Origin of the sequence: Streptomyces sp. NPDC005799 (assembly GCF_040630525.1) — a bacterium.
In the GTDB taxonomy this organism is placed as follows: domain Bacteria; phylum Actinomycetota; class Actinomycetes; order Streptomycetales; family Streptomycetaceae; genus Streptomyces; species Streptomyces griseorubiginosus_B.
Genome location: NZ_JBEXXQ010000015.1, coordinates 114135 through 169607, shown reverse-complemented (window position 1 = coordinate 169607; position 55473 = coordinate 114135). Strand labels below are relative to the sequence as shown.

The window sequence follows — 55473 nt, the reverse complement described above, 5'->3', positions numbered from 1 at the left end:
CTATCTGTACGTGCACTACGAGGACCGTGCCGTCCACCATCTGTTCTCCGTGGCCTGCGGGCTGGACTCGATGGTCGTCGGTGAGGGGCAGATCCTCGGGCAGATAAAGGACTCGCTGGCCAAGGCGCAGGATCTGCACACCGCCGGGCGACTGCTCAACGATCTGTTCCAGCAGGCGTTGCGGGTCGGGAAGCGGGCGCACTCCGAGACGGGGATCGACCGGGCCGGGCAGTCGCTCGTGACCTTCGGTCTTGAGCAGCTGGCCGCCGGTGCGGATGTGCAGGCGTGGGCCCGGGGGAAGAAGGCGCTGGTCATCGGGGCCGGGTCGATGTCGTCGCTGGCCGCGGCGACGCTGGCGCGGGCCGGGGTCGGTGAGGTGGTGATCGCGAACCGTACGGCTGATCGGGCCGAGCGGCTTGCGGAGATCCTCTCCGACGGGGGTGACACCGGGGTTGCGGCTCGGGCGATGGCGATGGAATCGGTGCCGGGTGAGCTGACACGTGCCGATGTCGTGGTGTCTTGTACGGGCGCTACGGGGCTGGTGCTGTCGGCTGAGGCGGTTGCTGCGGCGATCTCCGGGCGCGGTGTTCTGGACGTGCCGGGTGCTGTAGCCGGCCGGGAGGACGTCGCGCAGCCCGGCGTCGGCGAGGTGCCGCCCCGCTTTGGGTCGGGAGCCGCCCTGGGCGGCACGAATGCCCGCGGCTTGGGCGAGGGTGACGACGTGACTGCCCGCGGCTTGGGCGACGGCGACGAGAGCTGTCCGCTTGATCTGGCCCCCATACAGGCCGCCGCCGACTTCTCCGTGCTCGGGGAAGGGGCCGTGGCCGGGATGGCCGCCGCTGAGCTTGAGCAGCATGCTGCCTGGGTGGACAACGCGCCTCGGCCGCAGACGGGCGGGGCCGGTGCCTCGTTCGATCCCGCGCAGGACGCCGACGCCATCGTCGCGCTGGCCGCGCTCGCCGCCACCGTCGGACGGATCCCGGAGCGGCGTAAGCCCGAACCCGTCGTCGGGCCGCCGCGGCCCGCGCCCGTGCTGTTCCTGCTGGACCTGGCCATGCCCCGGGACATCGACGCGGCCGTGCACCGGCTGGGCGGGGTGCGGCTGGTGGACATCGAGTCGCTGGCCGAGGCGTCCGCGGACGCGCCGATGGCGGCCGACGTCGACCAGGTGCGGCGGATCGTCGCCGACGAGGTCGCCGCCTTCGGGGCGGCGCTCCGGGCGGCCCACATCACGCCGACCGTGGTGGCGCTGCGGACCATGGCCGCCGATGTCGTGGCGAACGAGATCGCGCGGCTCGAGGGACGGCTGCCGGAGCTGGACGACAAGCACCGCGCCGAGATCACGCAGACCGTGAAACGTGTCGTCGACAAGCTGCTGCACGCGCCGACCGTACGGGTCAAGCAGCTCGCGGCTGAGCCGGGCGGAGCCGGGTACGCGGACGCGTTGCGCACCCTCTTCGACCTGGACCAGGAGACGGTCGCGGCCGTCTCCCGCGCCGAGGGCGCCGAGGACGAACCCGAGAACAGCAAGGACCGAGGGCCGGCATGAGTGACAGGACACTGAGACTGGGGACCAGGCGGAGCAGACTCGCCATGGCCCAGTCCGGGCAGGTGGCGGAGGCCGTGAGCCGGGTGACCGGCCGGCCCGTGGAGCTGGTCGAGATCACCACGTACGGCGACACCTCCCGCGAGCACCTCGCGCAGATCGGCGGCACCGGCGTGTTCGTCACGGCGCTGCGCGACGCGCTGCTGCGGGGGGAGGTCGACTTCGCGGTTCATTCGCTGAAGGACCTGCCGACCGCGCAGCCCGAGGACCTGGTCCTGGCCGCCGTACCGGAACGCGAGGACCCGAGGGACGTCATCGTCGCCCGGGACGCGCTGAAGTTCACCGACCTGCCCCGCGGGGCGCGGATCGGGACGGGTTCGCCGCGACGGATGGCCCAGCTGAACGCGTACGCGCGCGGGCACGGGCTCGGCATAGAGACCGTGCCGATCCGGGGGAACGTCGACACCCGGATCCGGTACGTGCACGACGGTGAGCTGGACGCCGTCGTCCTGGCCGCCGCCGGCCTGAGCCGGATAGGCCGGATCGACGAGGTCACCGACTTCCTGTCGATAGACACAGTTCTGCCCGCCCCCGGCCAGGGGGCCCTGGCGATCGAATGCGCCGCGGACCACGCGGACCTGATCGCCGCGCTCGGCGAACTCGACGACCCGTACACCCGGGCCGCCGTGACCGCCGAACGGTCACTGCTCGCCGCCCTGGAGGCCGGCTGCAGCGCCCCTGTGGGCGCGCTGGCCGACCTTCTGGCCGACGGGCAGATTGTCAAGGAAATGCGCCTGCGAGGCGTCGTCGGCACGACCGACGGCGTCCGTACGGTGCAGCTGTCCACCACCGGTCCCGTGCCCGAGACATACGACCAGGCAACGGCGCTCGGCCGTGAGCTCGCGGCCGAGATGCTTGCCCAGGGCGCGGCCGGTCTGATGGGGGAGCGAGCACAGTGAGCCCCACCACCCTTCCCACCGGCCTCGATCACGGGCACGTCACCTTCCTGGGTGCCGGACCCGGGGATCCGGGACTGCTGACTCTGCGCGCCGTGGAGGCGCTGGCGAACGCGGACGTCCTCGTCGCCGAGCACGACGTGCTCGACGTGGTGCGCCAGCACGCCAGGCAGGGCGTCGCCGAGGTGCACACGGACGGGGGTCCTTCGTCGGACCCTGTTCCGGGCACGGGCACACCTCAGCTGGCGGTCGTTGACGGCACGTCAACAACCGTTGGGGCCCCCGCGGTACGGGATGCCGCACATCTTGTCATGGAGGCCGCGCGGGGCGGCAGGCGGGTCGTCCGTGCGGTGTCCGGGGACCCCGGCCTGGACGCCTACGCCGCCGAGGAGATGCTGGCGTGCGTCCGTGAGGGCGTTCCGTTCGAGGTCGTGCCGGGTGTCGCCGCGGCCGTCGGCGTGCCCGCGTACGCCGGTGTCCCTCTGCGGGACGCCGAGGGCGCGGACGTGCGGTTCGTGGACGCCCGTACGGCCTCCGACCGGTGCTGGACGGAGGTGGGCGCCTCGGACGGCACGGTCGTCGTCTCCACGACGCTCGACTCGGTCGGCGCGGCGGCGGGTGAGCTGGTGTCGGCCGGCCGTAAGCCGGACACCCCGATGACCGTCACGGTCGCCGGTACGACCACCCGGCAGCGGACCTGGACCGCGACGCTCGGCACGGTCGCGCAGACGCTGAAGCAGGCGAAGGTGCTGCCCTCGCCGGACGGCGGCCGGCCGGTGATAGCCGTGGTCGGTGAGCGTTCCGCCGCCGCCCAGCGCGACCAGCTGTCCTGGTTCGAGAACAAGCCGCTGTTCGGCTGGAAGGTTCTCGTGCCGCGGACGAAGGAGCAGGCGGCGTCGCTCTCCGACCAGCTGCGGTCCTACGGGGCCGTGCCGCACGAGGTCCCGACGATCGCCGTCGAGCCGCCGCGCACGCCCCAGCAGATGGAGCGGGCCGTGAAGGGGCTCGTGACCGGGCGCTACGAGTGGATCGCGTTCACCTCGGTGAACGCCGTCCGGGCCGTACGGGAGAAGTTCGAGGAGTACGGGCTCGACGCCCGCGCCTTCGCGGGGATCAAGGTCGCCGCGGTGGGCGAGCAGACGGCGAAGGCGCTGGTCGCCTTCGGCGTGAAGCCGGACCTGGTGCCGAGCGGGGAGCAGTCCGCGGCCGGTCTGCTGGAGGACTGGCCGCCCTACGACCCGGTCTTCGACCCGATCGACCGGGTGTTCCTGCCGCGCGCCGACATCGCCACCGAGACCCTGGTCGCCGGGCTGATCGAGCTGGGCTGGGAGGTCGACGACGTCACCGCGTACCGGACCGTGCGGGCCTCGCCGCCGCCGGCGGAGACGCGGGAGGCGATCAAGGGCGGCGGTTTCGACGCTGTTCTGTTCACGTCGTCCTCGACCGTGCGGAATCTCGTGGGCATCGCGGGCAAGCCGCACAACGTGACGGTGATCGCCTGTATCGGTCCGGCCACCGCGAAGACCGCCGAGGAGCACGGGCTGCGGGTGGACGTCATGGCCCCGGAGCCGTCCGTGCACAAGCTGGCGGAGGCGCTCGCCGACTACGGCCTGCGCCGCCGTGCCGCCGCGCTGGAGGCCGGGGACCCGGTGACCCGGCCGAGCGAGCGACGGCCGGGGGCCCGGCGCCGCCGGACGACCTGAGGAGTCGGTGGAGCGTCCCGTGCGGCCCGTGCGGGACGCTCCACTGTTCCGGTGCCGCGGGTGTGCGCTCGACACGGCGTCGGCAAAGGTGCTGCCGGGGCGGGCGTAGCGTAGAGGGCATGTCGAAGTACGGATCGTTTCCCGGTACCCGACCCCGTCGGCTGCGGACCACTCCCGTGATGCGGCGCATGGTCGCCGAGACGCGGCTGCACCCGGCCGACTTCATCCTCCCCGCCTTCGTGCGGGAGGGCGTGAGCGAGCCCGTGCCGATCGCCGCGATGCCCGGTGTCGTCCAGCACACGCGGGACAGCCTGAAGAAGGCGGCCGCGGAGGCGGTGGAGGCCGGGATCTCCGGGATCATGCTGTTCGGGGTGCCGGAGGAGTCGAAGAAGGACGCCATCGGGACGCCGGGCACCGACCCGGACGGGATCCTGCAGGTCGCCATCCGCGATGTGCGGGCCGAGGTCGGCGACGAGCTGTTGGTCATGTCCGACCTGTGCCTCGACGAGACGACCGACCACGGGCACTGCGGTGTGCTCGACGAGCAGGGACGTGTCGACAACGACGCGACGCTGGAGCGGTACGCCGAGATGGCCCAGGTGCAGGCCGACGCCGGCGCCCATGTCGTCGGACCCAGCGGCATGATGGACGGGCAGATCGGGGTCATCCGGGACGCGCTCGACCAGATCGGTCGGGAGGACGTGGCCGTCCTCGCCTACACCGTCAAGTACGCCTCCGCGTTCTACGGCCCCTTCCGCGAGGCCGTCGGCTCCTCGCTCCAGGGGGACCGGAAGACGTACCAGCAGGACCCGGCCAACGTGGGCGACGCGCTGCGGGAGCTGGCGCTGGACCTGGAGGAGGGGGCCGACATGGTGATGGTCAAGCCCGCCGGGCCCTACCTCGACATCGTCGCGCGGGTCGCCGACAGCGTGGACGTGCCGGTGGCCGCCTACCAGATCTCCGGCGAGTACTCGATGATCGAGGCCGCCGCCGAGAAGGGCTGGATCGACCGCGACCGGGCGATCCTGGAGGCCCTCACCGGCATCAAGCGGGCCGGAGCGCGGAACATCCTGACGTACTGGGCGACCGAGGTGGCGCGAAAGTTGCGCTGAACCGGGCAACGGTACGGAACAGATCAGGCCTCGAATCGGCCACCGACCAGCATCGGAACGCACTCGGTTCGGCTACGGAAGCAACTCGATCTCATGAACTTGCGTTGCCCGGAGGGTGATTCGCGGTGATCGATGATGGATCTTGGATGGATCTGTCCGTATTTCCGCGAACCCGTGTGGGGGACATAGGGAATTGACGAGTTCTCGTCAGCGTCCCTACCTTCTGCGCTTGGCCTGACCCGTTCCGGATGGTCCGAACGTCGATCCCTGGGGGACGCACCATGAGCTGGTTTCTCGAAGTGCTGAAGAAGTACGCGGTGTTCAGCGGCCGCGCGCGCCGCAAGGAGTACTGGATGTACACCTTGTTCGTCGCCATCATCTACGTGGTGCTGAGTGTGCTGTCCGTCGCGACGAAGTCGTCCGCGTTCTCGATCCTCCTGGTCATCTTCTGGCTCGCCATCCTGCTCCCCAGCCTGGGTGTCGGTGTCCGCCGGCTGCACGACACCGGCCGCTCCGGCTGGTGGCTGCTGTTCGGGATCGTCCCGCTCGTCGGCGGCATCACGCTGCTGGTCTTCACCTGCCTGGACAGCGAGCCGGGTCCGAACAAGTACGGCCCGAACCCGAAGGAGGCGGCGGTCTACGCCGGCTGATCTCCTCAGCGACCTCCGGGGCCGCCCGGCTCTCCGCCGGGCGGCCTCTTCGCGTGCGGGGGGCCGGGGGCGTGCAGGGACCGGGCCTGACTGGTCGCCGGGCCCTCGTCCTTGAGGCCGGTGCCGTCCTGGCATCCCGTCAGGCCGAGCGCGACGAGCGCGGCGAGGAGCAGGGCGGTGAGCGAGCGGCGGATGGCGGGCATGGTCGTGGGAGCCTTCTGTGGGGTGGCTGGGGTGCGGGCCTCAGCCTGAGTGATGATCGCCCGCCGACGCCACGGTCCGCGCGAGAGTCGGGACGCCGAGGCGGCGGGATGATCTCTGACCTGCAGGGATGTCACTTCCCAAAGGGCGTCCGTGGGACGGGTCGCGGATGCCGGTACGGCGGGATCGCCGGTCGGGCACCATCAAGTCCGGCCGGGAGTTAGGTTGTTGGCGACTGGTCGCGGTCGCCCGTACGACCGCCTCGATTCCCCAGGAGACACCCGTGTCCGGTGACGCACTGAGCCAAGACCCCGCCCTGCTGCGCGGCAGGATCGACACCACCAAGGCGCACCCGGCCCGGGTCTACGACGTCTTCCTCGGCGGCAAGGACAACTACCCGGTCGACCGCGCCGCGGCCGCCGCCGGGCTCGCCGCCAACCCGCGCGGCTACCTCGACGTACGGCACAACCGCGACTTCCTGCGCCGCGCGGTGAACACGCTCGCCCAGGACGACGGCATCCGTCAGTTCCTCGACATCGGCACCGGCCTGCCCACCGCGGAGAACGTCCACCAGATCGCCCAGCGGATCATCCCCGACTCCCGGGTGGTGTACGTCGACAACGACCCGGTGGTGCTCACCCACGCCCGTGCCCTGCTCACCAGCGGGCCCGAGGGCCGTACGGACTACGTCGACGCCGACTTCAACAACCCGGCGCACATCCTCGAACAGGCCGCGAAGACGCTGGACTTCGACCAGCCGATCGCGCTCTGCCTGGTGGCGATCCTGCACTTCGTCAAGGACGCGGAGGCCTACCCGATCGTGCGCGAGCTCATCGAGGCGCTGCCCTCCGGGAGCCGGCTGGTGCTCAGCCACCTCACCGAGGACCTCAACCCCGAGAACATCCGGGCGGTCCAGCGCACGTACACCGAGCGGGGGTTCACCTTCGTGCTGCGGACCCGGGCCGAGGTCGAGCGCTTCTTCACGGAGAGCTCCCTCGAACTCGCCGAGCCCGGCGTCGTCCCCGTCCACCGCTGGCGGGCCGACCACGCCGCCCCGGTCCCGGAGCAGCCCGAGGCCTCCTACCTGGAGACCCTCGACGCCATCGAGAAGGTCCGGTACGCCGACATCAACGACGTGACGGACGCCGACATCAACGTGTACGCGGGGATCGGCCGCAAGGCCTGAGAGGCGGCTGTGTCCGTATCCCGGAAATCTCGTTGTAGGCGGCACGCACATCCCTAGGCTGCGGGCACGAACCGTCGTCCCGCAGCCGCCAGGAGCCGTGCCCATGACCGTCGCGCCCGCCTTCGCCCCCGTCCCGCCGCTCGCCGCGCGGGCCCGGTCCGTCGCCGGTTCGCCGGTCCGGGACATCCTCGCCGTCACCGCCCGCCCCGAGGTGATCAACTTCGCGGGCGGGCTGCCGGCGCCGGAGCTGTTCGACGCCGAGGGCATCGCGGAGGCCTTCCGCGCGGTGCTCGCCGAGTCGCCCGCGCGGGCCCTGCAGTACTCGACGACGGAGGGCGAACCGGCCCTGCGGGAGGCGCTGGCCGCCCGTACGTCCGCGCGGGGACTGGCGACGGCGGCCGACGACATCCTCGTCACCACCGGCTCCCAGCAGGCACTCTCCCTGCTCGCGACCGCCCTGCTGGAACCCGGCGACACGGTCCTCGTCGAAAGCCCCTGCTATCTGGCCGCGCTCCAGGCCTTCGCCTTCGCGGGAGCCCGGATCGTGCCCGTCCCGTGCGACGCGGACGGAGTGGACCCCGGGGCTCTGGAGGACCTGGTGGTCCGGGAGCGGCCGAAGCTCCTCTACACCGTGCCCACCTTCCAGAACCCGACGGGCCGCACCATGCCGGCCGCCCGCCGGGCCGCCGTCGCCGGGGTCGCGGCCCGGTGCGGGCTGTGGGTCGTCGAGGACGACCCGTACGGCGAACTCCGCTTCGAGGGCGAGCGGGTCCCGTGGATCGCCGCTGGCGAGGGGGCCGGAGACCGGGTGGTCCTGCTCGGCTCCTTCTCCAAGGTCATGGCGCCGGGCCTGCGACTGGGCTGGCTGCGTGCCCCCGCCGCACTGCGGCGGGCCTGCGCGGTCGCCAAGCAGGCGGCCGACCTGCACACCCCGACGGTCAACCAGCTCGCCGCGGCCCGCTACTTGGCGGACCGGGACCTCGACGCGCACGTCGCCCGGGTCGCGGGCGCCTACCGCCGGCGACGGGACGCGATGCTGGCGGGACTGCCGGACGCCCTGCCGGAGGGCGCGGCCTGGGACCGTCCCGAGGGCGGCATGTTCCTCTGGGCCCGCCTCCCGGAGTCGTACGACACCACGGCCCTGCTGCCGGAGGTGGTGCGCCACGACGTGGCCTACGTCCCCGGGGCACCCTTCTACGCCGGCGCCCCGGACCGCTCGACCCTGCGGCTGTGCTTCGTGACACAGACGCCGGAGGAGATCGCGGAGGGGCTGCGGCGGCTGGGGGAGGGTCTGCGGAAGTAGGGCGAATGTCGGGGTCGGCTCCGACCGTGGGGGGACGGACCCGGTGGGCGGGTGTGCCTACGGTGAGGGCATGTCCGACACAGTGGAGTTCGTGGAGTCCGACCTTGACGTGTACCTCGGGCGGATCGGCTGGGAGGGGCCGCGGCGGGCCGACGCCGAAACCCTCCGGGGGGTGCATCTGGCGCATATGCGGGGCATCCCCTTCGAGAACCTGGACGCCCTGCGCCGTACGGCTCCCTCGCTGGCGCCCGCCGACCTGATGGCCAAGCTGGTGCGGGGGCGGCGCGGCGGCTACTGCTACGAGCACAACACGCTGCTCGCGGGCGTCCTGGAGGCCCTCGGGTTCCGGGTGAGGCGGCTGACGGCACGGGTCGTGGTGGGTGCCGACCGCGTCGAGAGCCGTCCGCGCACCCATATGGCCCTGCTGGTCGAGGTGCCGGGCGAGCCGCTGCCGTATCTCGCCGACGTCGGCTTCGGGGCGATCGGCGCACTGCTGGAACCGGTGCCGCTGGTCGCCGGCACCGAGTTCCGGGACGCCGGGCGGCGGCACCGGCTGGTGACCGTGCCGCACCCGGGGCCGCTGGAGCTGTGGGTGCTGCAGGCCTACGGCGACGAGAAGGGCGGCGTCGCCTCGGACGGGCCCTGGCAGGCGCAGTACGCGTTCACACTGGAGCCGTTCGAGCGGGCCGACTACGAGGTCATCAACTGGCACGTCGCCACGAACCCGCGCTCGCCGTTCACCCAGCGGCTGTACGTGCAGAGCGTCGACGCCGAGCGGCACCTCCTGCTGCACGGACGGGTGCTGACGGAGACACGGTCCGACGGGTCCGTACGGGAGCGGGAGTTGGCGGACGAGGACGAGGTCAGGCGGCTGCTGGAGGGGGAGTTCGGGGTCGTGGCGCCGGAGGGGATGGCCTTGTTGCCGTGACGCGCGGTCAGTCCCACCAGAAGTGCCACACCCGCTCGCCGAGCAGTTTCTGGGCGTACGAGGTGAGGGTGTCGCCGGTGTCCACCAGGACCGTGTACGGGCAGAAGGCGTAGTGCTCGGCGGCGACCGCCTCCGCCTCGGCGAGGTCGGCGGGCGGCGCCGCCACCGAGACGGCCAGGTGATCGAAGCCCAACGCCACGACCCGTGTGCCGAAGCGGTCCTCCCAGGAGCGCAGCACCGCGCAGAGACGGGCGACGTCCTCCTCGTAGTTCACCGGCCCGCTCCAGCCGACGGCCGCCGGGATGTCGGCGCTGCGGCGGGCGGGCACCAATGCAAGGTGTGGCTCCTTGAACCAGGGCCGCCCCTCGGTGAGGGAGTCGGCGACTTCGGCGGCTCGCTCGTCGGGGTCGGCGGCCGGCACCGGGGAGGGCGCCAGCCCCGGCCAGTGCTCGTCCTCCGGCGGGTCCTCGTCCCAGAGCTCCGCCAGCACCTCGTCGGCGTCGTGATCACCGGGATAGGAGGACTCCCCGGGCATCAACTCCCAGCCCTCCGGCCCGCCCTGGCCTCCGCCCACGTCCAGGAGGACCGGTAGCAGTCCGACTCGCGGCGCGGCTCCCAGCAGACGTGCCCAGGCACCGGGCGTCGCCTGTTCCTCTGCCAGCCACAAGAGGGGTTCGTGCCAGGGGCCTTCGGTCGTCTCGTCGACCAGTCGGCCCGCGGGCAGCTCCAAGCCGAGGGAGGTGAGCCTCGGAAGGGGATTCGGAAGTGTCGCCATGTCGGTGACTGTAGAGGGAGGCACTGACATCACACTCCCCGCCACTTTCAACCTATAGCTCATGGGGGGCCTTGCGGCAAGGCCCCCCTCGTGGCGCACAATCGCAGGCCGAAGCCGAGAAGCTGGGTAAATGGGGGATTCAGGAAGTGTCTGTGTCTTTGTCCGCGTTCGACCTTTCCGGCAACCTCACCGCCAAAACCGACCCCGCGCTGATCGCCCGCGACGAGCAGCAGTTCGCGGACATCGCGGCGAGCCTGGAGCAGGCGATCGCCGAGGTGTCCGAACGCCTCGACGCCGAGCTCAAGGCGCCCGGCGGCATCGGCCAGGCCGCCATGGACCGGGACATCGAGGTGCACCGGCTGAACGGACGGCTGCGCACCCTCCGCCGCTTCGGTCTCGACCTGTGCCTCGGGCGCATGGTCGAGGCCGACAACCCCGAGCAGCCCGTCTACATCGGCCGTCTCGGGCTCACCGACAACGAGGGCCGCCGCCTGCTGACCGACTGGCGTTCCCCGGCCGCCGAGCCCTTCTTCGCGGCGACCCACGCCAACCCGATGGGCCTGGTCAGCCGCCGCCGCTACCGCTGGACCGACGGGCGGATCAGCGACTACTGGGACGAGGTGTTCACCGCCGACCAGCTGGAGCACAACGTCGCGCTCGACGACCAGTCCGCCTTCATCGCCAGCCTCGGCACCAACCGCTCCGAGCGTATGCGGGACGTGCTGGCCACCATCCAGGCCGACCAGGACGCCATCATCCGCGCGGGTTCCCGGGGCGCGCTCGTCGTCGACGGCGGTCCCGGCACCGGCAAGACCGTCGTCGCCCTGCACCGCACCGCCCACCTCCTCTACTCCGACCCCCGCCTCGGTCACCGGCGCGGCGGCGTGCTGTTCGTCGGCCCGCACCGGCCGTATCTGGCGTACGTCTCCGACGTGCTGCCCAGCCTCGGCGAGGAGGGCGTGCAGACCTGCGTCCTGCGGGACCTCGTCACCGAGGGGGAGACGGCGACCGTGGAGGCCGATCCGGAGGTGGCCCGGCTGAAGGCCTCCGCGGACCTGGTGAAGGCGGTCGAGAAGGCCGTCCGGTTCTACGAGGAGCCGCCCACCGAGGGCATGACGGTCACCGTCGACTGGGTCGGCATCCCCCTCACCGCCGACGACTGGGCCGAGGCCTTCGACGCCCCGGAGCCCGGAACCCCCCACAACGAGGCCCGAGACCAGGTCTGGGAGAAGCTGGTCGAGATCCTGACGGACAAGTACGACGGCGACGTGCCCCTTGACCTGTTCCGCAGGGCGCTGCGCCGGAACGAGGAGCTGAACGCCGCCCTCGGCCGTGCCTGGCCGTTGATCGAGGCGGCCGACCTGGTCGGGGACCTGTGGTCGGTGCCCGCCTACTTGCGGATGTGCGCTCCCTGGCTCGACCGGGACGACGTACGACGGCTCCAGCGCGCCGAGCCGCAGGCCTGGACGGTGTCGGACCTGCCGATCCTGGACGCGGCACGGCAACGGCTCGGCGATCCCGAGGCGTCCCGACGCAGGCGCCGGCACGAGGCCGAGGTCGCTGCCGAACGCGCCTACCGGGCCCAGGTCACCGAGGACCTGCTGCGGACCGACGACGACTGGCAGCGCATGCTGATGACCATGCTGAAGGGGCAGGACCTGCAGAACTCCCTGGTCCCCCTGGACGCGCCGCCCGCCGCCGAACCGGATCTGCTCGCGGGCCCGTTCGCGCACATCGTCGTCGACGAGGCGCAGGAACTCACCGACGCGGAGTGGCAGATGCTGCTCTCGCGCTGTCCGTCCCGCAGCTTCACCATCGTCGGCGACCGCGCCCAGGCCCGGCACGGTTTCACCGAGTCCTGGCGGGAGCGCCTCGAACGGGTCGGACTCGACCGCGTCGAACTGGCCTCCCTGACCGTCAACTACCGCACTCCGCAGGAGATCATGGCGGAGGCCGAGCCGGTCATCCGGGCCGCGCTCCCCGACGCCAACGTGCCGACCTCCATCCGCAGCGGCGGAGTCCCGGTCACGCACGGCCCGGCCACGGACCTGGACGCGGTCGTGGACGGCTGGCTCGCCGAGCACGCCGACGGCATCGCGTGTGTCATCGGCGCCCCCGCCTACCGCCCACCGACACCCCGTGTCCGCTCCCTCACCCCGGAACTGTCCAAGGGTCTGGAGTTCGACCTGGTGGTCCTCGTCGACCCGGAGAGCTTCGGGGACGGCATCGAGGGGGCCGTCGACCACTATGTGGCGATGACCCGGGCGACCCAACGGCTCGTGGTGCTCAGCAGCACCCGCTCGCGGTGAAGGCGGCCCAGGCGGCCGGGGTGACCTGGAGGGTGGGGCCGGTGTCTGCGGGGTTCTTGGAGTCGCGGATGTGGATCGTGTGGGGGGTGAGGGCGACTTCGATGCATTCGCCGCCCTCGCTACCGCTGTAACTGGACTTGCGCCAGGAGAAGGCGACTTCCACGCACTGTCCGCCTTCGTCGCCGCTGTAGCTCGATTTGAACCACTCAAGTGATTCGGTGCTCATTGGTCTCCTAGCAGGCGGTCGAGAAGGCCCATGGAGTCCTGGGTGGTCAGAGCCTGCGTCCGCAGCATCGCATACTTGCGCGCGAGGATGGACACCTCATCTGCGTCGGAAACCCACTGGCTGCCGCGTTGCGACTCGGTATAGGCGAGGTGCTGGTGGTCCGGTGTTTCGAGCAGCGTGAAGGGGCCGTTCAGGCCTGCGTTGTATGGACTGTCCAGCTGCAGGAACTGCAGTGACACGCAAGGCAGTTCAGTCACCGTCCGCAGGTGCCGAAGCTGCTCGCGCCACACCTCGGCCCCGCCGATCCGCATACGCAGTACCGGCTCCCACACGATGAAGCTCAACGTCGGCGGGTTCCTGCGGTGCAGGATCTCCTGGCGTTCCAGGCGGGCGGCCGTACGCGTCTCGATCTCGGTCTCGTCGTACGCGGGGACACGGTTGCGCAGTACCGCGCGGACGTACGCATCCGTCTGGAGAAGACCGGGAAGCACCGCATTGTCGTACCAGGACAACGCAATCGCCTCCCTCTCATGCTCCATGTACAGCTCCGCCCACATCGGGAACTGGTCGATGTCCGGGAGGTTGGCCACGCCCGCCGACAACGTGCCCTTGGTCTGGAGGGTCTCGTCGAGTACGGCGGCCAGGTCCGGCTTCAGGGCCCGCCTGCCCTGCTCGATCGAGGCGATGGTCTCCTCGTCGACCCGGACGGCCGCGGCGAGGGAGTTCTGGGTGAGGCCCGCGGCGCGACGCGCGGCGCCCAGTTGCTTGCCCAGCATCTTCATGGACGTGAGGTTCTTCGGCCGCGGTGGCCTCCTGGCGCTCATGCAGGACTCCCTCCCCCTCGGGACGCGTACGTCACCGGGTGCGAGCCCGTACAAAAAATCTGTACGGGTTTACGGAGTGATCAACACTAGTCACTCTGCGCAACTCTCGTCCTGTGAATGACACGATCCAACTCCCCACCCTGCGCGAGCGGTTCTTCCGCCGTGAGCGCCGATCCGTGCAGGCCGCGCGGAGGTTCACGGCGGAGACACTCACCGGCTGGGGCCTCGCCGGGACGGACCGCGCCGACGACGTACTGCTCTGCGTGAGCGAACTGGTCACCAACGCCCTGCTGCACGGCGTACCGCCCGGCCGCCACTCACGGCTGCTCCTGCGCTACGACGGACGGGTGCTGGGCGTCGAGGTGCACGACAGCGGCCCCGGCGAGCCCCGCGTCGTGGAGAGCGGGGACACCGGGGCCGAAGGCGGGCGCGGACTGCTGCTGGTCGCGGCCCTGAGCGACCAGTGGGGCGTCCGGGACCGTGAGTTGGGCAAGGCCGTGTGGTGCGAGTTCGAGGTCAGAGACGCTCGGGCGTCCTGATGCCGAGCAGCGCCATCCCCTGGTGGAGGGTGCGAGCCGTCATGTCGCACAGGAACAGACGGTTCTCGACCTGCGCCGGGGTGTCGGCCTTGAGGACCGGGCACTTGTCGTAGAACGACGTGTACAGCGACGCCAGTTGGTAGAGGTAGGCCGCCAGCTTGTGCGGGGCGTACTCCGCGGCCGCCTCGAAGACCGTGTCGCCGAAAGCGTCCAGGTGCAGGCCCAACGCCCGCTCCGCCGGGGCGAGTTCGAGCTCCGGGTGGGCGGCCGGCTTCGTGTCGCCCGCCTTGCGCAGGATCGACTGGATACGGGCGTACGCGTACTGGAGGTAGACGCTCGTGTCGCCGTTCAGCGACACCATCTGGTCCAGGTCGAACTTGTAGTCCCGGTTGGGGGACGTCGACAGGTCGGCGTACTTCACCGCGCCGATGCCGACCTGCGTGGCCCGCTCCTGGATCTCGTCCTCGGTGAGGTCCTGGGCCTTCTCCCGGACGACCTCCGCCGCCCGCTGGACCGCCTCGTCCAGCAGGTCCTCCAGTCGTACGGTCTCGCCCTCACGCGTCTTGAACGGCTTGCCGTCCGCGCCCAGCACCGTGCCGTAGCCCATGTTGTGCGCGGTCACGGAGTCGGTCAGCCAGCCCGCACGCCTCGCCGCCTCGAAGACCATCTTGAAGTGCAGCGACTGGCGTACGTCCACGACGTAGAGGAGCGAGGTGGCGTGCAGGTCGTTGACCCGGTTGCGGATCGCCGTCAGGTCGGAGGCGGCGTAACCGAAGCCGCCGTCCGCCTTCTGCACGATCAACGGCACCGGCTGGTCGTCCTTGCCCCGGATGTCGTCGAAGAACACGACGAGCGCGCCCTCGGAGCGCACCGCGACACCCATCTCCTCCAGGAGCCGGGCGGTCTCGGGCATGCCCTCGTTGTACGCGGACTCGCCGACGATCTCCTCGTCCCGGATCCGCATGTCCAGCTTCTCGAAGACCGAGTAGAAGTAGACCTTCGACTCGTCCACGAACTGCTGCCACAGCTCGAGGGTCTCCTTGTCGCCGGACTGCAGGGCGACGACCCGCTTCCGCGCCCGCTCCTTGAACTCCTCGTCGGAGTCGAAGACCGCGCGCGAGGCCTTGTAGACACGGTTGAGGTTCGACATGGCCTGCTCGCCGTCGACGTCGGCCGCGGGGGCCAGCTCGCCGGGGTTCTCGAACAGGTACTGGATGAGCATGCCGAACTGGGTGCCCCAGTCGCCGATGTGGTGCCGGCCGATCGTCTTCTCGCCGGTGAAGTCGAGCATGCCCCGCAGGGCGTCGCCGATGACCGCGGAGCGGAGGTGACCGACGTGCATCTCCTTGGCAACGTTCGGCTGGGCGTAGTCGATGACCGTGATGCCCGCGTTCTCCTTGAGGGGCACCCCGAGGCGGTCGCCGTCCGCGTACCGGGCGGCGAGGTTCTCGGTGATCGCCCGGTCCGCGATGGTGAGGTTCAGGAAGCCGGGCCCGGAGACCTCGACGTCCTTGATCAGCTCGTCGCCGGTGGTGATCCGCGAGACCACCTGCGTCGCCAGCTCCCGCGGGTTGGCCTTGGCCTTCTTGGCGAGGGCGAGAATGCCGTTCGCCTGGAAGTCCGCCCGGTCACTACGTCGCAGCAGCGGGTCCGCGGTGACCTCCGGCAGGGTGGCCGAGAGGGCGGACGCGAGCTGCTGGTTGACGGAGTCGCTGAGGGACGTGACCGGGGCCATAGGAATGGGTGCCGTTCTCCTCGTGGGGATCGATAGACCCAACCAGTATCCCATGGGAGGTAAAGCGGTTTTCCCGGGCGCATGGGCGTCTGTGACAATGGAGCGTCACCCGTTCAGAAAGAAGGACGTGCCGATCGTGGCTCAGAGCACCGAGACCACCGACTGGGTCTCCCGTTTCGCGGATGAGGTCATCGAGGAGTCGGAGCGTCGAGCCCCCGGCAAACCGGTCGTCGTCGCCTCCGGGCTGTCGCCGTCCGGTCCGATCCACCTCGGCAACCTGCGTGAGGTCATGACCCCGCACCTCGTCGCCGACGAGATCCGGCGGCGCGGACTCCAGGTGCGCCACCTCATCTCCTGGGACGACTACGACCGCTACCGCAAGGTGCCGGCCGGTGTCGCCGGGGTCGACGAGACCTGGGCCGAGCACATCGGCAAGCCGCTGACGTCCGTTCCCGCGCCGAAGGACTCCCCGTTCCCGAACTGGGCCGAGCACTTCAAGGCCGCGATGGTCGAGTCGCTGGCCCAGCTCGGCGTGGAGTTCGACGGGATCAGCCAGACCGCCCAGTACACCTCCGGCGTCTACCGGGACCAGATCCTGCACGCGGTGGCGCACCGGGCCGAGATCGACGCGATCCTCGACCAGTACCGCACCAAGAAGGCCCCGGCCAAGCAGCCCCAGAAGCCGGTCGACGAGGCCGAACTGGAGGCCGCCGAGGGCTCCGGCGCGGCCGGTGAGGACGACGGCTCCTCCTCCGGCTCCGTCGGCTACTTCCCGTACAAGCCCTACTGCGGCAACTGCGAGAAGGACCTCACCACCGTCACCTCCTACGACGACGACACCACCGAGCTGACCTACTCCTGCACCTCCTGCGGCTTCTCCGAGACCGTCCGGCTGGAGGAGTTCAACCGCGGCAAGCTGGTCTGGAAGGTCGACTGGCCGATGCGCTGGGCCTACGAGGGCGTCATCTTCGAGCCGTCCGGCGTGGACCACTCGTCCCCGGGGTCCTCCTTCCAGGTCGGCGGGCAGATCGTCGGGATCTTCGGCGGCAAGCAGCCCATCGGGCCCATGTACGCCTTCGTGGGCATCAGCGGCATGGCGAAGATGTCCTCCTCGCGGGGCGGTGTGCCGACGCCCGCCGACGCCCTGAAGATCATGGAGCCGCAGATCCTGCGCTGGCTCTACGCCCGCCGCCGGCCCAACCAGTCCTTCAAGATCGCCTTCGACCAGGAGATCCAGCGGCTCTACGACGAGTGGGACAAGCTCGACGCCAAGGTGGCCGACGGCGCCGCCCTGCCGGGGGACGTCGCCGCGCACGCCCGCGCGGTGGGTACGGCCGCCGGTGCGTTGCCGACGACGCCGCGACCGCTGCCGTACCGCACGCTCGCCTCGGTCGCCGACATCACCGCCGGCCACGAGGACCAGGCGCTCAGGATCCTCTCCGAGCTCGACCCGGAGAACCCGCTCGCCTCGCTGGACGAGGCACGGCCACGGTACGACCGGGCCGAGGCCTGGATCAACACCCAGGTCCCCGCCGACCAGCGCACCATCGTGCGGGACGAGCCCGACGCCGAGCTGCTGAAGTCCCTCGATGAGGCCTCCCAGCAGTCGCTGCGGCTGCTGCTCGACGGACTGGAGTCGCACTGGTCGCTGGACGGCCTGACGCACCTCGTCTACGGCGTCCCCAAGGTGCAGGCCGGGTTCGCCGCCGACGCCACGCCCAAGGAACTGCCGGCCGAGATCAAGACGGCCCAGCGGACGTTCTTCGCGCTGCTGTACCACCTGCTGGTCGGGCGCGACACCGGACCGCGCCTGCCCACGCTGCTGCTGGCGGTGGGACAGGACCGGGTACGGCGCCTGCTCGGCGAGTAGCGAGCAGCGAGTAGCGAGTAACGGCAACGGAAAGGGGCCCTCTGCCGAGGGCCCCTTTTCCTGTTCCTGTGCCTGTGACCTGGTCAGGCGATGTGGTCTTCCTGCAGTTCCGCGGTGTGCCGGTTGGTGAAGCGGTTGACCATGCGCTCGGCATCGCGCTGCGGGAGCGTGGTGCCGTAGGTCGCCTCCACGTCGTCCCTGAACTGGCCCGAGGTGGGGTAGCTGCCGTCTATCGACTTCTTGAAGACCAGGTAGTAGTCCTCCTCGGTCGGCTCCGGCGGCCCGCCTCCCTCACCCAGCTCCCGGGTACGCCCGGGGCTCACCGGTATGGGAAAGCTTCCGGTCTCCTCCATCGAGGGCTCTTCCTGGTACTGCTGCTCCCGATACTGCTCTTGGTACTGCTCGGCCTGCTGCTGTTCCGCCATCCACTGCGCGTACTGCTCCGGGTCGTACGTCGGGTCGTAGTCGCCGTGGTACTCGATCTGCTGGGGGTGCCGGGCGTGCAGCCAGGGACTCACCTCCGGCTCGGGTGCCTCGGGCACGTAGTCGTACTGCTCCGTCGGCCGTGGTGCGGGCGCCGCCTCCACCGCGCGGTTCACCGGTGGGGCGGTGATCTCCTGCGTGGGCGCCGGGGGCAGGAGGACCGGCTCTATGCCCGCCGCGGCCAGGCCCGCCGGGGCTGTTTCCGCCAGGGGAACGCCGTAGCGGGCCAGCCGCAGCGGCATCAGGGACTCCACCGGAGCCTTGCGGCGCCAGGCGCGGCCGAACCTCGAATGCAGCCGGGCCCGGTAGACGAGACGTTCCTGCTCCAGCTTGATGACCTGCTCGTACGACCGCAGCTCCCACAGCTTCATACGGCGCCACAGCAGGAACGTCGGGACCGGGGACAGCAGCCAGCGGGTGAGCCGCACGCCCTCCATGTGCTTGTCGGCCGTGATGTCCGCTATGCGGCCGATCGCGTGCCGGGCCGCCTCCACGGCGACGATGAACAGGATCGGGATCACGCCGTGCATGCCCACGCCCAGCGGGTCCGGCCAGGCCGCCGCGCCGTTGAAGGCGATCGTCGCCGCCGTCAGCAGCCACGCCGTCTGCCGCAGCAGCGGGAAGGGGATGCGGATCCAGGTCAGGAGGAGGTCCAGGGCGAGCAGAACACAGATACCGGCGTCGATGCCGATCGGGAACACGTACGCGAAGTTCCCGAAGCCCTTCTTGATGGCCAACTCGCGGACCGCCGCGTACGAACCGGCGAAGCCGATTCCGGCGATGATCACGGCGCCGGTCACGACCACGCCGATGAGAACGCGGTGCATCCGAGTCAGCTGCAGTGGCGCGGCCACCCGTACTCCCCTCCCCTTGCGTGTTGTTGCGCGCAACAGGGTGGCACATGTGTACGTCGGACGTACCGCCGGACGGGAGGAGCCCGGCCCTCACAGGGGGCCGGGCTCCGTCAAAATGCGGTGCTGAGCTGCGAATTGCCGTCCAGATGTGACGGTCAGCTCTTCTTCGACGCTGAGGAGGAAGGGGAGCTCGACGGGGACGCGGAGGACTTCCCGGCCTTCGACGCCGACGCCGACGGCGCCGCGGGCTTCGAAGGCGACGGCTTCGCCGTGCCCGAACCCGAGTCGCCGCCGGAACCGCCGCCCTGGCCGCCGTCGCCGTTGGCCGCCGCCACCGAGGCCACCGCCTCCTTGGCCGCCTGCTGCGCCAGCTTGCTCAGATCGTTGGCGTTCGGCGTCTTGTCACCGGCCAGACCCGCGCCGTTGTAGTCGAGGGTGACGACCACGTTCTCCACCCGCGCCACGACCGTCTGCTGCTTGAAGGCGCCCTCCTTCTTCTTCAGGTCGTAGCGCACCGCCGTCGCCTCGTCGCCCGTCCCGGCGACCGCCTGCGACGTGACGTTCTTCGCGCCCGCCACCGACTGGGCGTCCTTGAGCTGCTTCTCGTAGTACACGTGCGCCAGCTGGTTGCCCTCACCGCGCGCCGCGTCCGAGTCGAAACGCAGCAGAGACACGTTCAGCCAGCGGAACTGCGAGCCCTTCACACCGTTGTTGGCCAGACTGCTCCACGAGCAACTCGCCCGCGTGCCCGCCTCGTCCGAAGAGCCCTTCTTGCCGGACTTGGCCCCCTTCGGCACCAGCGAGGTCAGCGTCTTCTGCGACAACGTCCCGCACGAGTCGGGAATCGTCCGGTACGCCGCCGCCTGCACCGTCGGCGACGCGCTCCCGCCCGCCGACGAGGACGTCTTCACGCCGCTCTGCGACCCCTTGCTCCCGCTGTCACCGGAGCCGGAGTCCGAGGAACAGCCGGCGATGATCAGCATCACGGGGACCGCCGCCGCGCAGACAAGGACACGGCCCAGGCGCCCCGCCCGCTTCTCTCGCTGGTCGAGCTCATCTCGCTGTGCTGGTCGCTGCATGGTTCCTTCACTCATGACGCTCGTGGTTCCTGCCGTCGGATCGGGTCCGAGGGGCCACGGTACGCGGTGAGGTCTCTGTGCGGTTTTGCTTTGAAAGCTTTGCGAAGGGACGCGGGGGAGCGGTGAACACCCCTTATCCGCCCAGCGTGTCCGCCAGCTGAGAAGCCAGTTTCCTTGCCCTGTCCTGCATTTCCTTGCTGTCCGGGACCGTGCCGACGGTGGCCGGCTGCTCCTCGTACTCGATGGTCACGATGACGTTCGACGTGCGGAACGCCACAGTCACCGTGCGCTGCTGCGCCGTCGAACCGGAGCCGCCGACCACGTCGTCGAGGAACGCCTCGTCGCCGAGACCGGAGAGGACGCGGGGCTGGAGGTCGGAGGGAGGCGCGGACGAGGAGGAGGACGGCGCGGCGGAGGTGGAGGACGATGCCGAGGACGAGGCGGTGGGTGAGGAACCGGCGTCGGCGGTCACGCCCGCGTCCGAGCTCGAGGTGGTCGGCTCGGGCAGGTCCGCCGCCGCCACCTTCGTCGCGAACAGCTGCTGGGCCTCGGCGTCGTCGCTCACCCCGTTGCCGTACGACACCACCCGCTCGAAGTCGACGAGGAGATGGTCCGTCGCGTCCGTGGACTCCACCTTCCAACGGCAGCCGGACTTGCGGTCGGTGTCGTAGGTGAGGTCGGCCTCTCCCTCGTACGCCTTCTGGCGCTGGTCCTGGTCGGCGATCTGCTTGATGCCGGGCAACAGGGAGTCGAGGGTGTTGTGGCTGACCGCGCTGCACGGTTCCGGAAGCGTGTCGTACTTGCCCGGCTGGGCGACGGCGGTGGCCGAGCCGGCGTTGCCCGGGTTCGCGTCGTCCGTCGTGCCGCCGCCGCTGGAGCCGCCGGTGCAGCCGGCCAGCAGGGCCGCGAGGAGTGCGGCGACGCCGGGTACGTACGCCTTCCGCTGCACGGTCAGGCTCCTCTCGCTGGTTAATGGCTTGCCGCGCAGGGGGCACCCCTGCAGACAATGTCTATCGCACGCAACGCCGTGACCGCCGGTCCGCTGTCCTTTTCGTAGACCTTGGCGCCTTTTTTGCGATTACCCACTTCTATATGGCTCTGTTGTTTTTTTGGGGGGAATGAGGAAGACATGTCGTACGTCGAGATACCGGGCGCGAAGGTCCCGATCCGTATGTGGACCGACCCCGCGTCGGTCGAGGAGGGCGCCCTCCAGCAGCTCCGCAATGTCGCCACCCTGCCCTGGATCAAGGGCCTCGCGGTCATGCCGGACGTCCACTACGGCAAGGGCGCTACGGTCGGCTCGGTGATCGCGATGCGGGGTGCGGTGTGTCCGGCGGCGGTCGGGGTGGACATCGGCTGCGGAATGTCGGCGGTGAAGACGTCCCTGACGGTGAACGACCTGCCGGGCGACCTGTCCCGCCTCCGCTCGAAAATCGAGCAGGCGATCCCGGTGGGCCGCGGCATGCACGACGATCCGGTCGACCCTGGGCGGCTGCACGGGTTCGCGACGGCCGGGTGGGAGGACTTCTGGGGGCGGTTCGACGGGGTTGCGGAGGCGGTGAAGTTCCGGGAGGAGCGGGCCGGAAGGCAGATGGGAACGCTCGGAAGTGGCAACCACATGATCGAGGTTTGTCTCGATCAGTCGAATTCGGTCTGGCTCATGCTGCACTCCGGTTCCCGGAACATCGGCAAGGAACTGGCTGAGCACCACATCGGAGTTGCTCAGAAGCTCCCGCACAACCAGGGGCTGATCGACCGTGACCTTGCGGTTTTCGTCTCGGACACACCGCAGATGGCGGCGTACCGGAACGACCTCTACTGGGCGCAGGAGTACGCCAAGTACAACCGGGCGATCATGATGGCACTGTTGAAGGACGTGATCCGCCGGGAGTTCAAGAAGGCGAAGCCGACCTTCGAGTCCGAGATCTCCTGCCACCACAACTACGTGGCCGAGGAACGCTACGAGGGCATGGACCTGCTGGTTACCCGCAAGGGAGCTATTCGGGCGGGTTCCGGTGAGTTCGGAATCATCCCCGGCTCGATGGGAACCAGCTCGTACATCGTAAAGGGGCTCGGTAACGAGAAGGCCTTCAACTCTGCCTCGCACGGTGCGGGTCGGCGCATGAGCCGGAACGCGGCGAAGCGACGCTTCACGGTGCGGGATCTGGAGGAGCAGACGCGGGGAGTCGAGTGCCGTAAGGACTCCGGTGTGCTGGACGAGATACCGGGCGCCTACAAGAACATCGATCAGGTGATGGAGCAGCAGAGCGATCTCGTCGAGATCGTGGCGAAGCTGAAACAGTTCATTTGTGTGAAGGGCTGATGGCTGAGGCCCCCGGCAGGACCGGGGGCCTCCCGGTCCTGGTCTTCATCCCAGCGGCGGTGAGTCATGACCTTCATGCCTGCGGGGCGGGCCCCCGTCGTCAGCGAGTCGGCGGCCGTCTGCTTTCGTTGGAGGGACAGGCAGCCAGGGTAGTACAAGTCGGCTGCCAACTCCTGCGCGGCTTCCTTCATGTAGAGGATGTTGTAGATGCCGTCTCGGCCGTTGCGCTTGAGCGTGCGCCTTGTGCCGGTTAGTTCCTGCGCGTAGGAGCTGAGGCAGCCACCGACGGCTGTACTGGCGGTGGTCAGCGAGATGAAGGGGAACCCCTGCCCTGTGTAGCCCACCGAGCCGTCGGCGTCGATAATTCCCCGGAGGTAGTCGCGCAGAGAGAATTCGCTTCGCGGTGGGGTAATTGTCTTGGACTTGCGGCCATAGGGCAGGCCGAGGGAGTTGAGCCGGGACCTGGCTTCGAGTGAGCAGAGGGTCCACGTGGCCGAGTTGTGCATCTCGGAGAAGTTCGTGGACCGCGTCCGCTCGGTGATACTGCTGTAAAAAACGGCGTCAACTTCTGAAATCTGCAAAGGAGTTCAATGTCCTTGGCGTTGATTTCGACGGTCAGTCGCCCCTTCTGGCCCACCCCCTGGGCCAGATGGCCGTCCGCCTGCAAGAAGCCGAACATGTACGCGTACTCGGGGACCGTGAGGTCCATGAACCGGTGGGCGTTAGGCTCGCAGTCAGCCATGAGGAAGTTGTTCCTTCCTTGCTGGTCAGGCCCTCGGTCAGGGATGCCGCCCTGCCGAGGGCCGTCGAGTTGACGATGTGCTGCGAGACTAGGTCGCCAGTTCAGGCGGCGTTCGGGTGATCGATGACGTTCACTCCTGTGAGTTACCCAAGCCGCTTCTCCAGCAGCGTCACCGCGTACGGGCTGCCCGACCCGCCCTCCTTGGCTCGCTGTTCGCCGACCACTTCGTAGCCCGCCGCCTCGTAGTACGAGCGCAGGGCGGGGTTGGTGGCGAGGCAGTCGAGGCGGGCGTGCGGGCGGCCCTTTGCGGTGATGCGGGATTCCGCGTGGGTGAGGAGGTGGCGGCCCGTGCCGGGTGGGGAGGTGTGGGGGACCGTCATGAGGCGGTGGATGTAGCCCGCGTCGGCGGGGCGGGGGCCCCAGGCCGCCGGGTCGTCCCACCAGAGTTCGTAGGCGCCGGTCGGACGGTCGTCCGCGTACGCCAGCCAGACCTCGCCCTCCCGCATGCGGGTGTGGAAGTGGGTCTCGTCCTTCTCGCCCGGCTTCCACTGGTCGATGCCCCGGGCCAGTTGCCGGAGGGCGGCCGTGTCGCGGAGGCGGACCAGGGCGGGGGCGTCGGAGGGGGTCGCCCTGCGGTAGGTCAGGAGCGGCCAGGTGGTGGGGCGGGGTTCCAGGAGGGACGCGCGGAGGCGGGATGCCAACTCTGATGCGTCGAGGGACAGTTCCTCGGTCACATACCTCTCGATCGAGCCGTGACGCGCCTTCATGGCGGCGAGGTAGGTGCGCATGACCGTCGCCGGGGCGCGGCCGAAGCCCAGCCAGGTCGGTGCGCGGCCCTCCCGTGCCGTCCAGGCCGCGAGGATCGCCGGTGCCGCGAGTTCGGTGAGGCTGTAGTCCTCGATGATCGTCTCGTCCGGGACGCCCAGCAACGACAGGACGAAAGCCGCCAGTTGACCCGTGCGGTCCTTGCCGGACGCGCAGTGGAAGACCAGGGGGTCGGAGGACTCCGCCGCGGCCACGATGAGTTCCAGCGCCCGGCGGATCTCCTTCGTGCCGTCCTGCGCCACCTCCATGTACCGCTCCGCCAGGTACGGGCCCGGGTCGACCTCGGGCGGCAACGCCGGCTGGTCGTACGGGCGGTGCTCGATGCTGAGGTTGTGGTAGCTGAAGGACGCGTCGTCCGGCACCCGGCCGCGCTTCTCGATCTCCCAGGGGTGGCGGAGGTCGACGACCGTGCGGACGCCCAGCGAGAGGAAGCGGGACCAGTCCTCCGTGCCCTTCCGCACCTTGCCCAGCGAGTCCGACCGGTACAGGCGCCCGGGACGGATCCGGCGCCGGTCGGGGGTCGAATAGCCGCCCAGGTCACGGAAGTTGTGCAGCGAGTCGAAGCGCAGGTGTCTGTCCACAGGCTGTGACTCTATGCCTACTTGGCGTGCAGCACGGCGTAGATCATCACGAACGCGACGACATGGATGCCGAAGAGAAAGTACGCGAGGTAGTACCAGACGTACCGTTCGCGTTTCTTCTCCAGTTCGAGGCGTCGCCGTTCACCCTCGTCGGCGGCCATCACAGGTCCCGGTGGACTTTTGTGTTCGACGCCTGGGCGCGCGGACGCAGGACCAGGAGGTCGACGTTGACGTGGTGGGGGCGGGTGACCGCCCAGCCGATGGTGTCGGCCACGTCGTCGGCGGTCAGCGGCTCGGCCACGCCCTCGTACACCTTGGACGCCTTCTCCGTGTCCCCGCCGAAGCGGGTCAGCGCGAACTCGTCGGTCTTGACCATGCCGGGCGCGATCTCGATGACCCGCACCGGCTGTCCGACGATCTCCAGGCGGAGCGTCTCGGCGAGGACATGGGCGCCGTGCTTGGCGGCGACATAGCCCGCGCCGCCCTCGTAGGTGCCGTGGCCCGCGGTGGAGGAGACCACGACGACCGTGCCGTCGCCGCTCGCGACCAGCTTGGGCAGCAGCGCCTGGGTGACGTTCAGCGTGCCGAGGACGTTCGTCTCGTACATCGTGCGCCAGTCGGCGGGGTCGCCGGTCGCGACCGGATCGGCGCCGAGGGCTCCGCCGGCGTTGTTCACGAGGACGGCGACCGTCTTGAAGGCCGTCGCGAACTCGTCGACGGCGGCGCGGTCGGTGACGTCGAGCCGGTACGCGGTCGCCTGGTGGCCCGCCTCGTTGAGCTCCTTGGCCAGCGCCTCGATGCGGTCCTCGCGGCGGGCGGTGAGGACCACGCGGTAGCCGGCCTCGGCGAGCCTGCGGGCGGTCGCGGCGCCGATTCCGCTGCTCGCGCCGGTGACGATCGCTATGCGGGACGGGGCCATGAAGGTGCTCCTCGGCGGGTTCGGTGTGCGGGTTCGTCCCGGACAGGATAGGCGGGAGGCGCCGAGCGCCCTTCGGTACGGGGCGGTCAGCCCCCGTTTCTCGGGGCCCACATGATCACTGCCATCCCGGCCAGGCAGATCGCGGCCCCGGTGATGTCCCAGCGGTCCGGCCGGTACCCGTCCGCGACCACCCCCCACAGGATCGAGCCCGCGACGAAGATGCCGCCGTACGCCGCCAGGATGCGGCCGAAGTGCGCGTCGGGCTGGAAGGTGGCCACGAAGCCGTACGCGCCGAGCGCGAGGACGCCGCCGGCCATCCACAGCCAGCCGCGGTGTTCGCGGACGCCCTGCCAGATCAGCCAGGCGCCGCCGATCTCGAAGAGGGCGGCGAGCACGAACAGGGCGGCGGAGCGGGCGATGAGCATGGCAGCAGCCTGTCACGCGCGCTGTCACCTGATGGAGGACGCCTGCGGGGCGCCCCCGCGCGGGATACATCCGTACGTCCACGGCGCCGGAGTGAGGAGTGGGGCATGCGGAGGGTTCTTGCGGCGGCGGCGGTGCTGGCCGCGGTCTGCGGGGCGGTGGGTCCCGCGCGGGCCGTCGGAGGCGGTCCGGAGGCCGACCTCGCCTACCACGGTGCCGCCTCGCTGGCCGACGGGCGCGTGGAGGTGCGGTGCACGCCCGGCACCTTCGGGCTGTCCGCCGTACCGGACGCGACGGTACGGCTGCGCTGGTCGCGGGCGCTGACGGACGCGCAGACGCTGCCGGCGGGGTGCGCGCGGTCGGAGTCGCGGGCGGTGCTGTGCCGGGTGGGGGCGCTGGCGGCGGACGAGGTGGGGGAGCGGATCGGGCTTCGGGTACGGCTGCGGGGCGCGCCGTCGGAGGTGCTGCTGCAGATCGACACGGTGTGGAGCGGCGGCACGGTGGACCGGAACCGGCAGAACGACCGGCAGCGGGTGCTCGTCCTGGCCACGGGCGATGACTACTACTTCTGAGCCGCGGCTGCCGCGGTCGCCACGGCTGCCGTGGCTTCCGGGGCGGTGGACCTCTGCGTCGTACGATCTCTGCACGGTGCAGAAGTGAGGAGCTGGGCATGGCGGGTAGATCACGGGAGCGGCTGCTGGAGGAGCTGTCCACGGTCTCGCGCCGTTACATGGCCTCGTACGCCCTGTTCAACCAGGCCGTGGCGGACCGCATCGGGCTGCATCCGACGGATCTGCAGTGCCTGAACCTGCTCACGCTGGAGGGCGGGCCGGTCACCACGGGCCGGATCGCCGAGCTGACGGGGCTGACGACCGGGTCGGCGACGCGGCTGGTGGACCGGCTGGAGAGGGCCGGGTACGTCGTACGGCGGCGGGACGCGGCCGACCGGCGCAAGGTCCTCGTGCTGACGGTGCCGGAGAAGATCGCCGAGTTCGGCCGGATGTGGGAGCGGCTGAGCGGCGGCTGGTCCACCCTCTTCGACGACCTGGACGACACCCAGCTCGCCGTGGTCGTCGGGCACATGAGGCGGACGGTCGATTTCAGCGCCCGGCAGATCACCCGGCTGCGCACCGGGGACGTCTAGCGCGCGTCCGGGCGTTCTCCTCGACGTCCCTGAGCGGACATGGTGAAGTCCGGAGCGGTTCGGCAGTGCCCCCGAAGGGGCGCGGGGAACTGCGCGATCGGCCACGACGGCGCCGCGGACGGCCGACGGCACAGCGCGGCACTTCCAGCGGAGCGCTCAGTGGTCGTGCCGGGGAGCCTCGCGGGGCAGCAGGCGTACGAGGGGGAGGCACACCGCCACGGTCGCGGTGACCACCGCCAGGCTCGTGTGCAGGGCGTGTGTCTCGCCTCTGTCGGCCGTGCCGAAGTACACGGTGGTCACGGCCGCCGCCCCGATCGCGTTGGCCAGTTGCTGCACCGCGTTGAGGGAGCCGCTCGCGCTGCCGGCCTCCTCGGGGGCGATGTCGCCGATGGTGACGTCGTAGACCGTGCCGAAGCAGGTGCCCATGCCGAGGCCGGTGAGGAGCAGGGGCGGAACGAGGGCCCAGGTGCCGTGGCCGGCGAGCAGGGCGAGGCAGCCGCAGCCGGCCAGGATCAGCAGCAGTCCGGCGACGACCAGTCGGCGGCCGTGGCGGTGGATGAGCCGGTGGCAGGCGATGGAGGCGACGACGATCCCGGCGGACACGGGGATCAGGCCGAGCGCGGTGCCCGCGGGGGAGCGGCCGAGGCCGCGCTGGAAGTAGAGGGAGACGACGTAGAGCAGGCCCGCGACGGCTGCGAAGGCGAGCACACCCAGGATCAGGCCCGAGGTGAAGCCGCGGTTGCGCAGGAGGGTGGGCCGGATCAGCGGTTCGGGCGCCGTGCGCTGGCGGTGGCAGAAGGCGGCGAACAGGGCGAGGCCGGCGAGGAGGAGGGCGAGCGGTCGGGCTCCCCAGTCGCCGCCCGAGCCGTCGATGAGGCCGCCGAGCAGGCCGAGCAGGGCGCCTGCGAGAAGGGCTGAGCCGCGGCCGTCCACGGAGACGGACGGGTCGCCGGTGTCGCGGGGGAGCAGACGGGTGGCGGCGAGCAGGGCCGCGCCGCCGAGGAGCAGGTTGATCAGGAACATGGGGCGCCAGCCAAGGCCCCCGAGGTCGGCGTCGACCAGGAACCCGGCGAGGATCGGCCCGCCGACGGCGGACAGCCCCATGACGGGCCCGAACAGGCTGAACGCCTTGCCGATCTCCTCCCGGGGCCAGGTCGCGCCGAGGATGCCGAAGCCCTGCGGGATGACGAGCGCCCCGAAGGCGCCCTGCACGAGCCGGGCGACGACCAGCACGGCCGGGTCGGGGGCCAGCCCGCAGGCCAGTGAGGCCGCCACGAACCCGGCGAGGCCGAGCAGGAACAGCCGCCGGCGCCCGTACTTGTCGCCGAGCCGCCCGCCGGGCACGAGCAGCACGCCGAGCGCGAGGGCGTAGGCGGCGCCGAGCCACTGCACGAGGCCCGGACCGCCGCCGAGGTCTCTCGTGATCGTCGGCGCGGCGATGTTGGTGATGGTCGCGTCGAGGAGGTCGAGGACGTCGGCGGCGAGGACGACGGCGAGGACGGCCCAGCGGGTGCGGGCGGGAAGACGGGCTTCATCTATTGCATTACGAAGAATCTGCGTCACGCAGATAAATATCGGCGAGGGAGGCGGGAGGGTCAAGCGCATTTCCTCGGGGGCGGATCGGTCCCGGCTCAGACCCGGCTCAGCCGACCCCACCGCCCTGTGCCGCGTACGCCGTCGGTGGCACCCCCACCGTCGCCGTGAAGTCCCGCACCAGATGGGCCTGGTCGGCATAGCCGAGGTCGGCGGCGAGGGCGGCCCAGTCGAGCTTGTCGGAGGACTCGGCGCGCTCCAGGGCCTCGTGGATGCGGTAGCGCAGGATGACCCACTTCGGGCCCACGCCGACGTGGGCGGCGAACAGGCGCTGCAGCAGTCGTACGGACATGCCCTCCGTGCGGGCCAGTTCGGTGACGCGGCGGATGGAGCGGTCGGCGCGGGCGCGTTCGACCAGGGCCGCGGCGAGCTCGGCCTGGGGGTCGGGCCGTGGATCCCGGGCGAGGAGGAAGGCGTCGAGGGCGGTGATGCGGGCCGTCTCGTGGTCGGGGGTGAGGACGGCGGCGAGATCGGCGTCCGGGAGGACCTCGAGGGAGCGGACCCGGTGGCCTGTCCACGCGCTCACCGGCCGGTCCGGCGCGAAGGCGCGGAAGCGACCCGGTCGGAACTTGATGCCGCACACCCGGCCCCGCCCCTCCAGCTTCTGGGTGAAGAGGCCGTGCTGGACGCCGGCGATCTCCACGAAGGGCTCCTGGCCCTCGAAGCGCTGGAAGACGATGTGCACGGCGGGATGCGGGACCACGTGCGAGACGTAGGGCTCGGGGAGGTCCCAGTCGATCAGCCAGTAGTGCTCGACGTACGCGCGCAGCGGCTCGGCGGCGTCGGGGCGGCGGAAGTCCACGCGGGCGAGGAAGTCCGCGGCGCCGACGATGCCTCGGGTGTCACGGCGTGCGGCGGCCATGTCGGGATCGTAGGACGGGCCACTGACAGTCCGCGGAATCGGGCCACTGGCAGCCCGCGGAATACGGGGGACTCGGGCCTCGTTGGAGGGGTATAGTTGAACCGTCAACAACTTGGAGGTCGAGCGACCATGCAGTTCGGGATCTTCAGCGTCGGCGATGTGACGCCGGACCCCACCACGGGGCGTACGCCGACCGAGCGTGAGCGCATCAAGGCCATGGTCGCCATCGCCCTGAAGGCCGAGGAGGTCGGCCTGGACGTCTTCGCGACCGGCGAGCACCACAACCCGCCGTTCGTGCCCTCGTCCCCGACGACGATGCTCGGGTACGTCGCCGCGCGCACGGAGAGGCTGATCCTCTCCACCTCCACCACCCTCATCACCACCAACGACCCGGTGAAGATCGCCGAGGACTTCGCGATGCTCCAGCACCTGGCCGACGGCCGGGTGGACCTGATGATGGGCCGCGGCAACACCGGGCCGGTCTACCCCTGGTTCGGACAGGACATCCGCCAGGGCATCAACCTCGCGATAGAGAACTACGCGCTGCTGCGCCGCCTGTGGCGCGAGGACGTCGTGGACTGGGAGGGGAAGTTCCGCACGCCGTTGCAGGGCTTCACCTCGACGCCCCGCCCGCTGGACGGTGTCCCGCCCTTCGTCTGGCACGGCTCGATCCGCTCGCCGGAGATCGCCGAGCAGGCCGCGTACTACGGCGACGGGTTCTTCCACAACAACATCTTCTGGCCGGCCGACCACACCAAGCGCATGGTCGAGCTGTACCGGACCCGGTACGCGCACTACGGGCACGGGACGCCGGAGCAGGCGATCGTGGGCCTCGGCGGCCAGGTCTTCATGCGGAAGAACTCGCAGGACGCGGTGCGCGAGTTCCGTCCGTACTTCGACAACGCGCCGGTGTACGGCCACGGGCCCTCGCTCGAGGACTTCACCGACCAGACCCCGCTGACCGTCGGCTCCCCGCAGGAGGCCATCGAGAAGACGCTCTCCTTCCGGGAGTACGCCGGTGACTACCAGCGCCAGCTGTTCCTGGTGGACCACGCCGGGCTGCCGCTGAAGACCGTGCTGGAGCAGCTCGACATGCTGGGCGAGGAGGTCGTGCCGGTGCTGCGCAAGGAGTTCGCGGCGGGCCGCCCGGCGGACGTACCGGAGGCACCGACCCACGCGTCGCTGCTCGCCGACGCACAGAACCACGCAGAGAAGCACGCACAGAACGACGCGGAGAAGGCCGCGGTCGCGGATGAGGAGGTCGTCGCATGAAGCTCGTCGTCGTCTCGGCGGGGCTGAGCGTCCCGTCGTCCACGCGGTTGCTGGCCGACCGGCTGGCCGCGGCGGTGGGCCGGCAGGCGCCGGTCGAGGTCGAGGTGGTCGAGCTGCGCGACCTCGCCGTGGAGATCGCGCACAACTTCACCAACGGCTTCCCGGGCCGCGCTCTGGCCGCCGCGCAGGACGCCGTGACCTCGGCGGACGGACTGGTCGTCGTCACGCCGGTGTTCTCGGCCTCCTACAGCGGCCTGTTCAAGTCGTTCTTCGACGTCCTCGACAAGGACGCGCTGGACGGCAAGCCGGTCCTGATCGCGGCGACGGGCGGCTCGGCCCGCCACTCGCTGGTCCTGGACCACGCGCTGCGTCCGCTGTTCGCGTATCTGCGGGCGGTGGTCGTGCCCACCGGGGTGTACGCGGCCTCGGAGGACTGGGGCGCGGAGGGCCTGGAGGGGCGGATCGAACGGGCGGCGGGGGAGCTGGCCGGGCTGATGACGGGGCTGTCGGGGCGCTCCGGACGCCCGGAGCTCTCGGGGCTCTCGGGGCTCTCGGGTCCGAGGCGGGCCAAGGACGACCTGGAGGTCGTGCCGTTCGCGCAGCAGCTGGCGGCGCTCTCCCCCACCGGTCCGTCCGGCGTGTGAGCGGTACGGCCGGCCTTCGGTGAGAAGACGGTAGGCGTAGGTCTCCGGTTGCCCGTGTGACGGTGAGAGGCCGGTAAAAAGGGTGATCGTCGGTCCGCTCACCTCGGCCGAACCGCCACAGAGCTTGGCAGACTGGGTACGTGCCCCAAACTGTGCTGCTCGCCGAAGACGACCGCGCCATCCGCCACGCGCTGGAGCGCGCCCTGAGCCTGGAGGGCTACCAGGTCACCGCGGTCGCCGACGGTGTCGAGGCACTGGCGCAGGCCCACAAGACCCCGCCCGACGTGCTGCTGCTCGACGTGATGATGCCGGGCATCGACGGCCTCCAGGTCTGCCGGGTCCTGCGCGCCGAGGGCGACCGCACCCCCATCCTCATGCTCACCGCGCTCGTCGAGACCGCGGACCGCATCGCCGGCCTGGACGCCGGCGCCGACGACTACGTGGTCAAGCCCTTCGACGTCGAGGAGGTCTTCGCCCGGCTGCGGGCCCTGCTGCGCCGCAGCAGCCAGGAGAACGGCGCCGTGCCCGACGTACCGCCGAAGGAGGCCAAGGGGGCCAAGGACGCCTTCCCGTCCTCCGGCCGTCAGATCGAGGCCGCCGGGCTGCGCATGGACGTCCAGGCCCGGCGCGCCTGGCGCGGGGAGCGCGAGCTGGAGCTGACCCGTACCGAGTTCGAGCTGCTGGAACTGCTGGTGCGCAACGCCGGCATCGTGCTCGACCACTCCACGATCTACGACCGGATCTGGGGCTACGACTTCGGCCCCGGCTCGAAGAACCTCGCCGTGTACGTCGGCTACCTGCGCCGCAAGCTCGACGAGCCCGGCGCGCCCGCGCTGATCCACACGGTCCGTGGCGTGGGTTACGTGCTCCGGGAGGACTGAGTGGGCCGGCTCAGGCGGCTGCTGGCCAGACGGCGGCCCGGGCTGGTCTCCCTGCGCACCACCTTCGCGGTGTCGTTCGCGACGGTCACCGCCTGTGTGACCGTGCTGGTCGGCGTGCTGTCCTACAGCGCGGCGGCGCGGCTGGTGCGGGTGGACCAGGAGTCGGTGTTCGACCAGGTCGTGCAGGATCTGCGGGACGAGGTGCGCCAGCACCGGATGACCCCGGACGACTTCTCCTCGTCGGCTCCGGGCCACGACATCGTGCGGCCGGCCCGGACGGACGTCCAGGTACTGGGTCCGGACGGCAAGGTCGTCGACTCCGGGAGCCCCGGGCTGCCGGTGACGGCGGCCGACCGGGCGATCGCCGCGACGCGCACGGCCGCGAGGATGGTCGAGCACAAGGACGTCGGCGTCGACGCGGACGTCTACCGCATCGCGACCGTGTCGCTCGGCGACGGGCGGGGTGCCGTGCAGGTGGCGCAGGAGTTCAGCGACACCGAGGATCTGCTGCGGGCGCTGCAGCAGCGCACGCTGATCCTGATGGCCGCCGTCGTCACCGCCGCCGGTCTGTTCGGCTGGTGGCTGGCCCGGCGCATCACCCGCCGGCTGATCATCCTTACCTCGGCCGCGGAGGACGTGGCCCGCACCCGCCGGCTCGGCATCGATGTGCCGGTCACCGGATACGACGAGGTGGGCCGCCTCGGCCGCGCCTTCGACCGGATGCTCGGCCGGCTCGCCCAGTCGGAGGAGGACCAGCGGCGCCTGGTCCAGGACGCGGGGCATGAACTGCGCACCCCGCTCACCTCCCTGCGTACGAACATCTCCCTGCTGCGCCGCATCGACGAACTGCCGCCCTCGACGAGGGAGGAACTGGTCGCCGACCTCGGCCAGGAGGCACGCGAACTCACCGATCTCGTCAACGAGTTGGTCGATCTCGCCGCCGGACAGTCCGACACGGAGCCGCCGCAGCGGGTGGACCTCGTCGACATCGCCGAGGACGTCGCGGGGGTCGCACGGCGACGTACCGGACGGGACGTCATGGTCCGCTCGAGCGGCGACACCACGACGGACGGGCGGCTCGGGATGCTGACCCGGGCGATGTCCAACCTCGTGGAGAACGCGGCGAAGTTCGACCGCGACGGCACCGGTCCCATCGAGATCGCCGTCTCCGGGCCCGCCCGGACCGGCACGGTCCGCGTCGAGGTCCTCGACCGGGGCCCCGGCATCGCCGACTGCGACCTCGTGCGCGTCTTCGACCGCTTCTACCGCGCCGCCGACGCCCGCTCCCTCCCCGGCTCCGGCCTCGGTCTCTCCATCGTCCGCGAGGTGGCCATGGCCCACGGCGGCGCCTCCTTCGCCTTCCAGCGCGAGGGGGGCGGGGCGGTCATCGGCTTCACGGTGGGCGGAGTACCGGGGAGCACGGTCCGCGAGACGGGCTGACGGAGGCCCCGGACCGGCCGGCCCGACTTCCCGCCCACGGCCGACACCGCGAGATGACGGAGGGGGCCCGAGGGCGATGTGCGGGCGGTGGAACACTGGGGCGGTCGGTCGGCGGGGAGGGGGCTGGGTGTGGCGGCTGGCAGGGTGTGGGGCGGGGTGGGAGCCGGGATCGTGGGGCTGGTTCTGGGGGGTGCGCTCGTCATGCATGAGGTGCGGGCGAGTGGTCATGGGCTGCACGCTGCGGCCCGGGGCGACAGCGCTGCCTGTCGGCGGGTCGTGGACGGGTATCCCTCCGGGCTCGCGGGGCTCGAGCGTGCCGATGCCGGGGTGCCCGGCGCTGCCGTGTGGGGCGACGGGGCGGTGACGGCGCGTTGCGGGCTGGAGCCGCCTGCCGCCACGACCGACGTCTGCGTGAACGTCGATGACGTCGACTGGGTCTGGCGGCCGAGAGCGCACGACGGCCGCAAGGTGCTGGTCACGTACGGCCGCGACCCCGCCGTGGAGATCGAGATCTCGGACCGGGTCACCGCCGTCGACGACGTCCTCGTCGAACTCAGCGGCGCGGTACGGCCGCTCGCCCCGCACGCCAGATGCATCGGCGAGGACGACGTACCGACGACCGGCTGAACGGAGCGGCCGGCCATCGCGGTCATGCGGCGCGCGCGCTGACCCCCAGCAGCACCAGCGCCAGCACCTGCACGCCCGCCACCACCGCGATCAGCGCCGGGATCGACGTGCCGTACAGCGCGCCGGTCAGCGCCCCGCCCGCCAGGCTCGCCGCGCCCACCACCCCGGCGAAGACGCCGTAGGCCGTCGCGCGCCGGCCCGGCGGCACCAGGTCGGCGACCGTCGCACGGAGGGTGGACTCCTGAACGCCCATGGCCGCGCCCCACACCAGGGAACCCGCCACCGCGAACCCCACGGTCGCCGTGAACGCCAGCGCCGGGACCACGGCCGCCAGCACCGGCAGGACCACCAGCACGCGGGCCCCCTGACGGTCGTACAGCCAGCCGGTCGCCAGTGCGGCGAGCGCGTCGACGGCCATGGCGGCGGCGTACAGGACCGGCACCCAGGCGGCGGCCAGCAGATGCCGTTCGACCAGGTGGTACGAGAGCACGCCGAAGGTGGTGAAGCCGGCGGTGGTGGTGGCGGTGAACGCCGCGTACGTCCAGAAGGCGCGGGGGAGTCGGCTGCCCGCCGCGGGTGCGGACTCCGGGGTGGCGGGCTCGTGCTCATGAGGTGGGTGTTCCTCTTCGTACGACCGTGGGTTCGGGACCCTCGACCGCAGCCACACCAGCAGCACCAGCACCGCGACGCCGGGGAGGGCGAGGACGCCGAGGGCGGGGCCGTAGTCACCGCCGGTGAGGGCGAGCACCCCGGCCACGACGAGCGGGCCGACCAGGGCGCCGACCTGGTCCATCGCCTCGTGCACGGCGAACCCGCGGCCACGGCCGGTCGCGGCGGTGGCATGGGAGAGGAGCGTGTCCTTCGCCGGGGACCGCACGGCCTTGCCGACCCGCTCGGCGATCACCAGCGCGCAGGCCGCCCACAGCGCGCCGACCACGCCCAGCAGCGGTACGGAGACGACCGTCAGCGCGTATCCGGCGATCGCCAGCCCCCAGAAGCGGCGGGTTCGGTCCGCGAGCGGGCCGGAGACCAGCCGAAGCCCCAGCGCCGCCGCCTCCCCGGCCCCCGTCACCACGCCCACCACCAGCGCCGACGCGCCCAGCGACGCCAGCAGCGGGCCGGTGACCGAGCGGGCGCCCTCGTACACGAAGTCGGCGAGCAGACTCACGGTCCCGAACCACAGCACGAACCGCCACGGGCGCATCAAGGTCATCCGGCGTGCCTACCCCTGCGTCGGGTACGGCACCACACTCACCCGCAGGGTGAAGACGGGCCGGGCCGCGCCCGCCACGTCCGGGGCCTTCGCCAGCGCGCTGATCCTGGCGGTGCCGCCCCGGGTGCCGGCGCTGCGCAGCGAGGCATGCGCGGTGCCGTCCGCGTCCCGCCGCCAGCCGGAGACCACGACGAAGGCGGGGGCGGAGGTGTTCACGGCCGTCCAGCGGCGGTCGTCGACGCGGGGCCGCAGCACCAGCGTCACGACGGTGCCGGGCCGCACGCACAACTGCCGCTCGACCGGGTCGCCCGGCGCGACGGTGACCTCCGCGTGCCCGGCGACGCAGCCCGCCGCGGAGGCGGACGCACTCGGGGACGCGGGCCGGCTCCCGGAGGGGCTGGCCGGAGGAGTGGGCGAGGGGCTCGCGGGAGCGGTGGACGACGGGCCGGCCGACGGACTGGCGGGTGGTCCCGACGAACGGCCGGGGGACGGCGAAGCCGACCCGCCACCACCTCCCGTGGACCCGCCGCACGCCACCAGCGCGACCACCCCGGCCGCCACCCACACCCCGGCCCACCACCGCATCCCGCACCTCCCGGTCCGCGCGTACGGACACCAGGATGCCCCCGATTCCGTCCGCTGGTGTCTGGCCGGGGGTGAACGCGGGCTGCCGCTGATCGTCTCGGTCGTGGTCGCCGCCCAGACGGCACTGCACGAGGCGTTCCCCCTCGCCCGGTCGGCCACCGGGACAGCCGGGTCTACGACCGCCATGGACATGAGCGGCATGGGCTCGATGGACATGAGCACGATGGGACATGAGCACGATGGACGGGGCGCCGACGCACGCCACGTCCCATACCGCGGCCGTCTGACCGGCGCCGGGTTCGAACGGGGTCGGCCGGGCCGGCGGGCGCCGGGTGAGAAGACGATCGGGCCGACCCCGTCAGGGATCATGTTGATGCTTTGAGGGAGTTGTTGCAAGTATGTTGCAATAAGACGCGGTAAGAGGGCTCCGCGGAGACGATCACCGGTCGCCGCGGTCGCCGCGGACGCGTTGGGCGACGTCGCGCAGCTTGATGTTGTGCTGCTGGGATATGCGGCGCAGTACGTCGAAGGCGTCGTCCTCGCTCAGCCTGTGGCGTTCCATGAGGATGCCCATGGCCTCGCCGATGGCGTGCCGGGTCTTCATGGCGTCCTCGAGCTGGTCGATGGTGCGGGCGTCGGCCAGGGCCACGGCGGCGTGCGAGGCCAGCAGCCAGCCGGCGGTCTCGATGTCCTTGCCGAAGGCGCCGGGGCGGCGGGAGTACAGGTTCAGCGCGCCGAAGTCCTCGTCATGGGTGTAGAGCAGCACACCGGTCATGCTGCCGATGCCGAGATCACGGGCCGCCGCGGCGAACCGCGGCCAGGTCGGCTGCGGTCCGGTGAGATCCGCTATGCGGAACACCCGCTCGCCGTCCGCGCCCTTCACGCCGCGGGCGAGGTCGAAGCACGGCCCCTCGGCCAGCTCGCCCTGCAGCCGGTCGGACGCCTCGACCATCTCCCCGCAGGAGGCCAGCGTGACCGCCCGGCCCTTGCGGATCGCCAGGATCCCGGCCGCGTCGCAGCCCTCCACGAGCCGCACCGCCGAGGCTGCGATCTCGTCCAGCGTCCCCTGCAGCGACTCCTGCGCGAGCAGGTTCCGTGCGAGCTGGGCCATCGCCTCGGCGAATTCCCGCCACTCCACCGCCATCACCCACCTCGACACCAGTGCGGCAACCCTACCCTCGGGCACCGGGCGCGTCTTTGTCACAGCTTGATCAGGCGCGGCTCCTTCCTTGGGTCTGCCATGTCCGCGCCATGGCTACGATGGGCCGACTTCGGGGGCTGGAGGGGGAGTTGAAGATGGTGCGACGGATGATGGTGCGAAGAAGAACGCTCGCTGTCGTGGGCGTGGCCGCGCTGGCGCCGCTGTTCGTGTCCGCCGCCGCCGCGCAGGCGGCGTCGGCCTCACTGACCGTGACCACGCTGGGGCGGCACGGCGCCAAGGTCGCGACGACGGTCACGGTCGTCGCCGTGCCGTCCGGCCGGACGTACAGCGTCAGTTCCGGAAAGCGGCTCGGTCTGCCGTCGGGGCGCTACCTGGCGATGACCGACATCTACGAGAGCGCCCCGGACGGTCTGGGCACCGACACCATCGGCGCGCAGGTCGTCCAGGTGTCGGGAAACAAGGCGGTGACGCTGGACGCGCGCAAGGGCAAGGCCGTGAAGGTGTCGCTGGACACGCCCGCCGACGTGACGGGCCCGCCGCGGATCAGCGCGCAGGTGTGCGCCGCCAGCATGGACATGCCGGACGCGTTCAGCGCGGGCGGCTGGAACGACGAGGGCTCCCTGTACGCCATCCCCAACTCCTCCCCGCTGCTGCAGTTCGGGTACCTGGCGCAGTGGTCGGGCGACGACGGCTACGTCGTCGTGAAGAACAGCAAGGGCATCCCGGCAGCGCCCGGCGGGTCGTTCAAGCGGTCCCAGCTGGCGAGCGTGCACTTCGCGGTGCGCAGCGGAACCGAGATGGGCACCCAGGTCTACACCGCGCTCCAGGCCGAGCCGAAGGTCGACGACTGCACGACCGACCTGATGGCCGGGGTGCGCGACGACAACGCCCCGTACGGCGCCACCGTCCATGTCACCCCCGGGACCTGGCAGCCGCGCGACGACATCAGCGGAAGCAACGGCGAGGACGTCAGCGGCGGTTTCCCGAAGCTGCGGACACTGAAGACGGGGCAGAGCGTCACGCAGTCCTTCGGCCGGGCGGTGTGGGGTCCGACGCACAACCTGCCGCTGCTCGGGGACCGGTCCGTCACCTTCTGGCCGGACGGCCTGGTCAATGACCCCGACGTGGGCGGTGGTTCGGGGGACATCACGAAGGAGACGGTGGTCCTGTCCAAGGGGGCCACCACCGTCAAGAAGCAGACCCTGACGGACTGGCGCAACAGCGACGACGAGTTCTCCGCCCCCGTTCGCTCGGCCGGCTGGTACCGCCTGACGGTCGACGGCCAGCGCTACCGTCCGGGCATCACCTTCCCCGCCGGCATGCTGAGCTCGCGCGTCACCCTCGACTGGCACTTCAAGGTGGCCGACCCGGCCAGGGCGTGGGTCGCGCCGGTCTTCCTGACCCGCTTCCTGCCCGCCGGGCTGAACAGCCACAACCAGGCCGCGCCGAACTCCACCACGACGGTCGGTGTGACCCCCGGGCGTGAGTCCCAGGGACCCGACACGAGGCTCACCGGCGTGACCGTCAAGTCCGTCCGGGTCTGGTCGTCCGCCGACGGCGGCAGGACCTGGAAGGCGGCGACCGTGACCCACTCCGGCACGGCCTGGCAGGCGTCCGTCCACAACCCGGCCTCCGGCGCCGTCGCCCTGCGCTCCGAGGTGACGGACACCGCCGGGGACAGCTCGGTGCAGACGGTGTACCGGGCGTACGCCATCGGCTGAGACGGCCCGGGGCGCGGGCCGCTCTCGTCAGGCGCCGGCGCCGCCGTCGACGGGGACGATGGCACCGCTCACGTAGGAGGCGCGATCGCTGAGCAGCCATGCGGCGGCCTCGGCCACCTCGCGGGGCTCGGCCATGCGGCCGAGCGGAGTGGCCGCGTTGTTGGCCTCGACCACGCCCGGGGTCGCCGCCTCCCACGCGTCGATCATCTCGGTGGCGGTGCCGCCGGGGGTGATGCCGTTGACGCGGATGCCCTCCGGGCCCCAGGTCCTGGCCGCGGTCTCGGTGATGCTGTTGAGCGCGCGCTTCATGGCGCCGTAGGCGGGCAGGACGGGGTTGGCGCGGCGGCTGCCGATGCTGGAGGTGTTGACGATCGCCCCGCCGCCGGCGCGGCGCATGAGTGCGGCCTCGGCGTTCATGGCGGTCCAGTGCGAGCGGAAGTTCACGGCGAACTGCGCGTCGATGTCCTCGTCGCTGGTGGTGTCGAGCGGGCCCGGCTGCTGGATCACCGCGCCGTTGTTGAAGGCGCCGTCGAGTCGTCCGTGCAGTTCCCCGACGCGGTCGACCGCGGCGCGGATGCTCGCGGGATCGGCGAGGTCCAGGGTGACGGCGTCGGCGGTACCGCCTTCGGAGCGGATCTCCTTGACGATCCGCTCCAGGGCGTCGGTGCCGCGGGCGGCGAGCACGACGGCGGCGCCCTCGGCGGCGAAGAGCCGGGCGGCGGCCGCCCCGATGCCGCGGCTGGCGCCGGTGATGAACACGACCTTGCCGGTGAGCAGGCCGACGGGTGCGCTGTGTGCGGTGTCTGTGGTCTTCGGGGTCTTCGTGGTGTTCGTGGTGTTCGTCATGACACCCAAGCGTCCGGTCGCCCGCCGGCCGGATACAGGCACAGGCTGTACCAGGATCCGCCCCCGTGCCGCAGGCACACTGGGCGTATGGACAAACAGGAACTCGGGGCGTTCCTCCGCAGCCGCCGCGAGCGGCTGTGCCCGCAGGACGTCGGCCTGCCCACCGGACCCCGACGCCGTACCCCCGGTCTGCGCCGCGAGGAGGTCGCGGTCCTCGCGCACATCTCCACCGAGTACTACGTCCGGCTCGAGCAGGGCAGGGCGCCGCGACCGTCGGCCGAGGTCCTCGCCGGTATAGCGGGCGCGCTACGGCTCACCGACGCCGAGTCCGACCACCTCCACACCCTCGCGGGCACTGCGCCCAACCGCACCGGACTGCACCGGCGCGACGTCCGCCCGAGCATCCTCGCGCTCCTCGAACGGCTTCCGCAGACGGCCGCCTTCGTGATGTCCACCGCGTTCGAAGTCCTCGCGTGGAACGATCTCGCGGCCGCGCTCATGGAGGACTTCGCACCGCTCGCCCCCAGGGACCGCAATCTCGCGCGCCGTGTGTTCCTCGGACCGGCACGGGACGGTGCCACGCCGTACGGGATCTCCGACGCCGCCGAGTTCCGGCATCACGTGGTCACGCAGCTCCGCGCCACCGTCGCCCGCTACCCGACGGATCCGGAGGTGACCGGCCTGGTCGACGAACTGCGCACCGGCAGCCCCGACTTCGCCCGGCTCTGGGAACGGCACGACGTACAGGCCGCGCCCATGCTCACCAAGACCTTCCGCCATCCGAGCGTCGGCGAGGTCACCGTCGACTGCGACACGCTCAGCCTCACCGACCGCGACCAGTACCTCGTGCTCTACACGGCACCACCGGGATCCCGCAGCGCCGAGGCCCTGGACCTGCTGAACGTCCTGGGAGCCGAGGCCGCCCACTACTCGGCCTGACGGGCGCTCCCCGAGAACCGCGAGAACCGCGGCTCAGGGCCACACCAAGCAGTACGGCTGATGCCCCGCCTCATGCAGACGGTGGCTGAAGTCCTGCCACTCGTGCAGCAGTTGGTACACGTTGAACGCGTCCCGCGGGCCGCCCCGGTCCGGGACCGTCGACCAGATGAAGGCCGCCGCGCCCACCGCCTCCTCGCCGATGCCGCGGAGGGGGTCGACGACCGTCATGGGGAGCTTGACCACGGCGTAGTCGGGGTGCAGGACGACCAGTTCCAGGGGCGGGACCTTGTGCAGGGGCACGCCTTCTATGCCCGTGAGGACCATCGCAGCCATCGTCTCCGGCTTGATCTTCGTGAACATGCCGTTCATGCCGAGCTCGTCGCCGCCGAGTTCCTCGGGGCGCATCGAGATCGGGACGCGGGCCGCGGTCGCGCCGTCCGGCGCGCCGAAGTACTTGTACGTCACCCCCACCCGACCACCATTCCTGCTCCCCGCCCGCAGCCGGTCGAGCCGGCGGTCGGTCCGCCGGTCGAACGGTTCGGGCTCACTCGGTACACCCTGTCCCTGACGTCTCTCGGTAGCTTCCTCCGCCTCGCGTCGGTGCCTTCCCCGCTGGGCCCGTCGAGGACCCAGGTCGTCAGTCCCCTCGCCCAGTCCGCCACCGCGATGCATATCTCCACCCGACTGCTTTTCTAGGACGCGTGGCCCCCGCCGCGCAACCCGATCATCGTGTCAGTGACCTCCCCCACGGCCGCCCGCCGAAACGTGCGGTGAAACACCTGTCCGCAGGATCTTCGCAGCCCCTGAACAAGCCTCCGTACACCCGGTCGTACATCAGCCGTACATCCGTACGCACTCCTATACGTACGACAGGGCCGTTCGAGGTGTGTGTATCAGGTCCCAGTTTCGCAGATCACATCGGGCCGCGACTGTTCCCCGGGTCAGCAGCTGGACGGCGGTGGTGCCCCGCTGCCGCCGCGCCCCGCTGACCTACCCTGGGGAGGTTACCGGGCACCCGGAGCCCGCCCAGCCCGAGAGGTCGGAGAAGCCGCAGGTCATGAGCGAACTGCCATATCCATACGAAGCCCCCGAGTCGCAGGCGCTGTTCGACCGCGCGGCCGCCGTCACGCCCGGCGGCGTGAACTCCCCGGTGCGCGCCTTCCGGGCCGTGGGCGGCACGCCCCGGTTCATGGTGTCGGGCCGGGGCGCGTATCTGACGGACGCGGACGGCCGGGACTACGTGGACCTCGTGTGTTCCTGGGGGCCCATGATCCTCGGCCACTCCCACCCCGAGGTCATCGCCGCCGTCCAGGACGCCGTCTCGCGCGGTACGTCCTTCGGCACTCCCGGTGAGGGCGAGGTCGCGCTCGCCGAGGAGATCGTCGCCCGGGTGGCGCCCGTTCAGCAGGTACGGCTGGTCAGCAGCGGGACCGAGGCGACCATGAGCGCCATCCGGCTCGCCCGCGGGTTCACCCGGCGCTCCAAGGTGATCAAGTTCGCCGGGTGTTACCACGGTCACGTCGACTCGCTGCTCGCCGCCGCGGGCAGCGGGGTGGCCACGTTCGCCCTGCCCGACACCCCCGGTGTCACCGGTGCCCAGGCCGGCGACACGATCGTGCTGCCGTACAACGACCTCGAGGCCGTGAACGAGGCCTTCCACCGGCACCCGGGCGAGATCGCCTGTGTGATCACCGAGGCCTCGCCCGGCAACATGGGCGTGGTGCCGCCGCGGCCCGGGTTCAACCAGGGGCTGAAGGACGCCTGCGCGAAGAACGGCGCGCTGTTCGTCTCCGACGAGGTCATGACCGGGTTCCGTACCAGCCGCTCCGGCTGGTACGGCATCGACGGGGTCGAGCCCGATCTGATGACCTTCGGCAAGGTCATGGGCGGCGGCTTCCCGGCCGCGGCCTTCGGCGGCCGGCAGGACGTCATGGAGCACCTCGCCCCCGCCGGGCCCGTCTACCAGGCCGGCACCCTCTCCGGGAACCCGGTCGCCACCGCGGCCGGCCTCGCCCAGCTGCGCCTGCTCGACGAGGCCGCCTACGACAAGGTCAACGCCGTGTCGGAGCAGATCCAGGCGCTGGTCACCGAGGCACTCACCAAGGAAGGCGTCGCGCACCGGCTGCAGAGCGCCTCCAACATGTTCTCCGTCTTCTTCACGGACCGTTCGGTGCGTGACTACGAGGACGCGAAGGCGCAGGAGTCCTTCCGCTTCACCGCCTTCTTCCACTCGATGCTGGCGCAGGGCGTCTACCTCCCGCCCTCGTCCTTCGAGTCCTGGTTCGTGTCCACGGCCCACGACGAGCAGGCTGTGCAGCGCATCGCCGACGCCCTCCCGGCGGCGGCCCGAGCGGCGGCGGAGGCCACAGCAGCATGAGCGAGCAGCAGGACATCACGGTCGTACACCTCATGCGGCACGGCGAGGTCGACAACCCGGACGGGGTCCTCTACGGCCGTCTCGCCGGGTACCACCTCTCGGAGCTCGGGCGGCAGATGGCCGACCGGGTCGCCGAGCACCTCGCCTCCCGGGACGTGACCTACGTCTGCGCCTCGCCGCTGGAGCGGGCGCAGGAGACGGCCACGCCGATCGCCAAGGCGCACGGGCTCGGCCTCGCCTCCGACGAGCGGCTCATCGAGGCCGACAACATCTTTCAGGGCAAGACCTTCGGCGTCGGCGACGGTGCGCTCAGGAAGCCGGAGAACTGGAAGTACCTCGTCAACCCGTTCAAGCCGTCCTGGGGCGAGCCGTACGTCGACATCGTCGTACGGATGATGCAGGCACTGGACGCCGCCAAGGAGCAGGCGCGTGGGCACGAGGCGGTGCTGGTCAGTCATCAGCTGCCGATCTGGACCGTGCGCTCCTACGTCGAGAAGCGGCGGCTGTGGCACGACCCGCGCAAGCGGCAGTGCACCCTCGCCTCGCTGACGAGCTTCACCTACCGGGGTGACAAGATCGTGTCCGTCGGCTACACCGAGCCGGCCCGCGATCTGGTGCCCGCTCATCTCCTCGCGGGCGCCAGGCCGGCGAAGGGCAAGAGCAAGGCCTTCGGCGCCTGAACCCGCACAGGACGTTCATCTTGTGTCTTATGACACGTTCGTGACATTTATTGCGGGATTAGTGTGATCGCGAGGAACCTTCCCGTTCGTCATGTCCTCTGAATGGGTGACCACCAGAGCACATGACGAATCGGGGTTGGAATGCGCGCACTCTCTCGCAGGGGAATGCTCGGGCTGGGCGCGGGAGCCGCGGCGGCCGCCGGACTCGCCGGCTGTGGCACCCTCAACCCGTCAGACGGGCCGCACCCCGCGTCGGGTTCCAAGGGCGGCAAGAAGTCCGGGAGTACGGCGCATCCGGCCAAGCCGATCGGCGACGGCTCGACCTCCTTCAGCGGCAAGCAGCCCCATCAGCCGGCCAAGCCCGAGCCCCTGGAGCCCGGCCAGACCCCGCCCCAGTTCGTCATCTTCTCCTGGGACGGCGCCGGCGAGGTCGGCAACGGCCTCTTCCCGCGCTTCCTCGACCTCGCCAAGCAGCACGGCGCGTCCATGACCTTCTTCCTGTCCGGGCTGTACCTGCTGCCCGAGTCGAAGAAGCGGCTCTACGACCCGCCGAACAACCCGCGCGGCGCCTCCGACATCGGTTACCTCACCGACGAGCACGTCAAGGCGACGCTCACCAACATCCGCCGTGCCTGGCTCGAGGGCCACGAGATCGGCACCCACTTCAACGGCCACTTCTGCTCCGGCCACGGCACCGTCGGCAACTGGACGCCCGCGCAGTGGCGCAGCGAGATCCAGCAGGCCAAGGCGTTCGTGAAGCAGTGGCGCACCAACACCGGCTGGACCGACCTGCCCTCCCTCCCCTTCGACTACGAGAAGGAACTCGTCGGCGGCCGTACGCCCTGTCTGCTCGGCCAGAACAACCTGCTGCCCACCGCCAGGTCGCTGGGCTGGCGCTACGACGCCTCCTCGCCCGGCGGCCGGCAGGTGTGGCCGGACAAGAAGCTGGGCGTGTGGGACCTGCCGCTGCAGCAGATCCCCTTCCCCGGCCGGTCCTTCGAGGTCCTGTCGATGGACTACAACATGCTCGCCAACCAGTCGCTGAACACGACCAAGGCGCCCGCCTACAACTACCCGGGCTGGCGCACCCAGTCCGCGCAGGCGTACATATCCGGCTTCCAGCGGGCATACGAGTCGAACCGGGCGCCCTTCTTCATCGGAAACCACTTCGAGCACTGGAACGGCGGCATCTACATGGACGCCGTCGAGGAGGCGTTCAAGCACATCGCCCGGGAGAAGGAGAAGGGCGCGGACGTACGGCTGGTCTCCTTCCGGCAGTTCGTCGACTGGATGGACGTGCAGAAGCCGGAGATGCTCGCCAAGCTCCGTACGCTCGACGTCGGACAGCGCCCCGCCGGCGGCTGGAAGGCGTTCCTTCAGCCGACCCCGTCCTCCTCGTCCTCACCCTCCGGTCAAGCCGCCTGACATGCGGCTTCCTGGCCCTGCGGGGTCCGTGAGGGGGGCGGGCAAGATCCCCGGAACGGGCATGCGAAACTTTTCACATGAGTGCCGCCAGCCACGTCCCCCTGCGCTCGAACCGCAGCCGTGCCGTCCTGCTCACCGCAGCCGCCGCGGCCACGGCGCTGACCCTGTCCGCGTGCAGCTCCGGGGGCACCTCAGGCGGAGGCGGTGACACCAACTTCGTCATGGGCAAGGACGGCATCTCCACCGCCAGGAAGGGGGAGCGCGCCGCCGCGCCCGACCTGTCCGGCAAGACGGTCAACGGGCAGCAGCTCGACGTCGCCTCCTACAAGGGCAAGGTCGTCGTCCTGAACGTGTGGGGCTCCTGGTGCGCCCCCTGCCGCGCCGAGGCGCCGGGCCTCGAGAAGGTCTACGAGAGCTTCAAGGCCAAGGGCGTGCAGTTCGTCGGCATCAACACCCGCGACACCAGCGTCCAGAACGCGGTCGCCTTCGAGAAGCAGATGGGCGTCACCTTCCCCAGCCTCTACGACCCCACCGGCAAGCTGATGCTGCGCTTCAAGAAGGGCACCCTCAACCCGCAGGCGGTGCCCTCCACGCTCGTCCTGGACCGCGAGGGCGGGATCGCCGCCCGCTCGCTGGCCGCGCTCAGCGAGGACAAGCTGCGCAGCATGATCGCCCCGGTCCTCGCGGAGAAGTGACGTGACATCCGTCACCACGCTCGCCGCGACGGGCTACAACGGCACGGTGCTCAACGGCGCCCTGCTGGCCGCCCTGCCCATCGCGCTGCTCGGCGGACTCGTCTCCTTCTTCTCCCCGTGCGTCCTCCCGCTCGTCCCCGGCTACCTCTCCTATGTCACCGGCGTCACCGGCACCGACCTCGCCGAGGCCCGGCGTGGACGCATGGTCGCCGGCGCCTCCCTGTTCGTGCTCGGCTTCACCGCCGTGTTCGTCTCCAGCGGCGCCCTGTTCGGCTTCTTCGGTGACACCCTCCAGGACAACAAGGGCATCCTGTCCAAGGTGCTGGGCGTGCTCATGATCCTCATGGGCGTCTTCTTCATGGGCCTGATGCCCTGGATGACCCAGCGTGAGTTCCGCTTCCACAAACGGCCCGTGGCCGGTCTCGCCGGCGCCCCCGTGCTGGGCGCCCTGTTCGGCATCGGCTGGACCCCCTGCATCGGACCCACGCTCGCCTCCGTACTGGCCCTGTCCTCCCAGCAGTCCAGCGCCGGACGGGGCGCCATACTGACCGTCGCCTACTGCCTCGGCCTCGGCGTGCCCTTCGTGCTCGCCGCGGTCGCCTTCCGCAAGGCGCTCGGCGCCTTCGGCTGGGTCAAGCGCCACTATGTCTGGGTGATGCGGATCGGCGGCACGATGATGATCGTGACCGGTCTGCTCCTGGTCACCGGCGCCTGGGACCGAATCGTGCAGGACATGCAGTCCTGGTCCGCCGGCTTCACCGTGGGGATCTGATCGATGAGCAAGACCACAACCGGTACGACCCCCGAGCGGGCCGAGGACGCGGACCTCGGCGCCGCCGGCTCCCAGCTGTCCACCGCGCCCAGGGAGGACCTGCCGAACCTGCCCTCCCTGGGCGTGATCGGCTGGGCCCGCTGGTTCTGGCGGCAGCTGACCTCCATGCGGGTCGCGCTGCTGCTGCTCCTGCTCCTCTCCCTCGGCGCCATCCCCGGCTCGCTGATCCCGCAGTCCGGCATCGACGCCACCAAGGTCGCCGACTTCCGCAAGGCGCACACCGTCCTCGCGCCGATCTACGACAAGCTCGGCCTCTTCCACGTCTACAGCTCGGTGTGGTTCTCCGCGATCTACATCCTGCTGTTCGTCTCCCTCATCGGCTGCATCATCCCGCGCACCTGGCAGTTCGTCGGCCAGCTCCGCGGCCGCCCGCCGGGCGCCCCCCGGCGGCTGACCCGGCTGCCCGCGTACACGACCTGGCGCACCGAGACCGAACCCGAGCAGGTCCGTGAGGCCGCGCTCGTCCTCCTCAAGAAGCGCCGCTTCCGCGCCCACCTCTCCGGTGACGCCGTCGCGGCCGAGAAGGGCTATCTGCGCGAGATCGGCAACCTCGCCTTCCACATCGCCCTGATCGTGCTGCTGACCGCCTTCGCCTGGGGCCAGCTCTACAAGTCCGAGGGCAACAAGCTGATCGTCGAGGGCGACGGTTTCTCCAACACCACCACCCAGTACGACGACTTCAAGTCCGGCAACCTCTTCACCACCGACGACCTGGTGCCGTTCAGCTTCCACTTGAACAAGTTCACCGGCACGTACGAGATGAACGGTCCCAACCGGGGCACCCCGCGCACCTACCAGGCCGCCGTCACCTACAGCCAGGGCGCCTACGGCAAGGGCAAGAAGAGGCTCGTCAAGGTCAACGAACCGCTGTCCATCGGCGACGCCAAGGTCTACCTGACCGCCCACGGCTACGCCCCCCTCATCACCGTCCGCGACGGCAAGGGCAACGTCGTCTACCGCGACGCCGTCCCCCTCCTTCCGCTCGACTCCAACGTCACCTCCACCGGCGTGGTCAAGGTCCTCGACGGCTACCGGAACGCCCAGGGCGTCAGCGAGCAGCTGGGCATCTCGGCGTTCCTCCTGCCCACCTACACCAAGGGCACCGAGACCGCCTCCACCTTCCCCGCCCTGCTCAACCCGGTGCTCAACCTGACGCCGTACCACGGTGACCTCGGGGTCAACTCCGGCATCCCGCAGAGCGTGTACCAGCTCGACAAGTCGCATGTGAAGGAGTTCAAGGACGCCAAGGGCCAGCAGCTCAGGGCGAACCTGAAGCCCGGCGAGACCATGCAGCTGCCGAACGGCGCCGGGTCGATCACCTACGACACCACCAAGGAGTGGGCGAACTTCCAGATCGTCCAGCAGCCCGGCACCGACTGGGCGCTCGCCGGCTCCCTCGTCGCGATCTTCGGTCTCGCCGCCTCCCTGTTCATCCAGCGTCGCCGCGTCTGGGTGCGCGCGGTGACCGGTCCCGACGGCATCACGGTCGTCGAGATGGCCGGCCTCGGCCGCAGCGAGTCCGCGAAGGTCCCGGAGGAACTCGGCGACCTCGCCGGAATCCTCTACGACCAGGCACCCGGTGCACCCGAGCCCGAAGAGGACTCCCCGGACCACCCCGACGCCGAACCCGACGCCGGCTCCCCAGACCAAGACGACTCCACCACCCCCGACCCCCAAGTCGTACCTGCCGAAGGGGCTGAGAAGTGACTCTCTCCGCCGGAACCGAGTTGGCCACCGCGACCAACGAACACCTCGCGAACATCAGCAACACGCTCATCTACTCCGCGATGGCCGTCTACACCTTGGCCTTCTTCACGTACATCGCCGAGTGGATCTTCGGCAGCCGCAGCAAGATCGGCCGTACGGCCGCCGCGCTGACGGGGAAGGCCGAGGGCGCCAAGGGCAAGGCCCCGGCCGTCACCGTGCAGAAGGCCGGCGGCACCGCCGTACTGGAGCGGCCCAAGGTCGTCGTACGATCCGCGGCCGGTGCCCGTGACGTGCCGGACGGGCCAGGGGCGCACGGCGGGGACGAGCAGGGCGACCTCTACGGGCGTATCGCCATCTCGCTCACCGTGCTCGCGTATCTCATCCACCTCGCCGGCGTGATCGCCCGCGCGGCCTCGGTGGAGCGGGCGCCGTGGGGCAACATGTACGAGTTCAACATCACGTTCTCCGCGGTGGCCGTCACCGTGTACCTCACGCTGCTCGCGCTGAAGAAGAACGTCCGCTGGCTCGGCCTGTTCCTGATCACGACGGTCCTCCTCGATCTCGGCATCGCCGTCACTGTCTTGTACACCGCCAGTGATCAGTTGGTTCCCGCCCTTCACTCGTACTGGCTGTACATCCACGTCTCCACCGCCATCCTGTGCGGCGCGGTCTTCTACGTGGGCGCGGTCGGCACGCTGCTGTACCTCTTCAAGGACTCCTACGAGACCAAACTGGAGAACGGCGGCACGCCCGGCCGCTTCGCCACCTCGTTCCTGGAGCGCCTGCCCGCCTCCTCCTCGCTGGACAAGTTCTCCTACCGCGTCAACGCGGCCGTCTTCCCGCTGTGGACGTTCACGATCATCGCGGGCGCGATCTGGGCCGAGTCCGCCTGGGGCCGCTACTGGGGCTGGGACCCCAAGGAGACCTGGGCGTTCATCACCTGGGTCGCCTACGCCTGCTACCTGCACGCCCGCGCCACCGCCGGCTGGAAGGGCCGCAAGGCCGCCTACCTGGCCCTGATCGCCTTCGGCTGCTGGCTGTTCAACTACTACGGCGTCAACATCTTCGTCTCGGGCAAGCACTCGTACGCGGGCGTGTAGCGGCGGCGGGCGGGTAGCAGCCGCGGGCGTGCGGCAGCCGTGGCCGTGGGAGAAGCCGGTCAGCCGACCGTGATCGAGTCCAGCTTCTCCCGCAGGTACACATGCGAGTCGACCGGTGGGTACGCCACCCGCCCCACCGGCGCCGGAACGGACTCCACGACCGTCCCCGGGGTGCACTCGCCGAAGTAGACCAGGGACATCAGCTCCTCGGAGGGGGCGTCGGCCGGCGGCGGGAGGACCCGGTGCCGGCCCGAGCGCCAGCGGTCGCCGGTCCAGCGGGCCATCAGGTCACCGATGTTGATGGTGAAGGCGTCGGGATCGTACGGCGCGTCCTCCCAGCCGCCCTCGTCGGTGTAGACCTGCAGCCCGCCCTTGCCCGCCTGCCGGTCCAGGATCGTCACCGTCCCGAAGTCGGTGTGCGGGCCGATGCGGAACTGGCCCGGCTGCGGCCGGCCGACGACGTCCGTCCCCGGATACCAGTTGATGTTGAAGCCGTACGTCGGATGGTCCATGTGCCGGGAGAAGAAGTCGCCCTCCAGGCCGAGCGCCTCGCCGAGCAGGGACAGCAGCCGCTTCTCCAGCTCCGCCATCCGCTCCAGGTACTCGGCGCACAGCGTCCGCAGCTCCGGCACCTCCGCCGGCCACACGTTGGGCGCGTACCACTCCGCGTTGATCACCGGGTCCTCGAAGGGCTCGTGCGTCGCGAAGGTCAGCGACTCCTTCAGGTCGGGCGGGGTCTCGGTGCCCTCCGAGTAGCCGTTGGCCTCCGCGCCGGGCCCGAGCCAGCCGCGGCCGCCGACCTTCGCCTCGTAGGGCTGCTTGACGTCCACGGGCAGGGTGAAGAAGGCCCGCGCCGCCTCCCGGATCCCCGAGCGCAGGACCGGGTCGACCCCGTGCCCCGTCACCAGCAGGAACCCGGCGCTCTGCAGGGCCTCGTCGACGGTACGGGCGATGGCCGCGCGGGCGTCCGCGTCGCCCTCCAGCCAGGGCCGCAGATCGATGGTCGGGATGCGCGGGGCAGGGGCGTCACTCACCGATGTCCTCATTCCACAGAGCCGGATGGTTCTTGATGAAGTCGCGCATCATGCCGATGCACTCGGGGTCGTCGAGCAGCACGATCTCCACGCCGTGCTCGGCCAGCCAGTCGTGCCCGCCGTGGAAGGTCGCCGCCTCGCCGACGACGACCCGGGAGATGCCGAACTGCCGGACCAGTCCGGAGCAGTACCAGCAGGGCGAGAGGGTGGTGACCATGGTCGTACCGCGATACGACCGCTGCCGTCCCGCGTTACGGAACGCGGCCGTCTCCGCGTGCATGGAGGGGTCGTCGTCCTGGACGCGCCGGTTGTGGCCCCGCCCGAGCAGCGTGCCGTCGGCGCCGTAGAGCGCGGCCCCGATCGGGATGCCGCCCTCCGCGAGCCCGGCGCGGGCCTCCGCGACGGCGGTGGCGAGCCAGGTGTGTGCCTGTGCCTGATCCATACGTTCCACTCTCCTGTGGCCGAAACACGAGGGCAACGTGCGGAAAGTACTCTCCGGGCAACCCGCCGCCGGACGAACTGTCCACGCCCAGGAGGTGCCCGTGGCCGCCCTCACGCTCCGCGAAGTCCTGGACCTCGATCCCGTACGCGCCTCCGAGCCCCGCCTGCTGACCGGACGGACCGCCCTCGACCGCCCCGTGCGCTGGGTCCACTCCAGCGAGGTGTACGAGGGCGCCAACTTCCTCGACGGCGGCGAACTGCTGCTCACCAACGGCTTCGGACTCACCGACGCGGACGAGGAGGTACGGCGGCGGTACGTCCGTGAGCTGGCCGCGCGCGGTGCGGCGGGGCTGGCGGTGGAGATCGGCCGGGCCCTGCCCCAGATGCCCGCCGAGGTCGTCGACGAGGCCGACCGCCTCGGCCTGCCCCTGCTGGCCCTGCACCGGGTCGTGCCCTTCGTGCGGATCACCGAGGCGGCCAACCGGGCGATCGTCGCGCGCGGGCTGTCCGGGCGGTCGGTGGTACGGCCCTGGGGCGACGACCACACGGCCGCCCTGCTCGCCGACCTCGCCGACCGGGCGGCCCTCAACCAGCCCGAGGTGGAGGCCCGTTCGGCCCTCGCCGGGTTCCATCCGGGGCCGGGGGCACGGCTGATCGGGGTGTCCGTGCACGGGACCCGGGAGACCGGCGCGGTGGACCGGGCCGTACGGCTGCTGTGCGGGGCCGCGGTACTGCGGGCGGCCTTCCCGGGCGACGTGCTGGCCCTGCTCGCGCTGCCCGCCGCCGGGACCGGCGACCCGATCCGCGCCGTCCAGGACGCCTTCCGCGGCGCCGCCGAGTCCGGGCTCACCGTCGCCGTCGGGCATGCCGTGGACGCGGGCGGCGGCTGGCTGCGCTGGAGCGACACCTTGCGTGCGGCCCGTACGACGCTGGAACTGGCGCTGACCGTGCCGGCCGCGGAACCGGCTGTGCCGGAAGGGCCGTTGGTGACGTCCGCTCGCGCGCTCGCCCTGGAGCGGGAGCTGACCCGTGGCGGTGTGGACACCAACCGGGACCGGCTTGCCCGGTTGGTGCAGCACACGTTGGGGCCGCTGTTGGCGTGGGAGGCGGCGCATCCCAGTGACCTGGTGCGGACGTTGGAGGTGCATCTGCGGCACGGATGCTCGCCGACGCGCACGGCGTCGTTGCTGCACATCGGCCGACAGTCCCTGTACCAACGCCTGGAGCGCATCGAGTCGTTGCTCGGCCTGGAGATCGACGACCCCGACCTCCTGGGCGAGTTGCTGCAGGCGGCCTGCGCACACCGGGTGGTCCGGGGGATGGGGGCGACTCAGGTGCGGGGGCTGCGGACGGTGGCCTGACGGAGGGTGTGCGGAGGGCGTGGACTCGGGCCGTGGTCGCCGCACACCTCCGGTCTCATCGGATGTCCGGCTGCAGGCGGATCATCGGGATGCCCGGTCGCACCTTGGCGATGGCGCCGAAGCCGTCGTCGACGTGGAGGACGGTCAGTCGGTGGTGTTCCGCGGTCAGAGCGATCAGGATGTCGATGGGTGACGGGCCCCGGTGATGGCCGATCTTCAGCAGCTCTCGCTGGACGGCGATGACCCTCGGCCAGACGTCGTCGGGCGCGGGTACTCAGCCGAAGGTCTGGCCGAGCATGGTGAAGAAGGGCTCGTGGTCGCGGTCCGCGCGTACTGCGCGCAGCAACTCGGCCTCGACGGGCGGGCAGACGGCCGGCAGTTCCCGCGCGACGGGTTCGGGCCAGGGGGATGTGATGGGCCCGCGCAGGAGACGCCAGACCGCAGAGGTGTCGGCCAGATACGTCACTGCCCTGAGCGCTCCAGCGCCTCGAGGGCCTCGAAGTCGAGGTAGTCCTCCGAGTTCTCCTGCAGCCAGCGCAGTGCCCGTGCCCGGTCGTCCGCGCTGATCGCGGCCGCTATGGTCAGGGCGCGGTTGATGGTGTCCCGCTTCGTCTTGGTGCCGAGCTGCTGCTGGGTGAACGCCAGCATGTCGTCGTCGATGTCGACCAGGGTCCTGGACACACGGCCTCCCGAGCACACCTTGATATACAGGACAGTGCCTGTATATCAAGGTGGGCAGGCCCGGCCCCGTCGGTCCGCTCAGGCAGCCACGCTCGTACCCCGTCCCCGGCTCCGCAGCACCGCGTACAGCGCCGCGCTCACCACGAAGCCGACGACCGGGGTGATGTCGCCGAAGGACGGCCAGTGCTTGGGGACGTAGCCGACGTAGTCCTCCTGGTTGGAGAAGAGGGGGACCGAGACCGCGACGCCGATCAACAGGGCCGCCAGGCCGGGCCAGTTGGTGAAGGCGCGGTCCCTCAGGCGGGCCGCCAGCACCTCGTCCGTCGCCGTGCGGGACTGCAGCCAGCGCTCCGTCAGGACGACCCCGAGCCAGGGCGCCACCCAGTACGCGATCACCAGCAGGAACGCCTCGTACGCCGCCCCCGCGTCGTCCAGAGACGCCCACGCCGCCGCCGTACCGGCCACGCCCGACACCACGACCAGCACCCCGCGGCTGAGCCAGGTGGGGAGGTTCAGGCCGAAGGACGCGATGGAGATCGCCCCGGAGTACACATTGAGGGCGTTCGCCGAGATGCCGCCGAGGATGATCGCGATGAGCACCAGGTCGCCCAGCCAGCCCGGCAGATGGCCGGTGAAGGCGGCCGTCGGGGTGGCGTCCTTCGGGGCCAGGATCGTCGCCGACGCCGCACCGATGACCGCCACCACGGCGACGGACACGAACAGGCCGACGGCCGGGTAGAGGATCGTCTTCAGTCGGTTCGCGGTGCGGGGGAGGTAGCGCGAGTAGTCCGTGGCGTAGGGGTTCCAGCCCGCCGCGTAGCCCCAGGCCGCGCTGAACGCGAGCAGGAAACCGCCGATCCCGCCACCGGTGCCGCCCCCGCCGAGGTGGGCGTCCTTGAAGGTCCACACGCCTGCCAGCAGGAAGATCACCGCGAGCGCCGGGAAGGCGTACTTCTCGAAGGTGTGGACGAAGTTGTGGCCGATGAAGCCGATGAGGATCTCGGCCACGACCACGAGGAACAGGGACGGCAGCGGGCGCAGACCCGTCAGCGTGTTGAGCGCGAAGGCCGCGCTCACGCTGTTCACCGCGAACCAGCCGACCCCGGCGACCAGGCCGTTGGCCGCCGAGGGCAGGATGTTGCCGAGGTAGCCGAAGGAGAGGCGGCCGATCACCATCTGCGGCACCCCGAACCGGGGCCCGTCCAGCGACAGCACGCCCTGGGTGATCGCGCCGACCGCGGTGCCGAGCACGATGGCGGCCGTGGCCTGCCAGAAGCTCAGCCCGAAGAAGAGGACCGCGATCACACCGATGTAGACGGTCGCGAACTCGATGTTCGGTGAGGCCCACGTCCACAGCAGCTGGAGCGGGCCGCCGTGCCGCTCGGCATCGGGGATGGGCTCGGAGCCCGCCGTTTCGACGGCGATGACCTTGTCACCGTAGGCGGGGGCGAGGGTGCCGGCGGAGTCGGCGGGAGCAGTCGTCATACGAGCCAAGTGTCCGGTTCCGACCTGTCCGGGCCCAGGGACGCACTGTCCGCTTCGGGGGCTGCGGCGACGTACACCTTGTACGGCCCGCCGCCGTGGGGGCGGTCCCGGCGCCGCGGCGGCTCACTCCGCGTTCTTGTCCGTGTCCTTGTCGCCCTTGGTGTCGTCCAGGGACTTCAGGAAGTCGGGGTTGTCGTCCGGCGCGACCCAGCGCCCTGGCGCGGCGGGCCCCGCGGATCCGTTGGCGGCCGACCGGTTCTTTCCGGCGATCAGCCAGGCCACCGGCCCGACCAGCACCTCGCCGAACAGCAGGATGACGATCACCCAGGCCACCTTTGGCAGTCCGCGCACCTCCTCCTCGGGAGTGTTCAGACAGTCCACGAAGGCGTAGATCCACAGGGCCAGCACCAGAAGGAACGGCAGATACCTCAGCATGCTCGCGTGCTCTCCCAGCGGTGGTGAGTCGGCCCCGGTGACGGGGTCAGGGTAGCGGGTGGCCGATACTGGGACCCATGGCTTACGACGATCTTCGCTCCCTGCTCAGGGCCTTGGAACGCGAGGGCGACCTCAAGCGCGTCAAGGTCGAGGTCGACCCGTATCTGGAGGTCGGGGAGATCGTCGACCGGGTGCAGAA

Annotated in this window: 57 protein-coding genes (2 of these 57 running past the window's edge); 31 read left to right on the top strand and 26 right to left on the bottom strand. The window is 70.7% G+C overall.

All coding sequences use genetic code 11. The features are described from left to right. The 5 genes from ABZ453_RS17395 to ABZ453_RS17375 all read left to right on the top strand — a co-directional run. A protein-coding gene (locus ABZ453_RS17395) for a glutamyl-tRNA reductase (RefSeq protein ID WP_359015811.1) crosses the window boundary here: on the top strand, positions 1-1549 show its 3' portion. It extends 257 nt beyond the left edge of the window; 1549 of the gene's 1806 nt are visible here — the last part of the coding sequence; the start codon falls outside the window, past its left edge; it ends in the stop codon at positions 1547-1549. Then, complete coding sequence (hemC, locus tag ABZ453_RS17390) at positions 1546-2505, top strand: hydroxymethylbilane synthase (RefSeq protein WP_359015810.1); 960 nt, start codon at positions 1546-1548, stop codon at positions 2503-2505. The genes ABZ453_RS17395 and hemC overlap by 4 nt, the downstream gene beginning before the upstream one ends. Further along, the gene (locus ABZ453_RS17385; RefSeq protein WP_356950073.1) at positions 2502-4205 is read left to right on the top strand and encodes a bifunctional uroporphyrinogen-III C-methyltransferase/uroporphyrinogen-III synthase; all 1704 of its coding nucleotides are present in this window, start codon (positions 2502-2504) and stop codon (positions 4203-4205) included. The genes hemC and ABZ453_RS17385 overlap by 4 nt, the downstream gene beginning before the upstream one ends. Positions 4206-4324: 119 nt before the next feature. After that, positions 4325-5317 (top strand): porphobilinogen synthase, encoded by a 993-nt coding sequence (gene hemB, locus ABZ453_RS17380; RefSeq protein ID WP_359015809.1) that lies wholly within the window; start codon positions 4325-4327, stop codon positions 5315-5317. A 281-nt stretch (positions 5318-5598) separates the two neighbouring features. Continuing rightward, positions 5599-5967, top strand: a complete 369-nt coding sequence (locus tag ABZ453_RS17375; protein WP_359015808.1) for a DUF805 domain-containing protein — start codon at positions 5599-5601, stop codon at positions 5965-5967. Positions 5968-5972: 5 nt separating this feature from the next. Here the strand turns inward: ABZ453_RS17375 and ABZ453_RS17370 are convergent, their stop codons facing one another. Further along, on the bottom strand, positions 5973-6170 hold the full coding sequence (locus ABZ453_RS17370; RefSeq protein ID WP_359015807.1) for a hypothetical protein: 198 nt from the start codon (positions 6168-6170) through the stop codon (positions 5973-5975). 281 nt (positions 6171-6451) lie between these two features. Here ABZ453_RS17370 and ABZ453_RS17365 point away from each other — a divergent pair, with 281 nt between their 5' ends. The 3 genes from ABZ453_RS17365 to ABZ453_RS17355 all read left to right on the top strand — a co-directional run bounded on the left by ABZ453_RS17365 (position 6452) and on the right by ABZ453_RS17355 (position 9585). Continuing rightward, on the top strand, positions 6452-7354 hold the full coding sequence (locus tag ABZ453_RS17365; RefSeq protein ID WP_359015806.1) for an SAM-dependent methyltransferase: 903 nt from the start codon (positions 6452-6454) through the stop codon (positions 7352-7354). Positions 7355-7457: 103 nt separating this feature from the next. Beyond that, positions 7458-8657, top strand: coding sequence for a PLP-dependent aminotransferase family protein (locus ABZ453_RS17360; RefSeq protein WP_359015805.1), 1200 nt, complete (start codon positions 7458-7460; stop codon positions 8655-8657). Between the two features lie 70 nt (positions 8658-8727). Beyond that, complete coding sequence (locus ABZ453_RS17355; protein WP_359015804.1) at positions 8728-9585, top strand: arylamine N-acetyltransferase; 858 nt, start codon at positions 8728-8730, stop codon at positions 9583-9585. 7 nt (positions 9586-9592) lie between these two features. Here ABZ453_RS17355 and ABZ453_RS17350 read toward each other — a convergent pair whose 3' ends face one another. After that, the gene (locus ABZ453_RS17350) at positions 9593-10360 is read right to left on the bottom strand and encodes a DUF4253 domain-containing protein (RefSeq protein ID WP_359015803.1); all 768 of its coding nucleotides are present in this window, start codon (positions 10358-10360) and stop codon (positions 9593-9595) included. 146 nt (positions 10361-10506) lie between these two features. On the opposite strand from ABZ453_RS17350, the gene helR reads away from it, so the two are divergent. Beyond that, a complete protein-coding gene (helR, locus tag ABZ453_RS17345; protein WP_359015802.1) occupies positions 10507-12669 on the top strand; it encodes an RNA polymerase recycling motor ATPase HelR in 2163 nt (720 codons plus the stop codon). Here the strand turns inward: helR and ABZ453_RS17340 are convergent. Beyond that, positions 12647-12895 (bottom strand): DUF397 domain-containing protein, encoded by a 249-nt coding sequence (locus tag ABZ453_RS17340; RefSeq protein WP_359015801.1) that lies wholly within the window; start codon positions 12893-12895, stop codon positions 12647-12649. The genes helR and ABZ453_RS17340 overlap by 23 nt on opposite strands. Then, positions 12892-13719, bottom strand: a complete 828-nt coding sequence (locus ABZ453_RS17335; protein ID WP_359015800.1) for a helix-turn-helix transcriptional regulator — start codon at positions 13717-13719, stop codon at positions 12892-12894. The genes ABZ453_RS17340 and ABZ453_RS17335 overlap by 4 nt, the downstream gene beginning before the upstream one ends. A gap of 113 nt (positions 13720-13832) precedes the next feature. Between ABZ453_RS17335 and ABZ453_RS17330 the strand changes: the two genes are divergently transcribed. Next, positions 13833-14258 (top strand): ATP-binding protein, encoded by a 426-nt coding sequence (locus ABZ453_RS17330; RefSeq protein ID WP_133043485.1) that lies wholly within the window; start codon positions 13833-13835, stop codon positions 14256-14258. On the opposite strand, the gene argS is transcribed toward ABZ453_RS17330, so the two are convergent. Continuing rightward, positions 14236-15993, bottom strand: a complete 1758-nt coding sequence (argS, locus tag ABZ453_RS17325; RefSeq protein WP_359015799.1) for an arginine--tRNA ligase — start codon at positions 15991-15993, stop codon at positions 14236-14238. The genes ABZ453_RS17330 and argS overlap by 23 nt on opposite strands. A 127-nt stretch (positions 15994-16120) precedes the next feature. On the opposite strand from argS, the gene lysS reads away from it, so the two are divergent. After that, positions 16121-17863: a lysine--tRNA ligase gene (gene lysS / locus ABZ453_RS17320; protein ID WP_359015798.1), complete on the top strand. Its 1743-nt coding sequence runs from the start codon at positions 16121-16123 to the stop codon at positions 17861-17863. An 83-nt stretch (positions 17864-17946) separates the two neighbouring features. Here the strand turns inward: lysS and ABZ453_RS17315 are convergent, their stop codons facing one another. From ABZ453_RS17315 to ABZ453_RS17305, 3 genes are all read right to left on the bottom strand, one after another. Then, positions 17947-19200, bottom strand: coding sequence for a DUF2637 domain-containing protein (locus tag ABZ453_RS17315; RefSeq protein ID WP_359015797.1), 1254 nt, complete (start codon positions 19198-19200; stop codon positions 17947-17949). A gap of 155 nt (positions 19201-19355) precedes the next feature. Beyond that, complete coding sequence (locus tag ABZ453_RS17310; protein WP_359015796.1) at positions 19356-20294, bottom strand: DUF3558 domain-containing protein; 939 nt, start codon at positions 20292-20294, stop codon at positions 19356-19358. Positions 20295-20412: 118 nt separating this feature from the next. Further along, a complete protein-coding gene (locus ABZ453_RS17305) occupies positions 20413-21228 on the bottom strand; it encodes a DUF3558 domain-containing protein (protein WP_359015795.1) in 816 nt (271 codons plus the stop codon). A 180-nt stretch (positions 21229-21408) separates the two neighbouring features. Here ABZ453_RS17305 and ABZ453_RS17300 point away from each other — a divergent pair, with 180 nt between their 5' ends. Next, positions 21409-22602: an RtcB family protein gene (locus ABZ453_RS17300; RefSeq protein WP_359015794.1), complete on the top strand. Its 1194-nt coding sequence runs from the start codon at positions 21409-21411 to the stop codon at positions 22600-22602. Here the strand turns inward: ABZ453_RS17300 and ABZ453_RS17295 are convergent. The 5 genes from ABZ453_RS17295 to ABZ453_RS17275 form a co-directional block, all read right to left on the bottom strand. Next, positions 22527-23183 (bottom strand): LAGLIDADG family homing endonuclease, encoded by a 657-nt coding sequence (locus tag ABZ453_RS17295; protein ID WP_359015793.1) that lies wholly within the window; start codon positions 23181-23183, stop codon positions 22527-22529. The two genes, ABZ453_RS17300 and ABZ453_RS17295, sit on opposite strands and share 76 nt — an antisense overlap. Positions 23184-23487: 304 nt before the next feature. After that, positions 23488-24750 carry a GNAT family N-acetyltransferase gene (locus tag ABZ453_RS17290; protein WP_359015792.1) on the bottom strand — a complete coding sequence of 421 codons (1263 nt, stop codon included), beginning with the start codon at positions 24748-24750 and terminating at the stop codon, positions 23488-23490. 17 nt (positions 24751-24767) lie between these two features. Then, positions 24768-24911, bottom strand: a complete 144-nt coding sequence (locus tag ABZ453_RS17285) for a hypothetical protein (protein WP_356949302.1) — start codon at positions 24909-24911, stop codon at positions 24768-24770. After that, complete coding sequence (locus ABZ453_RS17280) at positions 24911-25669, bottom strand: SDR family NAD(P)-dependent oxidoreductase (RefSeq protein WP_359015791.1); 759 nt, start codon at positions 25667-25669, stop codon at positions 24911-24913. The genes ABZ453_RS17285 and ABZ453_RS17280 overlap by 1 nt, the downstream gene beginning before the upstream one ends. 86 nt (positions 25670-25755) lie before the next feature. Beyond that, complete coding sequence (locus ABZ453_RS17275; RefSeq protein WP_133043477.1) at positions 25756-26094, bottom strand: YnfA family protein; 339 nt, start codon at positions 26092-26094, stop codon at positions 25756-25758. 105 nt (positions 26095-26199) lie between these two features. On the opposite strand from ABZ453_RS17275, the gene ABZ453_RS17270 reads away from it, so the two are divergent. Next, positions 26200-26664, top strand: a complete 465-nt coding sequence (locus tag ABZ453_RS17270; protein WP_359015790.1) for a hypothetical protein — start codon at positions 26200-26202, stop codon at positions 26662-26664. A gap of 98 nt (positions 26665-26762) precedes the next feature. Then, entirely contained in the window at positions 26763-27236 is a 474-nt protein-coding gene (locus ABZ453_RS17265) for a MarR family transcriptional regulator (protein WP_359015789.1), read from the top strand. 156 nt (positions 27237-27392) lie between these two features. Here the strand turns inward: ABZ453_RS17265 and ABZ453_RS17260 are convergent, their stop codons facing one another. Next, entirely contained in the window at positions 27393-28799 is a 1407-nt protein-coding gene (locus ABZ453_RS17260; RefSeq protein WP_359015788.1) for an MFS transporter, read from the bottom strand. Positions 28800-28878: 79 nt separating this feature from the next. Beyond that, the gene (locus ABZ453_RS17255) at positions 28879-29691 is read right to left on the bottom strand and encodes a helix-turn-helix domain-containing protein (RefSeq protein WP_359015787.1); all 813 of its coding nucleotides are present in this window, start codon (positions 29689-29691) and stop codon (positions 28879-28881) included. A gap of 129 nt (positions 29692-29820) precedes the next feature. On the opposite strand from ABZ453_RS17255, the gene ABZ453_RS17250 reads away from it, so the two are divergent. The 5 genes from ABZ453_RS17250 (at position 29821) to ABZ453_RS17230 (ending at position 34555) form a co-directional block, all read left to right on the top strand. Then, a complete protein-coding gene (locus ABZ453_RS17250; protein WP_359015786.1) occupies positions 29821-30963 on the top strand; it encodes an LLM class flavin-dependent oxidoreductase in 1143 nt (380 codons plus the stop codon). Further along, positions 30960-31607 carry an FMN reductase gene (locus ABZ453_RS17245; protein WP_359015785.1) on the top strand — a complete coding sequence of 216 codons (648 nt, stop codon included), beginning with the start codon at positions 30960-30962 and terminating at the stop codon, positions 31605-31607. The genes ABZ453_RS17250 and ABZ453_RS17245 overlap by 4 nt, the downstream gene beginning before the upstream one ends. A 140-nt stretch (positions 31608-31747) precedes the next feature. Next, on the top strand, positions 31748-32488 hold the full coding sequence (locus tag ABZ453_RS17240; protein WP_359015784.1) for a response regulator transcription factor: 741 nt from the start codon (positions 31748-31750) through the stop codon (positions 32486-32488). Then, on the top strand, positions 32489-33928 hold the full coding sequence (locus ABZ453_RS17235) for a HAMP domain-containing sensor histidine kinase (RefSeq protein ID WP_359015783.1): 1440 nt from the start codon (positions 32489-32491) through the stop codon (positions 33926-33928). A gap of 171 nt (positions 33929-34099) precedes the next feature. Continuing rightward, positions 34100-34555: a DUF3515 family protein gene (locus ABZ453_RS17230; protein WP_359015782.1), complete on the top strand. Its 456-nt coding sequence runs from the start codon at positions 34100-34102 to the stop codon at positions 34553-34555. A gap of 22 nt (positions 34556-34577) precedes the next feature. Here the strand turns inward: ABZ453_RS17230 and ABZ453_RS17225 are convergent, their stop codons facing one another. Then, positions 34578-35768 (bottom strand): MFS transporter, encoded by a 1191-nt coding sequence (locus tag ABZ453_RS17225; protein ID WP_359015781.1) that lies wholly within the window; start codon positions 35766-35768, stop codon positions 34578-34580. Positions 35769-35777: 9 nt separating this feature from the next. Then, positions 35778-36050: an acetyl-CoA synthetase gene (locus ABZ453_RS17220; protein ID WP_359015780.1), complete on the bottom strand. Its 273-nt coding sequence runs from the start codon at positions 36048-36050 to the stop codon at positions 35778-35780. Here ABZ453_RS17220 and ABZ453_RS17215 point away from each other — a divergent pair. Further along, positions 36037-36735, top strand: coding sequence for a hypothetical protein (locus ABZ453_RS17215; protein ID WP_359015827.1), 699 nt, complete (start codon positions 36037-36039; stop codon positions 36733-36735). The two genes, ABZ453_RS17220 and ABZ453_RS17215, sit on opposite strands and share 14 nt — an antisense overlap. Positions 36736-36792: 57 nt before the next feature. On the opposite strand, the gene ABZ453_RS17210 is transcribed toward ABZ453_RS17215, so the two are convergent. Next, entirely contained in the window at positions 36793-37497 is a 705-nt protein-coding gene (locus tag ABZ453_RS17210; RefSeq protein ID WP_359015825.1) for a GAF and ANTAR domain-containing protein, read from the bottom strand. Between the two features lie 116 nt (positions 37498-37613). Here ABZ453_RS17210 and ABZ453_RS17205 point away from each other — a divergent pair, with 116 nt between their 5' ends. Further along, positions 37614-39236 carry a hypothetical protein gene (locus ABZ453_RS17205; protein WP_359015779.1) on the top strand — a complete coding sequence of 541 codons (1623 nt, stop codon included), beginning with the start codon at positions 37614-37616 and terminating at the stop codon, positions 39234-39236. Between the two features lie 27 nt (positions 39237-39263). Here the strand turns inward: ABZ453_RS17205 and ABZ453_RS17200 are convergent, their stop codons facing one another. Further along, positions 39264-40082 (bottom strand): SDR family NAD(P)-dependent oxidoreductase, encoded by an 819-nt coding sequence (locus tag ABZ453_RS17200; RefSeq protein ID WP_359015778.1) that lies wholly within the window; start codon positions 40080-40082, stop codon positions 39264-39266. A gap of 87 nt (positions 40083-40169) precedes the next feature. On the opposite strand from ABZ453_RS17200, the gene ABZ453_RS17195 reads away from it, so the two are divergent. Continuing rightward, entirely contained in the window at positions 40170-41021 is an 852-nt protein-coding gene (locus tag ABZ453_RS17195) for a helix-turn-helix transcriptional regulator (RefSeq protein ID WP_359015777.1), read from the top strand. A gap of 33 nt (positions 41022-41054) precedes the next feature. On the opposite strand, the gene ABZ453_RS17190 is transcribed toward ABZ453_RS17195, so the two are convergent. Next, the gene (locus ABZ453_RS17190) at positions 41055-41693 is read right to left on the bottom strand and encodes a hypothetical protein (protein ID WP_208780150.1); all 639 of its coding nucleotides are present in this window, start codon (positions 41691-41693) and stop codon (positions 41055-41057) included. A 385-nt stretch (positions 41694-42078) separates the two neighbouring features. On the opposite strand from ABZ453_RS17190, the gene hemL reads away from it, so the two are divergent. The 7 genes from hemL (at position 42079) to ccsB (ending at position 49837) form a co-directional block, all read left to right on the top strand. Then, positions 42079-43398 carry a glutamate-1-semialdehyde 2,1-aminomutase gene (gene hemL, locus ABZ453_RS17185; RefSeq protein WP_359015776.1) on the top strand — a complete coding sequence of 440 codons (1320 nt, stop codon included), beginning with the start codon at positions 42079-42081 and terminating at the stop codon, positions 43396-43398. After that, positions 43395-44078 carry a histidine phosphatase family protein gene (locus ABZ453_RS17180; protein WP_359015775.1) on the top strand — a complete coding sequence of 228 codons (684 nt, stop codon included), beginning with the start codon at positions 43395-43397 and terminating at the stop codon, positions 44076-44078. The genes hemL and ABZ453_RS17180 overlap by 4 nt, the downstream gene beginning before the upstream one ends. Before the next feature lie 141 nt (positions 44079-44219). Continuing rightward, positions 44220-45503: a hypothetical protein gene (locus ABZ453_RS17175; RefSeq protein WP_359015774.1), complete on the top strand. Its 1284-nt coding sequence runs from the start codon at positions 44220-44222 to the stop codon at positions 45501-45503. Between the two features lie 77 nt (positions 45504-45580). After that, on the top strand, positions 45581-46198 hold the full coding sequence (locus ABZ453_RS17170) for a TlpA disulfide reductase family protein (protein ID WP_359015773.1): 618 nt from the start codon (positions 45581-45583) through the stop codon (positions 46196-46198). A 1-nt stretch (position 46199) separates the two neighbouring features. Further along, positions 46200-46970 carry a cytochrome c biogenesis protein CcdA gene (locus tag ABZ453_RS17165; protein ID WP_240869354.1) on the top strand — a complete coding sequence of 257 codons (771 nt, stop codon included), beginning with the start codon at positions 46200-46202 and terminating at the stop codon, positions 46968-46970. 3 nt (positions 46971-46973) lie between these two features. After that, complete coding sequence (locus tag ABZ453_RS17160; RefSeq protein WP_359015772.1) at positions 46974-48737, top strand: cytochrome c biogenesis protein ResB; 1764 nt, start codon at positions 46974-46976, stop codon at positions 48735-48737. Beyond that, a complete protein-coding gene (gene ccsB / locus ABZ453_RS17155; RefSeq protein ID WP_359015771.1) occupies positions 48734-49837 on the top strand; it encodes a c-type cytochrome biogenesis protein CcsB in 1104 nt (367 codons plus the stop codon). The genes ABZ453_RS17160 and ccsB overlap by 4 nt, the downstream gene beginning before the upstream one ends. A 59-nt stretch (positions 49838-49896) precedes the next feature. Here the strand turns inward: ccsB and ABZ453_RS17150 are convergent, their stop codons facing one another. Together ABZ453_RS17150 and ABZ453_RS17145 are read right to left on the bottom strand one after the other, a co-directional pair. Then, positions 49897-50883, bottom strand: a complete 987-nt coding sequence (locus tag ABZ453_RS17150) for a 2-oxoglutarate and iron-dependent oxygenase domain-containing protein (protein WP_359015770.1) — start codon at positions 50881-50883, stop codon at positions 49897-49899. Further along, positions 50864-51313, bottom strand: coding sequence for a nucleoside deaminase (locus tag ABZ453_RS17145; protein ID WP_208780159.1), 450 nt, complete (start codon positions 51311-51313; stop codon positions 50864-50866). Before ABZ453_RS17145 ends, ABZ453_RS17150 begins: the two co-directional genes overlap by 20 nt. A gap of 100 nt (positions 51314-51413) precedes the next feature. Here ABZ453_RS17145 and ABZ453_RS17140 point away from each other — a divergent pair, with 100 nt between their 5' ends. Next, positions 51414-52673: a PucR family transcriptional regulator gene (locus ABZ453_RS17140; RefSeq protein ID WP_359015769.1), complete on the top strand. Its 1260-nt coding sequence runs from the start codon at positions 51414-51416 to the stop codon at positions 52671-52673. A gap of 274 nt (positions 52674-52947) precedes the next feature. Here ABZ453_RS17140 and ABZ453_RS17135 read toward each other — a convergent pair whose 3' ends face one another. The 4 genes from ABZ453_RS17135 to ABZ453_RS17120 all read right to left on the bottom strand — a co-directional run bounded on the left by ABZ453_RS17135 (position 52948) and on the right by ABZ453_RS17120 (position 55274). Then, the gene (locus ABZ453_RS17135) at positions 52948-53139 is read right to left on the bottom strand and encodes a hypothetical protein (protein ID WP_359015768.1); all 192 of its coding nucleotides are present in this window, start codon (positions 53137-53139) and stop codon (positions 52948-52950) included. Continuing rightward, positions 53136-53354, bottom strand: a complete 219-nt coding sequence (locus ABZ453_RS17130) for a DUF2191 domain-containing protein (RefSeq protein ID WP_359015767.1) — start codon at positions 53352-53354, stop codon at positions 53136-53138. The genes ABZ453_RS17135 and ABZ453_RS17130 overlap by 4 nt, the downstream gene beginning before the upstream one ends. A 78-nt stretch (positions 53355-53432) precedes the next feature. After that, entirely contained in the window at positions 53433-54839 is a 1407-nt protein-coding gene (locus ABZ453_RS17125) for a cytosine permease (protein ID WP_359015766.1), read from the bottom strand. A gap of 123 nt (positions 54840-54962) precedes the next feature. Then, positions 54963-55274, bottom strand: a complete 312-nt coding sequence (locus ABZ453_RS17120) for a PLD nuclease N-terminal domain-containing protein (RefSeq protein WP_359015765.1) — start codon at positions 55272-55274, stop codon at positions 54963-54965. A gap of 77 nt (positions 55275-55351) precedes the next feature. On the opposite strand from ABZ453_RS17120, the gene ABZ453_RS17115 reads away from it, so the two are divergent. Continuing rightward, a protein-coding gene (locus ABZ453_RS17115) for a menaquinone biosynthesis decarboxylase (protein WP_359015764.1) crosses the window boundary here: on the top strand, positions 55352-55473 show its 5' portion. The gene runs 1339 nt beyond the window's last position; the window shows 122 of its 1461 coding nt (coding positions 1-122); the start codon lies at positions 55352-55354; its stop codon lies beyond the right edge, outside the window.

Bases quoted from the DNA above. Each gene is read 5' to 3' on its own strand.
- hemC (WP_359015810.1), top strand. From the start codon at position 1,546: ATGAGTGACAGGACACTGAGACTGGGGACCAGGCGGAGCAGACTCGCC.
- hemB (WP_359015809.1), top strand. From the start codon at position 4,325: ATGTCGAAGTACGGATCGTTTCCCGGTACCCGACCCCGTCGGCTGCGG.
- ABZ453_RS17375 (WP_359015808.1), top strand. From the start codon at position 5,599: ATGAGCTGGTTTCTCGAAGTGCTGAAGAAGTACGCGGTGTTCAGCGGC.
- ABZ453_RS17370 (WP_359015807.1), bottom strand. From the start codon at position 6,170: ATGCCCGCCATCCGCCGCTCGCTCACCGCCCTGCTCCTCGCCGCGCTC.
- ABZ453_RS17360 (WP_359015805.1), top strand. From the start codon at position 7,458: ATGACCGTCGCGCCCGCCTTCGCCCCCGTCCCGCCGCTCGCCGCGCGG.
- ABZ453_RS17355 (WP_359015804.1), top strand. From the start codon at position 8,728: ATGTCCGACACAGTGGAGTTCGTGGAGTCCGACCTTGACGTGTACCTC.
- ABZ453_RS17350 (WP_359015803.1), bottom strand. From the start codon at position 10,360: ATGGCGACACTTCCGAATCCCCTTCCGAGGCTCACCTCCCTCGGCTTG.
- ABZ453_RS17340 (WP_359015801.1), bottom strand. From the start codon at position 12,895: ATGAGCACCGAATCACTTGAGTGGTTCAAATCGAGCTACAGCGGCGAC.
- ABZ453_RS17335 (WP_359015800.1), bottom strand. From the start codon at position 13,719: ATGAGCGCCAGGAGGCCACCGCGGCCGAAGAACCTCACGTCCATGAAG.
- argS (WP_359015799.1), bottom strand. From the start codon at position 15,993: ATGGCCCCGGTCACGTCCCTCAGCGACTCCGTCAACCAGCAGCTCGCG.
- ABZ453_RS17310 (WP_359015796.1), bottom strand. From the start codon at position 20,294: ATGAGTGAAGGAACCATGCAGCGACCAGCACAGCGAGATGAGCTCGAC.
- ABZ453_RS17300 (WP_359015794.1), top strand. From the start codon at position 21,409: ATGTCGTACGTCGAGATACCGGGCGCGAAGGTCCCGATCCGTATGTGG.
- ABZ453_RS17285 (WP_356949302.1), bottom strand. From the start codon at position 24,911: ATGGCCGCCGACGAGGGTGAACGGCGACGCCTCGAACTGGAGAAGAAA.
- ABZ453_RS17280 (WP_359015791.1), bottom strand. From the start codon at position 25,669: ATGGCCCCGTCCCGCATAGCGATCGTCACCGGCGCGAGCAGCGGAATC.
- ABZ453_RS17275 (WP_133043477.1), bottom strand. From the start codon at position 26,094: ATGCTCATCGCCCGCTCCGCCGCCCTGTTCGTGCTCGCCGCCCTCTTC.
- ABZ453_RS17270 (WP_359015790.1), top strand. From the start codon at position 26,200: ATGCGGAGGGTTCTTGCGGCGGCGGCGGTGCTGGCCGCGGTCTGCGGG.
- ABZ453_RS17265 (WP_359015789.1), top strand. From the start codon at position 26,763: ATGGCGGGTAGATCACGGGAGCGGCTGCTGGAGGAGCTGTCCACGGTC.
- ABZ453_RS17255 (WP_359015787.1), bottom strand. From the start codon at position 29,691: ATGGCCGCCGCACGCCGTGACACCCGAGGCATCGTCGGCGCCGCGGAC.
- ABZ453_RS17250 (WP_359015786.1), top strand. From the start codon at position 29,821: ATGCAGTTCGGGATCTTCAGCGTCGGCGATGTGACGCCGGACCCCACC.
- ABZ453_RS17245 (WP_359015785.1), top strand. From the start codon at position 30,960: ATGAAGCTCGTCGTCGTCTCGGCGGGGCTGAGCGTCCCGTCGTCCACG.
- ABZ453_RS17225 (WP_359015781.1), bottom strand. From the start codon at position 35,768: ATGACCTTGATGCGCCCGTGGCGGTTCGTGCTGTGGTTCGGGACCGTG.
- ABZ453_RS17210 (WP_359015825.1), bottom strand. From the start codon at position 37,497: ATGGCGGTGGAGTGGCGGGAATTCGCCGAGGCGATGGCCCAGCTCGCA.
- ABZ453_RS17205 (WP_359015779.1), top strand. From the start codon at position 37,614: ATGGGCCGACTTCGGGGGCTGGAGGGGGAGTTGAAGATGGTGCGACGG.
- ABZ453_RS17200 (WP_359015778.1), bottom strand. From the start codon at position 40,082: ATGACGAACACCACGAACACCACGAAGACCCCGAAGACCACAGACACC.
- ABZ453_RS17195 (WP_359015777.1), top strand. From the start codon at position 40,170: ATGGACAAACAGGAACTCGGGGCGTTCCTCCGCAGCCGCCGCGAGCGG.
- ABZ453_RS17190 (WP_208780150.1), bottom strand. From the start codon at position 41,693: ATGCATCGCGGTGGCGGACTGGGCGAGGGGACTGACGACCTGGGTCCT.
- hemL (WP_359015776.1), top strand. From the start codon at position 42,079: ATGAGCGAACTGCCATATCCATACGAAGCCCCCGAGTCGCAGGCGCTG.
- ABZ453_RS17180 (WP_359015775.1), top strand. From the start codon at position 43,395: ATGAGCGAGCAGCAGGACATCACGGTCGTACACCTCATGCGGCACGGC.
- ABZ453_RS17175 (WP_359015774.1), top strand. From the start codon at position 44,220: ATGCGCGCACTCTCTCGCAGGGGAATGCTCGGGCTGGGCGCGGGAGCC.
- ABZ453_RS17170 (WP_359015773.1), top strand. From the start codon at position 45,581: ATGAGTGCCGCCAGCCACGTCCCCCTGCGCTCGAACCGCAGCCGTGCC.
- ABZ453_RS17160 (WP_359015772.1), top strand. From the start codon at position 46,974: ATGAGCAAGACCACAACCGGTACGACCCCCGAGCGGGCCGAGGACGCG.
- ABZ453_RS17150 (WP_359015770.1), bottom strand. From the start codon at position 50,883: ATGAGGACATCGGTGAGTGACGCCCCTGCCCCGCGCATCCCGACCATC.
- ABZ453_RS17145 (WP_208780159.1), bottom strand. From the start codon at position 51,313: ATGGATCAGGCACAGGCACACACCTGGCTCGCCACCGCCGTCGCGGAG.
- ABZ453_RS17125 (WP_359015766.1), bottom strand. From the start codon at position 54,839: ATGACGACTGCTCCCGCCGACTCCGCCGGCACCCTCGCCCCCGCCTAC.
- ABZ453_RS17120 (WP_359015765.1), bottom strand. From the start codon at position 55,274: ATGCTGAGGTATCTGCCGTTCCTTCTGGTGCTGGCCCTGTGGATCTAC.